Here is a 56,286-nt window from a genome sequence, read left to right as displayed (position 1 = left end):
TCCACCGGCGTCGCGCTGAAGCTCGGCGCCGAGGCGCGCCACCATCTGGCGAAGGTGAAGGCCGTGCTGTCCGGCACCCGCTCCTCCCACGGCAAGCCCGCCCGCGGGCGCCAGCGGGCGTGATTTTATCCCCTCTTCCCTCCGGGGAGAGGGCTGGTAATCCAAGGCGACAAAACCTCCTCCCCCCTTGCCATCCGGGCCGGCTTGGTCCAATTGGTGCGCCGCCGTTCCCGATTCACAGACAGTTCCTGCCCATGCCCGCCATTGCCCTCAGCGTCGCCCCGATGATGGAGCTAACGGACCGCCATTGCCGGACCTTCCATCGCCTGCTCTCGAAGAACACGCTGCTCTACACCGAGATGGTGACCACCGGCGCCGTGCTGCACGGCGACCGCGAGCGGCTGCTCGGCTACGACGCGGCGGAGCATCCGGTGGCGCTCCAGCTCGGCGGGTCGGACCCGGCGGAGCTGGCCGCCTGCGCCCGCATCGCCGAGGAGTGGGGCTATGACGAGGTCAACCTGAACGTCGGCTGCCCGAGCGACCGCGTGCAGTCGGGCCGCTTCGGCGCCTGCCTGATGGCCGAGCCCGATCTGGTCGCCCGGCTGGTCGGCGCCATGCGCGAGGCGGTGTCGATCCCCGTCACCGTGAAGTCACGCATCGCCATCGACGAGATGGAGGAATGGCCGACGCTGGACCAGTTCGTCCGCACCGTGTCCGCGGCCGGCTGCACCCACTTCATCGTGCACGCCCGCAAGGCGTGGCTGAAGGGCCTCAGCCCCAAGGAAAACCGGGACATCCCGCCGCTGCGCTACGACCTCGTGCACCGGCTGAAGCAGGAGAACCCGCAGCTCACCATCGCCATCAACGGCGGCATCCGCACCCTGGACGAGGCGGAAGGGCATCTCGCCACGCTGGACAGCGTGATGATCGGGCGCGCCGCCTACGAGACGCCCCACATCCTGGCCGATGCCGACCGTCGCCTGTTCGGCGGGGAGCCCGGTCCCGACCGCTACGCGGTGGTCGAGGCCATGGCGGCCTACGCCGAGGAGCGGATGCGCCAGGGGACGCCGCTGTCGGCGATCACCCGGCACATGCTGGGGCTGTTCCAGGGGCTGCCCGGCGCCCGCGCGTGGCGCCGCCACATCAGCGAGAACGCCCATCTTCCCGGCGCCGGGCCGGAGGTTCTGCTGAGAGCGGCGGCCCTGGTGCCCCACCGGGAACCGGTCACGCAGCGAGCGGGATGAGCGCGGCGCCGCCGACGAAGGGGATCAGGCCACCGTAGGACAGCAGCCGGACGACCGAGGTCCGGCGGTCCTCGAAGGACAGCGCGTCCATGCGCTTATGGCTTCGCAGAGGGCTGGGCCAGCGCCTTGTCCACGGCCGCCGTCAGGGTGGCGGACTCCGGCGTGACCGAGCTGCCGAACCACTCCACCAACCGCCCGTCGCGGCCGATCAGGATCTTGTGGAAGTTCCAGCGCGGCACGCCCTGCGGCCCGGTAACCGCCGCCGCCCAGCGGTAGAGCGGATGGGCCTGCGGTCCGGTGACGGTCTGCTTCTCCATCAGGGGAAAATCGACGCCGTAGTTGAGTTCGCAGAAGGACGCGACCTGGGCGTTGCTGCCGGGCTCCTGCCCTCCGAAATCGTTGCTCGGCACACCGAGCACGACCAGCCCGCGGTCGCGCCGCCCGGCCCAGAGCTTTTGCAGCCCCTCATACTGGCCGGTGTAGCCGCATTGCGACGCCGTGTTGACCAGCAGCACCGCCTTGCCCCGGAAGGCATCGGGGGCGAGCGTGCCGCCGTCGATGGCCGGCAGGGGCAGCGACGCCCAGTCGAGCGCATCGGCCGCCACCGCCGCACCGGGTGCGGACAGCATCAGGACGGTGGACAAAATCCCGGCGGCGCATCGGGCGGCGTATCGGGCGGTGAATTGGCTGGCACGTTGGGCGGCGTGGCGGATCGTTGGCATGACGGTCTCCCGGTCGGCGGCGCTGGTCGGTAGGGCCCTGCTCTATACGGCGGTCGAGGCGCGTCGGATCATGCACGCGCATGGGTGCCATGGCCATCTTGCCGTGCGACGGACGGCCGCACCTGCTTTAGGGTTGTCCCCCCCGCCAGCCCCAGACCATAGACCGGCCGACGCCACCCATGCGCCTTCTCATCCTGATGCTCGGCCTCGCCGGTTTCGCGAGTGCCTTTTCGCTGCGCACCACCGACCCGATGCTGACCGTCATCGCGTCGGATCTCGGCATCGGCGTGGCCGAGGCGGCCCTGCTCTCCTCCGCCTACACGCTGCCCTACGCGGCGATGCAGCTCATCCTCGGGCCGGTCGGCGACGCCATCGGCAAGACGCGGCTGATCCGCCTGTCGCTGGTCGTGCTGACCATCGGCGTGGCGCTGTCGGCGGTGACCCCCGGCTATTACAGCGTTCTGGGCTCGCGGATGCTCGCCGGCGCCTTCGCCGGGGGGATCATCCCGGCCTCCATGGCGCTGATCGGCGACCGGGTCGTCTACACCGAGCGGCAGTTCGCCATCAGCCGCTTCCTGCTGGCGGTCATCCTCGGCCAGATGTCCGGCTCCGCCGTGGCCGGCGCCCTGTCGGAGGTGGCGGGCTGGCGCACCGTCTTCGCCCTGGCCGCGCTGGTGACCGGCCTGATCGCGCTGACCGCCGCCCTGCTCCTGAAGGGCGAGCGCGAGGAGCGGCACCGCCTGTCCATCGCGGATGCCCGGGCGCGCTACGCCTCCGTCCTGGCGAATCCGGTGTCGGTCTGGGTCTTCGCGACGGTGGCGGCGGAAGGGCTGCTGATCTTCGGCGTCTTCCCCTTCGTCGCCCCCATGCTGGCCCGCCACGGGGCGGAGGGTGCGTTCGAGGCCGGGGTGACGCTCGCCGCCTTCGCCATCGGCGGGGTCGTCTACAGTTTCATCGTGCGGCGCCTGCTCGGCACGCTCGGCCAATGGGGGATGATGGGGGCCGGCGGCCTCGTGGCCGGCGGGGCCTATCTGGCGATGCTCGCCCCCGTGCCCTGGCCGGTGGTGTCCCTGCTGTTCCTGGTCGCCGGATTCGGCTTCTACATGCTGCACAACACCATGCAGACCCAGGCGACGGAGCTGTCGGCGACGGCGCGCGGGTCGGCGCTCGCCCTCTTCGCCTCCTCCTTCTTCCTGGGGCAGGGGATCGGGCCGGTGGTCTACGGGGCGGTCGCCCATCAGGTCGGGCTGCCCGCCCTGTTCCTGTTCGGCGGCGCGCTGACCATGCTGCTGGGCGTTGGGGCGGTGCGGCTGATCCGCCGCCCGGCCTGAGAGGGCCAGCCCGACTGACCGGCTCGACTGATATGTCAATATTTCGGATATCCCCAGATTCTGTGGATAACTCTGTTGGCGAATCGAGGGGTAACCGAAGGGAGGAGCGGCCCCTCAAGGGGTCCGGCAGAAATGCCTATTTTTTGCTCACATTAGAAAACCGCGCCGATCAAGGAGTTTTCGCGCCCGACCCGCCGTTCCGGCCTTGGTCCGTGGGCTGCCCCGCCCCGCAACCGGAGTCAAGCGAAGGATGTGTTCGCCTGTGAACAACTTTCCTTGACAGCGCATCGGGGCCACGGCAAAGGGCTGCTTCCGGCGCCGAGACGACTTGCGCGCCACCGGTCCGCGGAGCACTCTGGCGCCATGTTCACCGTCAGCGAAAGCGAAGCCGAAACGATCCGCCAAGCCTTCCACGAGCGTGGAGAATGGTCCGCCGTGGTGGAGCTGCGCCGGCTGTTTCCGGTCTTCGCCAACAACCCGGAGGCGCTGCGCTGCGTGCGCGCCATCGCCGGCTGGCAGCCCCTGCCCGAGTCCGCCGCGGCCCCGCCCAAGGTGACCTCCCTGCGGCGCCGCAAGCCGGCGGAGCCGCAGCCCTGAGCGTCAGGTCGCGGTGCGCGGCCCGCGGTCGCTGAGCGTGTCGGCCAGCGGGACGACCTTGCCGCCGTCGGCGACCACCTGAAGCTCCGGCGCGCCGCCGGCCTGGGCGCGGCGCTCGGCCAGAAGGACCTCCAGCATCGCCTCGACCTTCGGCATGTGGACGGTCTGCTGGTCGAAGGGCATCTGGATGCCCTGCTCGCGGAACTGCTCCAGGATGCGCATGCGCAGCTCGTTGCGCACCGGGATGATGTGCTCGGTGTTGGCGACGAAACAGCGCAGCTCGAACTCCGGCCCGCTTGGCCCGAAGTCGCGGAACATCACCACCGGCTCCGGGTTGCGCAGCACCTGGGCGTGGCCGTAGCCGATCCTCAGCAGCATCGCGTAGACCTGCCGGGCGTCGGTGTCGTAGGTGATGCGGACCTTGATCTCGATGCGGGTGGTCTTGTCCTTCAGCGTCCAGTTGACCACCGACTTGGAGATGAATTCCGAGTTCGGAATGATGACCGAGGCGCGCTGGAAGGTCTGGATCTCGGTCGCGCGGACGCTGATGCGGCGCACGGTGCCCTCCAGCCCGTTGACGACCACCCAGTCGCCCACCTTCACCGGCCGCTCCACCAGCATGATCAGGCCGGAGATGAAGTTGCTGACGACGTTCTGCAGGCCGAAGCCGATACCGACCGACAGGGCCGACGCGATCATGGCCAGGCTGGACAGGTCGAGCCCCAGCGTACCGACCGACATCAGCACCGCCATGGTGGTGCCGAGATAGCCCACGCCCATGCGGATGGAGTTGCGCACGCCGTCGTCCATGTTGACGCGGCCGAGGATGCGCTCGTCGAGCTGGCGCTGGATGAAGCGGGTCACCGCGACGACGACGCCAAGCACCATCAGCGCCGACATGATGTCGCCCGGCGCGATGCGCACGCCGCCGACCGTGACGCCGCTGAGGAAGCCGTCGGCCAGCCCCTTCATCTCCGACAGGGTCATGCCGGTCAGCGGCAGCAGGAAGAAGGCCGCCACGGTCAGCAGCAGCCCGTCGATCACCGTGCGCCCGGCCTGCCCCAGCATCCGCCGGCCGCGGTCGGTGGCGATGACGATGTCGCGCACCTCGGCCACCTGTCCGCTGCCGCGCTCCAGCAGGACGCACAGCAGCTCGCGCAGGACGCCACGCGCCACCAGCAGGACGCCGCCGATGATCAGCGTGGTCAGCATCAGCTTCGAGGCGTAGATCGCGCCCACCAGATAGCCGGCGCCCGAGGCGACCAGCGAGGCGAGCGCCACCGCGCCGATCAGCAGCCGCAGACGCAGCCCGACGACCCGCGGACGGACGGGCGGCGCGTCTTCGGCCGCCGCCTCGGCGGGCGCGGACGCCGGCGACGGCAGCGTGACGTCCAGTCCGGCGGCCGGCGTCGGCTCCGGGCATCCGCAATCGTCGGTCTCCTCCGCCTCCGGCGGCGGGGCGGCGAGCCAGAGATGGTCGGGGTAGAGGAACAGCAGCGACACGGCGATCAGCGCCATGGTGCCGAAGCCGGTGATCGAGCGCAGCTCCGGCGGGGTGAACATGCCCTCCGACAGGGCGATGCCGGTGCCGGCCAGCGCCAGCCCGATCATGACGAGCGGGACGCGGCGGACCAGACGCCGCGCGCTCGCCGGGTCGAGGTTGGCGAGCTGCCAGGACGGATGGTCGGGCGCAAGGGTGGCGCGGGCGACGCCGGTGACCAGGAAATAGGCGGTCAAGCCCCCCGACACCCCGACCACCACGGCGGTCAGCGGACCGGCGTCGGCGGCGTCGCGCAGCAGCCCGACCAGGGCGCCGCTCAGCACCAGCGTCGGCACCAGCGGCACCAGGCAGCGGGCCAGCGCCTCCACCGCCATCGCCACCACACGCTGGCGGTAGCTCGGCCGCTCCTCCAGGTCGCGGTGGCCGTAGCGGCGCAGCAGCACCCGGCGCACCGGCCAGGCGACCAGGAACAGGATGGCGGCCAGCGCGCCGAGGCCGTACAGGCGGCCGCGCCACTCGTCGTCGCCCATCACGATGCCGAAGGCCCGCGCCATGCGCTCCTGCACATAGGCCGTCTGCTCGGGCAGGGCGGCCCAGGTGGCGGGCAGCAGAGGCACCGGCCCACGCCGGACGATCTGCTCGGTGAGCTGGGTCATGCGCTGGTCGGCGGCGGTGCGCAGCAGGATGTCGGCGCGGGTGACGATCAGCTCGGTCTGCTTGGTCCGCCCCTCCGCCTCGCCGATGGTCTGGGTCAGGCGCTTTCGCTCCGCGGCGATCCCGGCCTCCTCCGGCGGAGCGCCCTGGGCCGGCGGCGGGCCCAGCGCGTCCAGCATGCGCTGGGCGGTGTCGCGGGCCGCGGCGGCCGCCGCGCCGGCCTCCCGAACCTCGTGCTGGATCTTCGCCAGATCGGCGCGCAGGGTCTCGTACTCGGTGTTCGCCAGATCGCCGCCGGCGATGCGGTTGGCCGCCCGCTCCAGGGCGTTCTGCCATTGCGGCAGCCTGGTCTTGAAGTCCGCCGCGGCCTCCGCCGCCGGGGCGGCGGACTGGGCCAGGGCCGATGGAGCGACGGCGCCCGCCGCCAGCGTTCCACACAGCATCAGGGCTGCCAGGAGCCGGCCGATCCGGCGGCGGAAAGCGGAAGGAGTCTGCATCACCGTTCGAAATCTCGTGTTGGCGAAAGGCTGCGGCCCCGGCGACCCGGGAAAAGGGATACCTATACTCTTCGGTGTCGCGGCAAAAGTATGGCACAGCGTGTCACCAGGATGTGACAGAGCGGTGCGGCTGCGGAAATCCGCGCCTAGCGGTCGGAGCCCCCCGGTCCGGGGTTACCGTTTCATGCACCTGCCTTCGGATTGGGCATGGCGTGGTTGCGTGTCTTGATGATACAGGTTGCGCATCGTCGCTTCACACGCACGTCACAATCATGGCCGGTTTGACCGACATCGACCGCACCTTGCTCCGCACCGCGCTGAAGGCCGCCAAGCGCAACGACGTCCCCTCCGTCGGGATGCCGACCGAGACGCTGGAGCGGCTTCTGGAGTATCTCGCGGCTCTGGAAGACGCGCAGCCCGGCGCGCAGGCCGAGAGCGGCACGGGGTCGGACTGACCCCCCGCAACCATGGCTCGGACGGCCATGGCGGGACCATCGAATTCAGCGATACATACTATTGTATGCTACCGCCTCGTGCCCAACCGGCGTGCCGAGCGAACGCTGCGTTGTGACATTGAATTCGAGTCGCAACCGAAGCTCGACGAACCCTATCGAAAGGGGTAAGACTTTGGGACCGACACCCCTGAGGCGGACGACCCCCTTGTGCCAGTTTGCCACACCGGAATGCGGTCATGCCTGTCGCGCGATCAGGCTCGTCCGCGAACACAGCCGCGGCCCCGTGGGGCTGGACGCGCGCGCCTACCTGATCCGGGTCGAGCGCCGGCTGATGCAGTTCCACTGCGGCGCTCCGCTGGGCATTCCGACGGAGGCGCAGCCCTCCCGCGAGGCCGCCGAGTAACCGCCCGACCGACGCGGGGCCGCTCTCCTGACGCCCAGCCCAACGCTCGGCCCGACGCCCGGCCCAACGGTCAGTCGCGACCGCTGGGGGTGTCCGACCGGCCGCGGTCCGGCTCCCCGCCGCGATCCCTATCCCGGCCCTCATCCCGGCCCCCATTCCGGTCAGGTTCCCGGCCATCCCCCCCGTCCGACGCCTCGTCGCGTTCCCGCTGGCGCTGCCATTGATCGAACTTCTCGGGATCGGTGACCAGATCGATGACGGACGGCTTCCGGTTGCCGTTGTCCTGCTGGGCGGGCATGAACACCTCCATCGTTGCACCACACCTGTCCTTTTGCATCATCAACAGCGCAAAGGGCCCGGAGCACCAAGCCCCGCAAGGGGAGAACCCCGCAAGCACAGCCCTGCTCCTTTGGCGTCCGGTTTTTGACACAGCACACCCCCGGCCGAATCCTTAGCCTGCGACGACGATAAAGACACCGTCGGGCAAGACACAGTCAGGGGGCGGAATGCTGCGGTTGGGAACACGGGTGAGGTTTGCGGGCCAGGAGGCCCTCGTCGTCGCACGAACCCTTGCCGGTGAGCCGACCTACGACATCCGTCTGGCCGACGGCCGTCTCATCAAATACGCCGCCGCAAGCGACCTGGAACCGATCGAGGGGGATGGGTCCGAACCCCCGTCCTCCCCGGCGCGGCCATCGGGCTCCGGCGGCTCCACTGAGGGGGGCATGCAGTGACCCGCGACGACTTCCCCTATTCGCTCCAGCCCTACGCGATGCCCGACGACGGCGGCGACGGGACGCAGGACAGCGACGGCTGGACCCTGGTGCTGTTCCGCGCCGCCGACGAGGCGGAGCGGCTGTGGTTCCGCGATCACGGATTCGCCATGGAGGGCCGCCGCTGGGTCCGCCACGCCCCCGCGCCGGACAGCCTCACGTCGGAGCCCGCCTCCGGCGACGCGGCCGAGGAGGAGGATTTCGGCGACCGTGAATCCGACGAACGGACGCCGACCGGTGGCGGACCCGCGCCGGACGTCGCCGCCTGACCTTCCGTTCCGGCGTCCGCGGCCTCTTCCTGTGCCGGCGCCCCTGTTCGCGGACACGCACGCCCCATGCCCGACAGCCTCGATTTCGACCGGAACGATCTCGGCCCCACCGATCTGGGGCCGAATCATCGGCGCACCGACGATCCGCAGCGGCCCGGCTCCACCCCGTCCGTTCCGCCTGCCACCGTTCCGCCTGCCACCGTTCCGCCCGCCGCTGTTCCACCAGCCACGGTTCCGCAGACCGCCCTGATCCGGCGGCTGCGCCGGGCGGCCTCCGGCAACGTCCCGGCACCGGAAGGCGTGACGCTTCGCCAAGCCCAGCAGCGCGAGGTGATGGTCGGCGCCCACCTGACCCTGAGCATCGACTGGGCGACGGAGGTGGAGGTCCGGCTGGGCGCCGAGATGGTGCGATTCGCCATCTATTGCCGCAACGCCGCCGAACTGAACGCGACGCTGGCCCGCGATCTGGACGCCGAGGCGGCCTCGCTGGAGACGGCCCACCGCTTCGCCACGCTGCTCGGCCCCCTCGACGAGCGGTGGGCCGTCTCCAGCGAGGCGATGGCCGCGGCGGAGGAGCCGCTGCCGCCCCTGCCCTCGCTGCGCGGCCCCTACTACCTGCACGAGGTCTGCACCGGCTGCAACGGCGGAGGGGTGCGGGCCTGCGGCGGCGACGGTTGTCGCGGCGGCAAGATCCGCTGCACCCACAGCGCAACCGCCGAGACACCGGATTGCCCGGAGTGCGGCGGGCGCGGCCAGCACCGCTGCCCGGTCTGCACGGGCGAGGGGGTGGTCGCCTGCGAGACCTGCGGCGGGGTCGGGCAGTTCACCCACATCCATCATCCCCGCCTGACCGCCCACCCCTCCACCAGCCTGACCGCCCCGCCGGATGCCCCGGCGGCGGTGCGGATGGCGCTTGAGGAGGCCGGATTCGCCGGTTTCGCGGCGCTCGCCAACCCCACGCCCGCCACGGTGCGCCATTCCGGCACACAGCTTCTCTACCAGCGCAGCGGCACGCTGACGGTGGTCGCGCTGTCCTGGGAGTGCGACGGCGTGCCGTTCGAGGTGGAAACCGTCGGGTCGGACGGCGACTCGGCCCCCCTTCCGCCATTCCTGGACACCGTGCTGGCCCCGGTGCTGGCGCGCATCGCGGCGTTGCCGCCCGCCGACGCCTTCGCCCTGGCCGGCGCCTACCGCCTGACCCGCTCCGTCGCCGAGGCGGTGCTCGACGGCCGGGAGCCGGACGCCGCGGCGATCGTGGCTGACCATGAGGGCTGCGTCAGCCCCGCCTTCGTGATGGACATCGCCGCCGTCCTGGCGGAGCGCTTCGCCGAGACCAGCCGCACCGCCGTGACGCGGAGTTGGATCGCCGCGGCGGGGCTGCTCGCCCTGGTCCTGCTGCTGGTGGCGGGGGTGGACGCTCCGGCTCTGCTGACCGGCGCCACGCCCGAACAGCCCGCCCCGGCGGCGCTGCGGCTGGGCTGGGACATCGGGCTTCCCTTCATGGCCGGTCTGGGCCTGTGGATGCTGGTGCGCGGGGTGGTGCGCGGGGCGCTGGGCGCGGCCTTCGGCGGGCCGGTCCGCGCGCCGGACCAGGGATCCTGGCCGCTCGTCCTGCTGTCCGCCGCGGCGGTGCTCCATCTCGGCCTGCTGACCTGGTGGAACGGTGGGCCGGGCTTCAGCCGCCTCAACCACCGGCTCGACGTCGAGGCGATCACCGAAGGCCGCGCGCCCATGCCCGCCCCGCGCGTCCTGACCCCGGAGGAGCGGATCATGGCGGCGCAGCGGGCGCTGGCCCGGCTGGGGCGCTACGACGGAGCCATCGACGGCAAGATGGGGGAAGGCACGCGGACCGGGCTCGCCAGCCTGACCGGGCTGATCGACACGCCGCCCGGCGTGGCGCCCGAGGACCCGCTGGATCTGGCGGTGGCCATCGCCGCCGACCGGGTGGCCGTCAATGTGCGGACTCCGGAACTGCTGGTCGGACCGGGCTGGAGCAACGCCACCCGCCTGCGCATGAACCAGGACGACCAGACGCAGGTCGCCGGGGCCTTCCTCGGCGCGCTCGCCGCGTCGGGCACGGAACGGGCCGCGGTCGGCCAGGAATGGATGTCGGGAGACCGCTTGCGGTCCGGGGTGATCACCGTGACGGGCCGCATCGCCGACCCGAAGGACCGCGGGCGCCTGTGCTTCGGTCTGACCCATGTCGTGACCACCCCCGCCGGCCGGGACGCCGGAACGCCGCTGCGCACCTGCCGGACCGCCGGAAACTGGACGCTTGAGGAATGACGGGGCGATGAGGGGTGGCCCCCGCTTCTTGCGGGCATGAAAAAGGGGCCTGAGAAGGCCCCGATTTTCAGTGTCGTCCGGCGATGCGCCGACGATAAGGATGGTGCGGTCGAGAAGACTCGAACTTCCACAGCATTTCTGCCACAGCGACCTCAACGCTGCGCGTCTACCAATTCCGCCACGACCGCGACTTCATCATTCCAACGGACCGGGTACAGACACCCAACCCATTGAATTAACTTGCTTTCCTAAGCGGGACGTTACGCGGCGCCGCGCCGGATTGCAACAACTTTCTAGGGGGTGCGGCCAAGCCGCCGACCGGCCGTTTCCGGCCCGCCCGCGCACCCATCATGCGCGCCGCGCCCTGTTATCGCATTCCCAGGGGATAAGCAAGCGGGATGCACCAGCCGGGCACACTCGGCGGTCGGGAGCGCGCCTCGACACATCCTATGGTTTTGTCACAGCGATAAACTGCAGACATTCAAGGGAAAACGCGCGAGTTGGACCCGTATCGCACGATGATGCGGCGCAAAATTTTTTCTTCATGCGTTAGCAGCGCTGTTTTCGACATTTTGTGACTCCTTTTGCCGTTTTCCACCCTGAGCGGCGGTGCTATCGTTCGCCATCAGTTGTCCAATTGTTGGACCAAACTTCAGCGGCGCGATCATGAACGGCGTCTCAACCGTCAAGGCCATCTTCGAAGAGCTTCGCAAGGAGATCCCCGAGCGTTACCAGCCCGGCGATCTGCTTCCGAACGAACGCCTGCTGGCCGAACGGTTCGGCGTCAGCCGCAACACCATCCGCGAAGTCATCATCTTCCTCGAAGCCTACGGCTTGGTGGAGAAGACGCAGCGCGGCCCGCGCGCCAGCAAGCCGGACATCGAAGCGATGTTCCGCATCCTCGACCAGTGCTTCGACCGCAGCGTCAAGACCTGCCGGGAAGTCTTGCAGTTCCGCCGGATCATCGAGATCGGCGTGCTGCCCGAAGTGGTCCGGCACATCACCGACGCGGAGATCGACGGGCTCGACCGTCTGGCCGAGGACATGGAGCACCAGTTGACGGTGCGCGAGGCGGCGGAGGTGGACTTCCGCTTCCACGCCGCCATCGTCGCCGCCTCCCGCAACTCCATGTTGCAGAAGATGTATCAGGCGATGTCTCAGCCGATGATCTATTACATGGAGATCGGCAAGAGCAACGCGGTGATCGGACCGACCACGGTCGATTATCATCGCCAGATCATCGCAGCGCTGCGCGAGCGCTCCGTCGAGAAGGCCGTCGCGGCCAGCAACGCACATTTCCATTTCAGCGAGAGCGTGTTCAACCAGGAGGCGCAGCCGTCGGCCGCGCCCACGCCCTGACCACGCCCGCTTCCTAGAAAAAGGACATCCCCTGTGAAAGCACTGATGATCGAAGGCGTGGACGTCTGCGCGATCCACGAGGTGGCGGAGCCGACCCCCGGCCCCGGCGAGGTGCTGCTGGCCATCCGCCACGTCGCCCTGTGCGGCAGCGACCTCAGCACCTTCAAGGGGCTGAACCCGCTGGTTTCCCTGCCGCGCATCCCCGGCCACGAGATCGGCGGCGAGATCGCCGCGGTCGGCGAGGGCGTTCCGGCCGACTACACCGTGGGCCGGCGCGCCATCGTCATTCCCTACACCGCCTGCGGCACCTGCCCGTCCTGCCGCAAGGGCCGGGTCAACGCCTGCCGCAGCAACCGCACGCTCGGCGTGCAGCAGAACGGCGGGCTGGCCGAGCGCATCGTCCTGCCCTACGGCAAGCTGATCCTGAACGACACGCTGGCGCCGCGCCATCTGGCGCTGGTCGAGCCGCTGTCGGTCGGCTTCCACGCCGCCGCGCGCGGCCGCGTCGAGGCGGCCGACACCGTCCTGGTGCTGGGCTGCGGCATGATCGGCATGGGCGCCATCGCCGGTTCCGTCCATCGCGGCGCCACGGTGATCGCCGTCGACATCGGCGAGGCGAAGACCGGTCTGGCCCGCCGCTACGGCGCCGCCCACACCATCGACGCCGCCAAGGAGGACGTGTCCGCCCGTGTCCTGGAGCTGACCAACGGCGACGGCGCCGACGTGGTGATCGAGGCGGTCGGCCTGCCCGCCACCTTCACCCAGGCCATCGACCTCGTGTCCTTCGCCGGACGCGTCGTCTACATCGGCTACGCCAAGGAGCCGGTGTCCTACAAGACGCAGTTCTTCAACCTGAAGGAGCTGGACATCATGGGGTCGCGCAACGCGACCTCCGAGGATTTCCAGGCCGTCATCCGCTATCTCGAAACGCTCGATCACGCCCCCGACGACCTGATCTCCAAGGTCTTCCCCTTCGAGGAGGCCGACAAGGCCCTGCCCTATTGGGCCAAGGAGCGTGACACCACCGTCAAGGTGATGATCGAGCGCTGACCCTCCCCGCGGCGACCGCAAGGCGCCGCCGTCATCAGAACTGCCACGGCGGGGCGTGCCGGTCCCGCCGCCGGGTGCCGCCCCGTCGGCGGGACCCGTCCCTGGGCCGCGTCCAAAAACCGGCTCTCCGGCATCCACTATGGAGGAAATAATGAAGCGCTTTCTGGCGTCTGCCCTTGCCGCGTGTGTGCTGTCGATCGGTGCCGCGTCCGGCGCCATGGCCAAGACCGAGATCATGGTCGCCTACGAGAACAACCCGGGCGAGCCGCTCGACCGGGTGATGCATCACTGGGCCGACCTCCTGAAGGAGAAGAGCAAGGGCGAAGTCACCCTGAAGCTGTTCCCCAGCTCCCAGCTCGGCGCCAAGAAGGACGTGATGGAACAGGCGATGATGGGGATGAACGTCATCACCCTGTCCGACGTCGGCTTCCTGCAGGATTACGATCCGGACCTGGGCGTTCTGTTCGGCCCGTACCTGACCGACGACCCCCAGAAGCTCTTCAAGATCTACGAGAGCGACTGGTTCAAGAAGAAGGACGAGGCGCTGCGCAAGAAGGGCGTGCACATCGTCATGTCCAACTACCTGTACGGCGTGCGCCACATCCTCGCCAAGAAGCCGATCAACACGCCCGAGGACCTCAAAGGCATGAAGATCCGCGTCCCGAACAACGTGATGCAGATCAAGACGATCGAGGCGATGGGCGCCACCGCGACGCCGATGCCGCTGGGCGAGGTCTATCCGGCTCTGACCACCGGCCTGATCGACGGCGTGGAGAACCCGATCTCCGTGCTGTACGGCGCCAAGCTGCATGAGCAGGCCAAGTATCTGAGCCTCGTCGGCTATCTGACCAACACCTCGGTGTGGGTCGGCGGCGAAGCCTTCTTCAGCAAGCTGCCGGCGGACGTCGTGAAGATGGTCCACGAGACCGGCTACGAGGCCGGCCTCTACAGCCAGAAGCTGGCGGCCGAGCAGGACGCCGAGTTCATCGAGAAGATGAAGGCGTCCGGCGTCACCGTGATCCAGCCGGACCCGGCGCCGTTCCGCGAGGCCACCAAGGTCGTCTACACCCAGTTCCCGAAGTGGTCGGCCGGCCTGTACGAGCAGATCCAGAAGGACCTCAAGTAAAAAAAGCACATCCGGGCGGGGCTGCCGCTCCGCCCGGATCGTTTGGAGGAGTATGCCATGGAGTTGATCCGGCGTCTGCCATCGGTCGTCGCGGGAGGCGCGCTGGCCGCTCTGGTGGTGATGACCATTGCGGCGGTGTTCGCCCGTTACATCTTCGACGCTCCGCTGCATTGGGGCGAGGAGATGTCCGGGCTTCTGATGATCTGGATCATCATGATCGGCGCCATCGTCGCCGAGCGTGACGGCCAGCATCTCGACATCCCGCTGTTCGTGGACCTGCTGCCCACCCGCATCCGGGCGGCGGTCGATCTGGCCGTCTCGGCCCTGTCGATCGTGGTTCTCGGCTATGCCGGCTGGCTCGGCTATCTGCTGGCCCAAAGCGCCCAGTACAAGCTGACGGAAATCCTCCAGATCTCCTGGTTCTGGATCGATCTGGCCGTTCCGGTCGGCGCGGCCGGCATCATCATTTATCTTCTGCGCCGCTGCTTCATCGATATCATGGTGATCGCGAAGGGGAACGCGCCATGAGCTGGCCCGTCATTATTCTCATCATGCTTTGCCTGTTCGCTTTGAACATGCGGCTCTACATTGCCATCTTCGCATCCGTTCTTGTCTATTTCGTGTTTTTCAGCCCGGTTCCGGACCAGATCGCGGTGCAGCGGCTGATCGGCGCCTCGCAGAACCTGTCCCTCCTGGCGATTCCCTTCTTCATCCTGCTCGGCACGCTGATGGACCACACCGGCGTGGCGAAGCGCCTGCTGCGCGTGGCCGATCTGCTGGTCGGCAAGTTCACCGGCGGCATGGCGCTGACCAACATCATGCTGAGCACGCTGCTGGGCGGCGTCAGCGCGTCCAACCTCGCCGACAGCGCCATGCTGACCCGCATGCTGGTGCCGGAGATGGAGCGCAAGGGCTACAACCGCGCCTTCGCCGCCGCCGTCACGGCGTCGGGCGCGCTGGTGACGCCGATCATCCCGCCGGGCATCGCGCTGATCATCTACGGCCTCGTCGCCGACGTCTCCATCGGCGCCATGTTCATGGCCGGCATCCTGCCCGGCATCGTCATGGCGGCCATGCTGATGGTCGCCGCCTACATCGTCTCCAAGCGCAACGGCTACCCGCCGTCCCGCACGAGCTGGCCGACCCGGTCGGAGACCACCAGCGCGCTGGTCGGCGCCTGGCCGGTGCTGGTCCTGCTGGTCGCCATCATCGGCGGCATCCGCGCCAACATCTTCACCCCGACCGAAGCCGGCGCGGTGGCCGTGCTGATCGTCCTGGTGATCGGCTTCGTGATCTACCGCGAGATGCGCGTCGCCCATGTGGTGGACGCCCTGGTCGGCACCTTCAAGGCGACCTCGTCGGTGATGCTGGTCATCATGGCCTGCTCGGCGCTGGCCTGGATCCTGTCGCTGGAGCAGGCGGCGCAGCAGCTCGCCACCTACATCACGGCGCTGACCGACAACAAGTACGTCTTCCTGCTCATCCTCAACCTGCTCCTGCTGTTCCTGGGCATGCTGATCGAGGGCAACGCGATCCTCATCGTCATGGTCCCGCTGCTGATGCCGACGGTGCACCAGCTCGGCATCGACCCGATCCATTTCGGCATCGTGGTGATCGTGAACCTCGCGGTCGGCTGTCTGACGCCGCCGGTGGGCACGGTGATGCTTCTGGTCTGCAACCTCGCCAAGGTGAAGATCTCCGACTTCATGAAGCAGTCCACCCTGCTCTTCGTGGCGCTGTTCGTGGCTCTGATGATCGTCACCTTCGTGCCGGAACTCTCGCTGGTCCTGGCCCGCTGACCCCTGTCCCGCTAACTCCTCCTGCCGCCCTCCCGCTTCCCACGCTTCTCCCCCAAGGGGCCTGACATGCCGAAGTACCTGAAGATCCATTCCAGCGACACCGTCGCCGTCGCCCTGGAGCCTCTGGCCCAGGGCACCGCGATCGACGGTCTGGGCGTCGTCCTGCTCGACGAGGTGCCGCAGGGCCACAAGTTCGCCGTGACCGCGCACCAGCCGGGCGACCGGGTCATCAAGTACGGCAGCGTGATCGGCCTCGCGAAGGAGGCGATCCCGGTGGGGCGGCACATCCACACCCACAACATCGGGACCGCGCTGGGCGGCGTTCAGGACTACGCCTACGCCGGCCCGGCGGCCAACGCCAACGCCGACGCGGCGCCGGCCAGGCGGGAGGCGCCGACCATCCAGGCCTTCGTCCGCGCCAACGGCGAGATCGGCGTGCGCAACGACCTGTGGATCATCCCGCTGGTCGGCTGCGTCAACGGCCTCGCCAAGAACGCGGCCAAGCGCTTCGAGAAGATGGGCCTGCTGCCCGAGGGCTCCCGCGTCATGGTGCTGGAGCATCCCTACGGCTGTTCGCAGCTCGGCGGGGATCTCGACAACACCCGCAACATCCTGCGCGACTTCGCCATCCACCCCAACGCCGGCGGCGTGCTGGTGATGGGGCTGGGCTGCGAGAACAACACCCGCGCCCTGTTCACCCAGGGCTTCGAGCATCCCGACCCGCGCCGCTTGCGTTACCTGACCACCCAGGAGGTGTCGGACGAGCTTGAAGCGTCGCTGGAGGCGATGACCGAGCTGGCCGCGGTGATGCGCGAGGACAAGCGCGAGCCGGTCGGCGCCGACCGCCTGCGCATCGGCCTGAAGTGCGGCGGCTCAGACGGCTTCTCCGGCATCACCGCCAACCCGCTGCTCGGCGCCCTCTCCGACTGGCTGTGCGGGATCGGCGGCGCCACCGTGCTGACCGAGGTGCCGGAAATGTTCGGCGCCGAGCATCTGCTGATGGAGCGCGCCGAGAGCCGCGAGGTGTTCGAGGGGGTCGTCACCCTGATCAACGACTTCAAGCAATACTTCATCGACCACAACCAGCCGATCTACGAGAACCCGTCGCCCGGCAACAAGGCCGGCGGCATCAGCACGCTGGAGGAGAAGTCGCTGGGCTGCACCCAGAAGGCCGGCCTTTCCCCGGTGCGCGACGTCATCCGCTACGCCGAGCGCATCCGCAAGCCGGGCCTGACCCTGCTGGAGGCGCCGGGCAACGACGGCGTGGCGGTGACCGCCCTGGCCGCCGCCGGCTGCCACATCGTTCTGTTCACCACCGGCCGCGGCACGCCGCTGGGCGGCGTGGTGCCGACCATGAAGATCGCCACCAACACCGCCATGGCCGAGAAGAAGCGGCACTGGATCGACTTCAACGCCGGCCCCATCGCCGAGGCCACCGCCACGGTGGACGGCCTGCTGCCGTCCTTCATCGACAGCATCCTCGCCGTTGCCAACGGCAAAGAGGCGCGCAACGAGGAGAACGACGTCCACGACCTCGTGATCTTCAAGTCCGGCGTCACGCTCTGAACCCCGCCACCCCACTCAGACAAGGACGCCGACCATGCAGCGCCTGAACGCATCCTTTCTCAACGGCCGCCCGCGCCCGACGACGACGCGGATCGTGCAATTCGGCGAAGGCAATTTCCTGCGCGCCTTCTTCGACTGGAAGGTCGACCGGCTGAACGAGGCCACGGGGGGCGACTGGGGCGTGACCGTCGTCCGCCCCATCCCCGGCGGCTTCCCGCAGACTCTGAACGAGCAGGAGGGCGTCTACACCGTCCTGTCGCGCGGCGTCGACGAGGCCGGCGCCAAGGTCTCGCAGGCCCGGCTGATCGGCTGCGTGCGCAACGAGATCGCGGCGCACGGCGAATGGGCGTCGGTGCTGGAGCTGGCGCGCGACCCGAACGTCACCGTCGTCGTCTCCAACACCACCGACGCCGGCATCGCCTATGTCCCGTCGGTGGCCTACGCCGACGAGCCGCCGGTCTCCTTCCCCGGCAAGATGACCCGCTTCCTGCACGAGCGCTGGAAGGCCTTCGACGGCGCGGCCGACGCCGGCCTGCAGATGCTGGCCTGCGAGCTGATCGACCACAACGGCGAGGAGCTGAAGCGCATCGTCCTGCTGCACGCCCGCGACTGGGCGCTGGAGCCGGCCTTCATCGACTGGATCGAGACGGCGAACGCCTTCTACAACACGCTGGTCGACCGCATCGTCCCCGGCTTCCCGCGCGCCGAGGCCGACGACCTGCGCCGCGAGTTGGGCTACGACGACGGCTTCATGGCGGCGGCGGAGCTGTTCCACCTCTTCGTGATCGAGCGCAAGGAGGGGATGCCGGCGCTGCGCCTGCCGCTGGGCGAGCATGACGAGGGCACCGTCGTCACCGCCGACGTCACCCCCTACAAGGCGCGCAAGGTCGCCATCCTCAACGGCGCCCACACCGGGCTGTGCGCGCTGGCCCTGCTGGCGGGCGTGGAGACGGTGGGCGAGGCGGTGAGCGATCCCGCCGGGGCGCGCTTCCTCGACCGGCTGCTCAACGAGGAGGTCATTCCCTTCCTCACCCTGCCGAAGCCGGAGCTGGAGGACTTCGCGGCCGCCGTGCTGCGGCGCTTCCGCAACCCCTACATCCGGCACCTGTGGTACGACATCAGCCTGAACGGCCTCGTCAAGTACCAGACCCGCAACCTGGACCGGCTGCTCGCCTACCGGGAGCGGTTCGACGCGCCGGCGCCGCTGATGAGCCTGTCGCTGGCCGCCTGGCTGGCCTTCTATCTCGGCCGCTTCCCCGGCGCCGAGAAGCTGCCGCCGCGCGACTCCGCCGAGATCGTCGAGCGTGTCCGCGCCATCGGCGCCCTGGACGACGGCACCCCGGCGGGGCTGGAGGCGATGGTCGCCGCCTATCTGGGCGAGACCGCCTTCTGGGGCCGCAGCATCGACGACCGCTCACTGCGCGCCCAGGTGATCGAGGACATCCGCTTCCTGACGGATGAGCCCTTCACTTTCGCCCGCCTCGCCGCGAGGCTGGGGCGCTGACACTGAAAAGGCCCCTTCCGCCGACACGGAAGGGGCCTTTTTTCTTGGCGAACGGCCTCATCCCGGCCCGACTTCAGTCCGGCGGGATGCCCAGCCGCAGCAGCATCTCCACGAGGCCGCTTTCCCCGACGGCCAGGGCGGCCTGGGACGGGGTCAGCCAGCGGCGCTCGCGCTGGCCCTTCTCGGGCCATTCGTCCAGCATCTCGTCGACTTCCAGAAGGAAGACGGTCACCGCGCACAGGACCGACTTGTTGGCGCTCAGCCGCTTCATGTAGCGGAAATTGCCGAAGGGCCGGTGATCGACGGTGCCCCGCACGCCGGCTTCCTCGTAAGCCTCGCGCGCCGCCATGTCGCAGGGCTTCACGCCCTCCTCCGCCCACCCCTTGGGAATGATCCACCGCTTGGTTTCCCGCGACGTGACCAGAAGGATTTCCGGCCGGCCGTTGCGAAGGCGGAAAGGAAGGGCGGCGTATTGGGTGGCGGGAGTGCGGTTGCTCATCATGTCCAAGTGGGGAGGCCGGACCCGCGATCCAATTCGGCTGAACGGGATGGCGGGCGATCATTCTTATGACGATGGGCGGCTGTGCTTCGTGCCGCCCATCGGCACCATGATCATCCCCTATTAACGTTACTCAGTGGCAAATTCTTCCGTCAGACGGTCAACAATTTCGCCTACGCCAAACCGGATAGGATCACTGGCCGGAAGGCCATGGGCCTTGGCCGCCGCCGCCAGACAGGCGCGCGCCTCGTCCTCGCCATAGGCCTTGGTGTTGATGGCGATCCCGACCGGGCGGATTCCAGGGTTGGTCAGTTGCCCGCAGCGGATGGTCAGGTCGATGACCTCCTGGATCGACGGCAGCGGGTGCTGCACGCCGCGCATGGTGCTGCGGGTCGGCTCGTGGCAGACGACGAAGGCGTCGGGCTGGGCGCCGTGCAGCAGCCCCAGCGACACCCCCGCGAAGGACGGGTGGTAGAGCGAGCCCTGCCCCTCGATCAGGTCCCAGTGGGCCGGATCGGCCGCCGGGGCGATCCACTCCACCGCGCCGGAGATGAAGTCCGCCACCACCGCGTCGATGGCGACCCCGCGCCCGGAGATGAAGACGCCGGTCTGGCCGGTGGCCCGGAAATCGGCGTCCATGCCACGGGCGCGCATTTCCTTCTCAAGCGCCAGCGCCGTGTACTTCTTGCCCACGGAGCAGTCGGTGCCGACCGTCAGCAGCCGCCGGCCCGGCCGCTTGGTGCCCTTGCCGGTGGCGAAGCTCTGGTCGGAATGGCGTACGTTGAAGAGCTGGCGACCGTGGCGCGCCGCCGCCTCGGCGATGGCCGGGATGCTCTCCAACCGGGTGTGCAGGCCGCTCGCCACGTCCATGCCGGACTCGATGGCCTGGACGATGACGCTCGTCCAATGCTCCGGCAGGACGCCACCGGCGTTGACCACGCCGACCACCAGCGTGCGGGCGCCCTGCCCTGCCGCCTCCGCGATGGTCATGTCGGGGATGCCGAGGTCGGCCTTGCAGCCGTCCAGCCGGATCTGGCCGAGGCACCAGTCGGGCCGCCAGTCCACGATGCCCTGCGCGGTCTTGGCGCCGAGCTGGTCCTGAACGTCGCCGAGGAACATCAGGTAGGGATGGGGAATGTTCATTTGTCGGGTCCTCTCGAAGAGACCGGTTGTTCTTCAGGCGGGCTCGGGCGTCAGGCGGCGGGCCGACTTCTGGCGGAGCAGGACGGGCACGATCAGCGCCAGCCCCAACAGCGACGAATACAGCTCCGGCGCGACCAGCAGGATGGCGGCCAGCCCCAGCAGCACCCGTTCCCAGGTCTTCATGGTGGTCAGCAGCCAGCCGGTCAGGGTGGCGCCCAGACAGACGATGCCGACGATGCAGCCGAAGAAGGCGATGAGGAAGTCCGGCCAGGTGAAGCCGGGCGCCACCAGCAGCAGCGACGGCGAGAAGACGAAGACGAAGGGCACCAGCGCCTTCGCCAGACCCAGCCGGAAGGCGGTGTTGCCGGTCTTGAAGGGGTCGGCCCCCGCCATGCCCGCCGCCGCGTAGGCGGCCAGCGCCACCGGCGGCGTGATGTCGGCCAGCACACCGTAATAGAAGACGAAGAAATGCGCGACGATCGGCGCCACCCCGAGCAGCCCCAGCGCCGGGGCGGCGATGGTCGCCATGATGATGTAGTTGGCCGTCGTCGGGATGCCGCAGCCCATCAGGATGCAGACGATGCCCGTCATGACCAGGGTGAACAGCAGCGTCAGCCCCTTCACGTCGGCCAGCCAAGCCGGCAGGAAGGCGCCGAGTACCCCGGCCATCTCACCGGCGGTGGAGGTGACGATGTAGGAGATCTTGAAGCCGACGCCGGTCAGCGTGACCACGCCGACGATGATGCCCACGGACGCGGCGGCGGCGCCGACCGCCAGCGCGTATTTGGCGCCGTCGCGCAGCCCGTCCAGAACCTCCCGGATGGTCATGCGTTTGCGCGGGTTCAGCAGGCCGACCGCGATGCACAGGGTGATGCCCCAGAAGGCCGCCAGATAGGGGGTGTAGCCGGCGATCAGGATGCCGATCAGCACCACCAGCGGGATGACCGTCGGCCAGTCGCGGCGGAAGGCCTCCTTCAGGTCGGGCATCTCGTCCGGGCGCAGGCCGCGCAGGCCGTTGCGCTTGGCCTCCAGATGCACCTGCACCAGCACGCCGAAGAAATGCATGAAGGCCGGAACGATGGCCGCCAGGATGATGGTCGTGTAGGGCAGCCCCAGGAACTCGATCATCAGGAAGGCGGCCGCGCCCATGATCGGCGGGGTGATCTGCCCGCCGGTCGAGGCCGTCGACTCCACGGCGGCGGCGAAATGCGGCTTGTAGCCCAGCCGCTTCATCGCCGGGATGGTCAGCGAGCCCACCGTCACCGTGTTGGCGACCGAGGAGCCGGAGATCATGCCGAACAGCGCCGAGCCGAAGATGGCGACCTTCGCGGGACCGCCGGCGTAGCGCCCGGCCACCCAGGCCGCGCAGTCGAGGAAGAGCTGACCCAGGCCGATGCGCGTGGCGAAGACACCGAACAGCACGAAGTGGAAGACGTAGGTCGCCACCACGCCGAGCGCGATGCCGTAAATGCCCTGCGTCGTCAGGTACAGGTGGTCGACGAGCTGCGACACCGTGGCGCCGGGATGCTTCAGCAGCCCGGGCATCTGCGGTCCCCAGATCGCGTAGAGCATGAAGATCGACGCGATGATCGGCAGCGGCCAGCCGACCGACCGGCGGGTCGCCTCCAGCAGCACGATGATCAGGACAGAGCCGAGGATGACGTCGGTGGTGGTCGGGTTGCCGACGCGAAAGGCCAGGTCGTCGAGCGGGATCAGCGGGACGTGCATCACCGCGACCACCGCGCCGATGGCCAGCGCCCAGTCCTGCAGGCCGATGCCGAGCGGGCGCAGCAGCGTGCCCATCACCGGCTCGCCGTAGCCGCGCTTGGTGAAGGGGAAGACCAGGAAGACGAGGCCCAGCACGAAGGACAGATGGATGCCGCGATGCTCCATCTCCCCCAGCAGGCCGAACCCCGCGGTGTAGTAGTGGAACAGCGACAGAATGATCAGCAGGCCGCCGACCAGATGCCCGGCCAGCGGCGACAGCGGCCGGAAGCGGATCTCGGAGTCGAACTTCTCCTCCAGCTCCCGCGCCTTGGCCTCGTCGAGTTCCATGGACGCGGACTCCAGCCGGATGTCGGGCGGCGGGTCGCGAGGGGTATCGGTCATGGATGCTCCATTCCCCTCTCCCCTCTGGGGAGAGGGTCAGGGTGAGGGGGTTGCGCGTGTCGGAAAGTTCGGCAGAAGCGCATCCCCCTCACCGGCCCTTCGGGCCACCCTCTCCCCGCTTTCGGCGGACCGAAGGTCCGCCTGTCGCGTCAGCGCAAACGAAGTTTGCGCGTGAGCGGAGGGGAGAGGGTTTTACTGGTCGGATGCGGCATGAGAAAAAGCAAGGAAGGTGCGTCTTACTTCAGGACGCCCTGTTCCTTGTAGAACTTCTCCGCGCCCGGATGCAGCGGGATGCCGAGGCCCGAGGTGGCGTTCTTCAGCGTGACGAGCTTGCCCTTGGCGTGGCCGGCGTCGAGCGCGGCGCGGCTCTTCTCGTTGTAGAGCGTCTTGACGATGTCGTAGACGAGGTCATCGGGCTGCTTGGCACTGGTCAGCCACTGGGCGTTGACGGAGATGGTGTTGGTCTCCGGCACGTCCTTGTAGGTGTTGGCCGGAACGGTGTCCTTGGCGAAGAACTGGTACTGGCCCAACATCTTGTCGATTTCCGGCCCGGTGATCGGAACCAGCGAGATGCCCGACGAGGTCGCGAGTTCGGAAATGGCGCCGGTCGGGTAGCCGCCGACGAAGAAATAGGCGTCCAGAGCGCCGTCGCGCAGGCGGTCGCCCGCCGGACCCGGCTTCAGATACTCCGCCTTCACGTCCTTCTCGGTCAGGCCGAAGGCGCCGAGCACGATGCGCGCGTCGACCAGCGTGCCCGAGCCCGGCTCGTCCAGCGACACCCGCTTGCCCTTCAGGTCGGCGACCGACTTGATGTTGGCGTCCTTGCGGGCGACCAGATGGATGGTTTCCGGGTAGAGCGTGGCGATGACGCGCAGGTCCTCCACCTTGCCCTTGCCCTCGAACAGGCCGGTCCCGGTGTGGGCCCAATAGGCGACGTCCGACTGCGAGAAGCCCGACTCGGAGGAGCCGCCGTTGATCGCGTTGATGTTGGCGACGGAGCCGTTGGAGGCCACAGCGGTGGCGACCAGACCGGGCACGCCGCCGTTGGTTCCGGAGATGACGTTGGCAATCAGCCCGCCCACCGGATAGTAGGTGCCGGCGGTGCCGCCCGTGCCGATGCGGAAGAAGGCCGGGGTCTGCGCCACGGCGACGGTGGCGCCGATGGCGACCGCGCCCGCCACGGCGGCGAAAGCCAGACGGCGGGTCTTGGACATGAACTTCACGACAACCTCCCAATTATTTCGCGTCGTAACGAAATCATGCCTTTGGGTAGGAGGCTTGTCGACACGAATGGGTGTCCCGTCCGCACATACGGCCCATTCCGGACCGTCTGTGCGGACGAAACGCGTCAGTCCGCCAGCAGCGCCGCCGCGTGGTGGCGCAGATGGTCGTCGATGAAGCTGGCGATGAAGAAGTAGCTGTGGTCGTAGCCCGGCTGCATCCGCAGGGTCAGCGGGTGGCCCGCCGCCTCCGCCGCCCGCTGCAGGTTTTCCGGCTTCAGCTGCTTCTCCAGGAAACTGTCGGCGTCGCCCTGGTCCACCAGGATCGGCAGTTTCTCGGTGGCGCGGCCCAGCAGGGCGCAGCTGTCCCACTCCAGCCACGCCGCGTAGTCGGTGCCGAAGAAGCGCTCGAACGCCTTCTCGCCCCAGGGCACGCTGGCCGGGTTGCCGATCGGCGCGAAGGCCGACACGGCGCGGTAGCGGCCGGGGTTGCGCAGCGCGCAGACGAGCGCGCCGTGCCCGCCCATGGAATGGCCGGAGATGGAGCGCCGGTCGGTCACCGGCAGCTCCGCCTCGACCAGCGCCGGCAGTTCCCGCACCACATAGTCGTGCATGCGGTAGTGCTTCGCCCAGGGCTCCCGCGTCGCGTTGACGTAGAAGCCGGCGCCCAGCCCGAAGTCCCAGGCGCCGTCCGGGTCGCCGGGCACGTCGGGGCCGCGCGGGCTGGTGTCCGGCGCCACGATGGCGATGCCGAGTTCCGCCGCCATCCGCATGGCGCCGGCCTTCTGCATGAAGTTCTCGTCCGTGCAGGTCAGGCCGGACAGCCAGTAGAACACCGGCACTTTACCCGATTCGGCCTGCGGCGGCAGATAGACGGCGAACACCATGTCGCAGTCCAGCACCGCGGAGCGGTGCCGGTAGCGCTTGTGCCAGCCGCCGAAGCAGCGGTTCGCCGCGATCTGGGTCAGTTGCGACTCCATCCGGTCCTCACGGGTTGTAGAGGATGACGGAACGGATGCTCTTGCCCTCATGCATCAGGTCGAAGGCCTTGTTGATGTCCTCCAGCCCCATGGTGTGGGTGATGAAGGTGTCCAGTTCGAACTCGCCCTTCAGGTAGCGCTCCACGTAATCCGGCAGCTCCGACCGGCCGCGCACGCCGCCGAAGGCGGAGCCGCGCCAGACGCGCCCGGTGACCAGCTGGAACGGGCGGGTGCTGATTTCCTCCCCCGCCCCGGCGACTCCGATGATCACCGACTCGCCCCAGCCCTTGTGGCAGCATTCCAGCGCGGCGCGCATCACCTTGACGTTGCCGATGCACTCGAAGCTGTAATCGACGCCGCCGTCGGTCATCTCGACCAGAACCTCCTGGATGGGGCGGTCGTAGTCCTTCGGGTTCACCACGTCGGTGGCGCCGAGCTGCTTGGCGATCTCGAACTTGTCGGGGTTGATGTCGATGCCGATGATGCGCGACGCCTTCGCCATGACGGCGCCGATGATCGCCGACAGGCCGATGCCGCCCAGGCCGAAGATGGCCACCGTCGAGCCCGGCTCGACCTTCGCGGTGTTGCGCACCGCGCCCATGCCGGTGGTCACGCCGCAGCCGAGCAGGCAGACCTTCTCCAGCGGGGCGGCCTTGTTGATCTTGGCGACCGCGATCTCCGGCAGCACCGTGTATTCTGAGAAGGTGGAGGTGCCCATGTAATGGAACACCGGCTGGCCCTTCGCCGTGAAGCGGCTGGTGCCGTCCGGCATCAGACCCTTGCCCTGGGTGGCGCGGATCGCCTGGCAGAGGTTGGTCTTGCCGGACAGGCAGAATTTGCACTTGCCGCATTCCGGCGTGTAGAGCGGAATGACATGGTCGCCGACCTGGACGGACGTGACGCCCGGCCCGACCTCCTCGACGACGCCGGCGCCCTCATGGCCCAGGATCGCCGGGAACACGCCTTCCGAATCCATGCCGGACAGGGTGTAGGCGTCGGTGTGGCAGACGCCGGTGGCGACGATGCGCACCAGAACCTCGCCCTGCCTGGGCGCCGCGACCTCGACCTCTTCGATCTCCAGGGGGCGCTTCGCTTCCCAGGCCACCGCCGCGCGTGACTTCACCATCCCACCGTCTCCATGCGTTCGCGTTTCTTTGAAGATCGACGTTAGCATTCCGCGCGCGTTGACAACGCTGCAATGTTGGAGAGGATTGTTGCCGTATGGGGATAATCGGCGCGGAATCGGGGGTCTGACGGGTGAGCCGCTGGGATGGCATCGACGAATTCGTGGCGGTCGCCGAGTGCGGCGGCTTCTCCCGCGCGGCGGAGCGGCTGCGCATCTCCTCCTCGCAGGTCAGCCGTCAGGTGGCGCGGCTGGAGGACCGCTTGCAGGCCCGCCTGTTCTACCGCACCACCCGCAGCGTGACTCTGACCGAGGCCGGCCGCTCCCTGCTCGCCCAGTGCCGCCGCCTGATCGAGGAGCGGGACGAGGCGCTGCTCGCCGTCAGCGACCTCCAGGCGGAGCCCAAGGGCCTGCTGCGCCTGACCTGCGCCGTGGCCTACGGCGAGCGGTTCGTCGTTCCGCTGGTCAACGATTTCCTGGAGCGCCACCCCCAGCTCCGCGTCGAGATCGAGCTGACCAACCGCCGGCTGGATCTGGTGCATGAGGGGGTGGATCTGGCGGTGCGGCTGGGGCGGCTGATGGATTCCAGCCTCGTCGCCACGCGGATCGCGCCGCGGGTCATGCATCTGTGCGCCGCGCCGTCCTATCTGGAGCGGCGCGGGACGCCGCGCCGGCTGGCCGACCTCGCCGAGCACGACTGCCTGACCGGCACCGCGGACGGCTGGACCTTCGACGCGGGATCGCCGGAGGATGGCACCTCAGAAGGAAACGGCCCGGAATGGCTGTTCCGGCCGCAGGGGCGCTGGCGCTGCAACAGCGGCACGGCGGTGCTGGACGCCGCGCTGCGCGGCTTCGGGCTGTGCCAGCTTCCCGATTACTACGTGGTCGAGCATCTGACGGCGGGGCGGCTGGTCTCCCTGTTGGAAGCCCACCGCCCGCCCAACACCGCCGTCTGGGCGGTCTACCCGCCGCAACGCCACCTGTCGCCCAAGGTGCGGCTGCTGATCCAGCATCTCAAGGAAGGGCTGGCCCGGCGGCCGGAGTACCGCTGACCGCTCGGCAGGCCGCCGTTCAGCAGGCGGTCGCTCAGCAGGCGGTTTGGCGCGGCGTGCGCTCGACCTCCAGGCCGAAATACGGGCGCAGGGCGGTGCCCAGATAGTTGCCGGCCAGCGCCGCGACGATCCACACCCAGCCGTGCAGGCTGCCCGAGGCGATGCCGCTGAAATAGGCGCCGATGTTGCAGCCATAGGCGAGGCGCGAGCCGTAGCCGAGCAGAAGCCCGCCGACCACCGCCGCCACCAGCGACCGCAGCGGCAGTGTCCACACCGGCGCGAACTTGCCGGCCAGCCCGGCGGCGAGCAGAGCGCCCAGGATGATGCCAAAGTCCATCACCGAGGTGACGTCGGCCAGCACGCTCTCCTGCAACGCCCTGGCCTGGGCCGGCGCCTGCCAGAAGGGCCAGGAGGCGACGTCAACGCCCAGCGCGGCCAGCCCCTTGCTGCCCCACAGCGCGAAGGCCGAGGTGATGCCCCACGGACGCCCGGCCAGCGCCAGCGTCGCGAAGTTCAGCACGGCCAGCGCGACCGCGCCCCAGACCAGCGGCCAGGGACCGCGCAGGAAGCGCCGCAGCCCTTCGGTCTTCGCCGGGGCGCCTTCGATCAGGCGGCCGTGGCGCCGCTTCTCCAGCGCGAGGGTGCCGGCATAGACCGCGGCGAAGATGGCGAGGTTCACCGCCAGCGCCACCGGCCAGCCCCAGGCCGCGACCACCGACACCGGGGCGGCGGTCCATTGCGCCTGCCACCAGGGCAGGTGATAGGCGCCCAGCACCGAGCCGACGATGAAGAAGGCCAGCGTCACGACCATGCGCGTGCTGCCGCCGCCCACCGTGAACAGCGTGCCCGAGGCGCAGCCGCCGCCGAGCTGCATGCCGATGCCGAACAGGAAGGCGCCGGCCACCACCGACAGGCCGACCGGCGACACCAGCCCCTTCACCGGCGTGCCGAACAGCGTCCCGGCGGCCAGCACCGGGAAGAACAGCGCGCAGGCCACGGCCAGCATGACCATCTGCGCCCGCAGCCCCGCCCCGCGCCGGTCCGCGATGAAGACGCGGAAGGCGGAGGTGAAGCCGAACAGCGCGTGATAAAGCACGAGGCCCATGGCGCCGCCCACCAGATAGAGCGCCGCCTGCCGCCCCGACACGGCGTCGCCGATCCACAGGCCGCCGCCCACCAGGGCGAGCAGCGCCACGGTGACCACCCGCCAGTCGATTCCCGGCAGCAGCGTGGCCGAACCCGCCGCCCGGCCCAGAGTCGTGTCCGTCATCCCGGCACTCCAAAACAACAAAAATTGTACGTTGATAAAGGCGATTGCCTGATTGGCATCAGTAGATAATGGGATGCTTTCCACAGGAAAGGCCATTCTGCGCATTCCTGTCCTGCGCGGAGTTTCCCCATCAGACCTCGGGAAACAGGCGCCGGGCCAGCCGGCCGAGCGTCAGGCTCTGCGCGATGATGGTGAAGGCGACGACGGCGTAGCAGGCGACCAGCAGCAGGTCGCGGTGCGGGTTGTCGGGCAGCGACAGGACCAGCGCCACCGCGATGCCGCCGCGCACCCCGCCCCAGGTCAGGACGGCGGTCGCCGCCGCCTTGCGCTGGCTGCGCAGATGGACGGCGACCACGGGCAGAACGCTCGCCAGCCGGGCCACCAGCGCCAGCAGAGGCGCCAGGAACGCCGCGGCCATCACCGGCGCCTGCCAGGACAGCACCACCGCGGCCTCCAGCCCGACCAGCATGAACAGGATGGCGTTCAGGATGGCGTCGACCATCGACCAGAAGGCCTTCATGATGAAGCCCGTCCGCTCCGACGAGACGTGGTGCTTGGCGGTGTTGCCGATCAGCAGCCCCGCCACCACGACCGCGATCGGGCCGGACAGGCCGAGCCGCTGGGCGAGGCTGTAGGTCGCCGCCGCCAGGGCGAGCGAGATCGACAGCTCCACCGCCGGATCGTCCGCCCGGCTCTTCGCCCAGAAGGCCAGGGAGCCGGTCGCCAAGCCGAGCAAGGCCCCGCCGCCCGCCTCCTTCACGATGTCCCAGGCCACGCCCAGCACCGTCACATCGGTGTCGGTCCCGGTGGCCAGCCCAAGCAGCAGAGCGAACAGCACCACCCCCATGCCGTCGTTGAACAGGCTCTCCCCCGCGATGGCGGTGCGCAGCCCTTCCGGCAGCGGCGCCTTGCGCAGCACGGCCAGCACCGCCACCGGGTCGGTCGGCGCCAGCGCCGCCCCCAGCACCAGACACCAGATCAGCGGCACCGGCTGGCCCATGGCGTCGAAGACCAGCCACATGCCGGTGCCCATGACGCCCGTGGAGATCACCACGCCCAGCGTCGCCAGCAGCGCCACCGCCCAGCGCCGCCGCCACAGCGTGCCGCTGTCCTGCTCCACCGCCCCGGCGAACAGCAGGAAGGCCAGCACCCCTTCCAGCAGCGCTTCGGGCAGGTGGGCGCTGGTCACCAGCCGCTCCTCCCAAGCGCGGATGTCGATGGCCGGGACCAGCGTCCCGACCACCGCCGTCGCGAAGGCGAAGCCGAAGGCCAGCAGGAACACCCCCGCCGTCGCCGGCAGGCCAAGCAGGCCGCGGCTGGCGAAGCTGAACAGCGCCGCCAGGGTCAGCAGGAGGGACAACAACTCGAAGGTGCCCATGAACAGCCGTCGGCAAAGGGACAAGCCATGCCAACAGGGCGCCCGCGGCGATCCTCTCGCGCGTCAGCCCTCCGGAGCGTCCAGCCCCTCCAGGATTGCCGGGGCGAAGGCGGACCGCCAGCCCTCCCGGTGCCGGATGTCGCCGAAGGCGGGCAGCACGTGCTCCGCCCCGGTCGTTGCGATCAGCGCCGTCAACTGCCGCAGCGTCGGATGGACGTTCCAGCGCAGATACCGCGCCCGGCCGGCATCGACCAGCGTCCGCGACGGCGCGCCCGCGGCGAGGTAGCCGGTGAAGACGATGTCCGGCCCATCCGCCCCCGCCCAGCGCTCCACCAGTTCGGCGGCGGTGCCGCTGGTGGCGTTGGGGCCGGCGGCGAAGGTGACATCGCGCGGGTCGCCCGGTTCCTTGGCGCGGTCGAGCAGCCGGCGCAGCCGTTCCTCCGCTCCGGGGCGCAGGGCGGTGTCGGCCTCCGCCAGCAGGTGGGCGATGGCGGCGCGGTGGGCGTCGTCGATCGCCGGGACGACGCCATGATCCAGCGCCCACAGGGCCATTTCCGGCCCGCGCCCGTCCGCCGCCACCGGGAACAGCGCACCGCCCGCGTGAAGGAAGGGCTCCAGCGCGGCCAGCCGCTCGGCCTGCGGGGTGTCGTCCAGGCCATAGGAGGCGTCGAGGATCACCCGCCGCGCCGGCGGCGGCGGGTCGAAGGGGAACAGGGCCGATTCGTCGGAATGGTCGCCCATGTAGAGAATTCCGCCGTCCTCCGTGCCCAGATGAATCCACACCCCGCCCGGCGCGTGGCCGGACCGCCCGGTGGTCACCGGAACGCCCTGGATTTCCACCGTTCCGCGCACCGGCAGCGGCAGGGCCGCGACGGTCGGCGGCAGGAGGCGGGCGGCCAGCGGCGTGGCGTAGACCGGCGGGTTGCCGACCCGGTGGCGCAGGCCCAGAGCGCCGGCGTGGTCGCCGTGGGTGTGGGTGACCAGGATGGCGTCCACCCGCCCCGCCCCGCTCAGCGGCGGCAGGCGCCCGGCGTCCGGCCCCTCGCCGAGGTCGAGCAGCAGCCGCGCCCCGCCAATCATCGCCAGGAAGCAGGCCGGCCCCTTGTTCCCCAGGCCCGACAAGGCGCGCAGACGGACCTTCTGCCCACGCCCCGTCATCGCCCCCGTCATCGCAGCGTCACTTGACATCACGCCCCCGTTCCGCACTGTGCCTATCCCTCGCCGCCTTCCTGAATAGCGCGACTTCCGGTGCCATGACCACTCAGACGCCCGCCCTCCTGATCGACGACGCCTCCCGCCACTATGCCGGGACGCCCGCCCCCGCGGTGGACGGCGTGACCATCGACGTGGCGGCGGGGGAGTTCCTCGCCCTGCTCGGCCCGTCCGGCTGCGGGAAAAGCACGCTGCTGCGCATGGTCGCCGGGTTCGAGCGGCTGGACGGCGGGCGCATCACGGTCGGCGGCCGCACCCTGTCCGGTCCCGGCACCCACGTCCCGCCGGAGGAGCGGCGGATCGGCCTCGTCTTCCAGTCCTACGCGCTGTGGCCGCACATGACGGTGGCCGGCAACGTCGCCTACCCGCTGGAGACCGCCCGCGTTCCCCGCGCGGAGCGGGAGCAGCGGGTGCGCGCCGCGCTCGACACGGTGGGGCTGTCGGGCTTCGACGCGCGCCACCCCGCCGAGCTGTCGGGCGGCCAGCGGCAGCGCGTGGCGCTGGCCCGCTGCCTCGTGATGAGCCCGGAGCTGGTGCTGCTGGACGAACCGCTCGCCAACCTCGACGTGCATCTGCGCGCGGCGATGGAGGAGGAGTTCGCCGACTTCCACGCCAAGACCGGCGCCACCATGGTCTACGTCACCCACGATCAGGCCGAGGCCATGGCCCTGGCGACGCGCATCGCCGTGCTCGACCGCGGGCGGCTGGCCCAGGTGGCGGCCCCCCGTACGCTCTACCGGGAGCCGGCCACGCGCATGGTCGCCGGCTTCGTCGGCCAGGGCGCGGTGGTGGACGGCGTGGTGACGGGTCCGGTGGCCGACGGCCGCGCGCGGGTGCAGTTGTTCGGGGCGGAGGCTTTGGTGCGCTGCCGCCCCGACCAGCCGGAGGGGCCGGCGCTGGTCTGCCTGCGGCCCGAGGATCTGGAGCCGGCGGCGGGCGGTCCCATCGCCGCGACGGTGGTGCGCGCCGCCTACAAGGGCGGCTTCGTCCTGGTGGAGGCCGAACCGCAGGCCGCCCCGGGCGTGCGCCTGCTGCTGCGGGTGTCCGGCGACGCGCAGGTCGCGCCGGGCGAAGCGCTGCGCCTCGCGGTGCGCGACGGCTGGGTGGTGCCGGAGGGGGTGTGAGGTGAGGGTGTAGAGCCCCCCTCCCGACCTCCCCCCGCTGCGCAGGGGGAGGAGTTAAAGCCCTCCCCTGCGTAGCGGGGGAGGGTTTGGTGGGGGCCCGCCTCAGGAACGTCTCACCCCCGCCAGGGAATGATCCCCGCCGGCAGCCGCCGCCCCAGCCAGCCGACCGCCAGCAGCACCGTCACCACCACCGCAATGGTCACCACGCTGAGCGCAGCGGCCAGCGTCGGGCTGCCGCCCTCCTCCAGCGCGTAGACGACGACGCCCAGCGTCTCCCGCCCCTGCGACCACAGCAGGATCGACACGGTCAGCTCGTTGAAGGCGGTCAGGAACACCAGCACCCCGCCCGCCGCCGCCGCGGGCGCCACCAGGGGCGCCACGATGGTGCGCAGGCGGCGCAGCGGCCCGGCGCCGCAGGCGCGCGCCGCCTCCTCCATCGCCGGGTCCAGCGCGGCGCAGGCGGCCTGGGCCGGCCGCAGGGCCAACGACAGGAAGCGCGCCAGATAGGCCGCCAGGATGATTCCCAGCGTACCGTACAGGCCGACGCCCAGCAGCGGCAGCGGCTTCAGGAAGACCAGGATGCAGCCGATCGCCAGCACCACGCCTGGCACCGCGTGCGGCAGCTCGATCAGCACGCCGACGGCGCGGACCAGCCGCCCGCCCTTTCCCGGCCCGGCCATGGCGTGGGCCAGCGGGATCGCCAGCAGGACCAGCAGCAGCGCCGCCGCACCCGACAGCACGAAGGAGTTGGTGAAGGCCCGCCCAACCTGATCGAGCCCCAGCACCGTCGCGTAATGCGCCAGCGTCGCGGTCTCCGGCCCCAGCGGCAGGCCGTAGACGCGGATCAGGCTGGTCGAGGCCAGCGCCGCCAGCGGCGCCGCCAGGATCAGCGCCACCACCGTCCAGCAGAGGAGTTCCAGCGGGCGCCTCGCCCGGCCCAGCCGCAGCACCGCCGCGGGCGCCGAACCGCCGATCACCCGCGCGTCCACCCGCGCCTGGAGCGCCATCTGCGCGGCGATGCCGACGCAGGCGATGGCGCCGATCAGCACGGCCAGCACCGCGACCTCCGGCAGGACCGACGGACCGAAGCCGGCCAGCCGCCGGTAGATCAGCGTCGGCAGAACCGGAATCCCCGCCGGGATGCCGAGCAGCGCCGGAACCCCGAAATTGCCCAGCGCCGCGACGAAGGACAGGGCCAGCCCGGCGGCCAGCCCCGGCAGGCTGAGCGGCAGGACGATGGTGCGCAGCACCCGCCCGCGCCGGGCGCCCGCCGACTGGGCGGCCTCGACCAGATCGCGCGGCACGGCGCGCAGGGCGGCGCGCAGCGCCAGGAAGACCAGCGGCGCGTGCTCGATCCCCATCACCAGAATCATCCCGGCGGAGGAATAGACCGGGTTCGGCGTGCCCGGCGCCGGAGCGAGCCCCAGCGGCTTCAGCAGCGGGCTGCCCGAGCCGGCGAGGTGGATCCACGACAGGGCGACGATCTGCGCCGGGATCATCAGCGGCAGGATCAGGCAGAAGGCCAGCGCCGTCTTGCCACGCAGATCGGTCAGGCCACAGAGCAGCGCGAAGGGCACGCCGAGCGCCGCCGCCACGACCGTGGCCCCCGCCGCGATGGCGACGCTGTTCCCGGTGGCGCGCCACGTCATCTTGGACGTCAGTACGCGGGTCATCGCCGTGAGGTCGCCCGTCGCCATCGGCCCGGCGACCTCCCACACCAGCCGCAGGATCGGCAGCAGGACGATCAGCCCGGCCAGCGCGAACAGCAGCGGCGCCCCGGAAACGGAAAAACGACCGGCGGCGTGAAAAGGCCGCCGGTCGCTGAATGTTGCCAAACTCATCCTTAGCCGCCGAACAGGTCGGCGAAGTCCTTCTTGTTGGCCTCGTCGTCCTTCAGGGCCTTGGCCGGGTCATAGGGCATCAGCGAGATGAAGGAGGTGTCCGGGAAGCCGGCCGGCGGCGCCACCCCCGGCAGCGCCGGCAGGAAGCCCTGGCGGGAGGCCAGCTCCTGCCCCTCCTTGCTCAGCAGGAACGCGATGAAGGCCTTGGCGGCGTCGGGATTCTTGCTGGTGCTCAGGATGGCGACCGGCTCGGTCACCGCGCTGACGCCCTCCTTGGGGAAGACGAAGGCGACGGGAGCGCCCTTGGCCTGCTCGCGGATCGGCAGGTAATCGACGATGACGCCGTACAGCTTCTCGCCGCTGGCCACCGACTTCAGAATGCCGCCGTTGCCCTTGGCCGCCGTGGCGCCGTTGGCCTGGAGCTTCTCGTAATAGGCCATGCCGAGGTCCGCGCGCTCCTTCACGGCGGCCATGTGGATGGCGGCGGCGCCGGAATAGAGGGGGCTGGGCATCACGGTGGTGCCCTTGGCCTCCGGCTTCAGCAGGTCGAGCCAGGAGGACGGCTTCATCGGCGCCGCCGTGTTGTAGGCGATGCCGGTGGTGATCAGCTTGGTGGCGAACCAAGTGCCGTCCGGATCGTGGGTGCCGGGGCGGTAGCCCTGGACCGGCGCGTCCTTGTAGGCCAGCAGGCGCTTCTCCGCCTTCAGCGACTCCATGGTCACGGCGTCGGCGATCAGCAGCAGGTCGGCCTGCGGGCTGCCCGCGGCGATCTCGGCGCGGAGCTTGTTCATCAGCTCCGTCGTGCCGCTGCGGACCCACTCGACCTCGACGCCGGGGTTCTTGGCCTTGAACTCGTCCACCGTCTGCTTCGCGTCGGCTTCGAGCTGCGAGGTGTAGAGCACCAGCTTCCCGGACGGCTTGTCTGTCGCGGCCTGGGCGGCGTGGACGGGCAAGGCCAGCAGAAGCGCGCCGGCGGCGGCGGCGATGGTCGTTCCGATGGCCGCGAACGCCGCGGCGAGGTGTGTGCGCTTGGCCTTCATGTCTCCCGTTTCCCTCTCTGGTCGTCTCCGCCGGTCCGGAGCCCCGTTGGAGTGCCCCGGTATGCGAACGAAGGCCCTTGTTTACGCCAGAACCATGACAGCCGCGTGACGGCGACCGTTCCGGACGGTTCTCAGCGTCATACCCGATTGAGACGGCTCAGGGAAAGGGGACGCCCCGCGGAGGAGGGATCGGCGGACGCGGTTTCCTCCTTGCCGAGGCCCAGAGCGTTGCGGGTGGCCTCCAGCCGGTCGGCGGAGAGCGCCACGGCGTCGGCACTCCTGCGCAGGCGGTGCAGGCTGCGGACCATGCTGTCCACCGCCGCGCCGCGGAGCTGGGCGGCGCGGGCCGCGGGGGCGTCCTTGTCGTCGGGAATGGCGTGCAGGCGCGCCGGCTTCGTCACCAGCAGGGTGGAGACCTCCAACCGCGTGGCGTTGTCGCGAACCGCATGGACGCGGTGGACCAGTTCGGCCAGGGAAATGTCGCGGCACAGGCCACGGCACCACAGGGCACCGGGTTCCGACCGCATGCAGAATCCGCAGCCCGTTTCCTCGTTCCACAATCGCTTGGCCGTGTGTACCGACATGCTCCACCCCGTTGCTCCGGCTCCAGAAGAGCGCCGGAGGGGGCTGCGAAGCAAAGCGTCTTTGGCGATACCGCTCTGTGGGGAGGCCGCAACGCCCCCTCTTCGAACGGAGTCGCGCGAAGGGCTTGGAAGACAAGCCGTTCGGCAGCACCCTTAGGCAGGCCCCTCAGGACGACAGCCCAAGCGACAGGAGCGCGGACCGTGACCAGCGAAGCCCCCGACCGGCCCATCCTTCAGATCGAATATTGCCGCCAGTGCCGCTGGATGCTGCGCGCCGCCTGGATGGCGCAGGAGCTCCTGACCACCTTCGAGGACGAGTTGGGCGGCGTCACCCTGATGCCCGGCACGGGCGGCATCTTCGAGGTGCGGCACGGCGCGGCGGTGGTCTGGTCGCGCAAGGAGGAAGGCCGCTTCCCCGACATCACCGAACTGAAGCAGCGGGTGCGCGACCACGTCGCTCCCGATAAGCCTCTCGGCCACGCCGACCGCAAGCGGACGGCGGAGCCGTGAGGGCAGAATTTCAGCGGACGGCCTTCACGTCGGTGACGGCCACCGTCTGCTTGGGCGGCGCGGCGCCGAAGCCCTGCTCCAGCAGGTCGGCGACCTCACGGTCGCGGGAGGCGGCGGTGGTGCCGCCCAGCACGACGGCGACCAGCCGCTGGCCGTTGCGGCTGGCGCTGCCGGCGAGGTTGAAGCCGCTGAGGTTGATGAAGCCCGTCTTGATGCCGTCATAGCCCTCGACCCGGCCGAGCAGCCGGTTGTGGCCGGGCACCACCGTGCCGTTCCAGTCGAAGCGGGTGCGCGAGAAATAGGCGTATTCCCGCGCGGGGCGGGACACCACGGCGCGCGACAGGCGGGCCATGTCGCGGGCGGTGGTGCGCTGCTCCTTGTGCGGCAGGCCGGAGGCGTTGCGGAAGGTGGTGCTGGTCATGCCCAGCGCCTGCGCCTTGTCCGTCATCATCTCGGCGAACTGCTCCTCGCTGCCGCCCAGCGCTTCGGCGAGCACGACGGCGACGTCGTTGGCCGACTTCACGGTCAGGGCGAGGATCGCGTCCTCCACCCGGATGGTCGAGCCGACGGCGAGGTTCAGGCGCGACGGCTTCTGGTTGGTGGCGTGGCGCGACACCGGCAGTTCCTGGTCCAGCCGCAGCGTGCCGCGCTCCAGCGCCTCGAAGGTCAGGAGCAGGGTCATCATCTTGGTCAGCGACGCCGGGTAGGTCAGCGTGTCGGCGTTCTCCGAATCGAGGACCCGCCCCGACTGCGCGTCCATCAGCACATAGGCGTGGACCGGGCGGAAGGCGGCGGCGCCCGCCACGGTGCCGGCGGCGGCCCCGGCGGCGACCCGGCCGGCGCGGCGCGCCTTGCCGGTGCGGTGGACGGCGGCCTTGCGGACGGCAGTCTTGTGAGTGGCCGCTTTGTGGACGGCGGCCTTGTGCGCGGTCCGGACGGCGGCGGGCTTTGCCGCGGTCTTGGACGCTGCGGCCTTCTGGGGCGCAGCCTTGGCGGCCGTCTTGGCGGTGGGCTTGGGCGCCTGCTTGTGCACCGTCTCCTGGGCCGCCTTGGCGAGGGCGTCCACGGGATTGACGGCGACGGGTGTGGCGACGGCCAGGGACAGAAGCAGCGGCAGGACGAAACCGTACGGCGAACGCGGCATGATGGCGACCGGATGGAGAGATGGTCGCCTCCTGTACCCTGAAAGCGGTTAACAAAAAATGTGTCGAATCTCTGGCGCCTCGTGTGATTTTGCGGTTCCGGCGTGAGCGTCACCGTTTACCATTCGATCGGACACCGCTCCGCCGTTGCCTGTGTCGCAGCGGCAACTCTGCTGTGCACATTGTGGCACAGAAGCATCATTCGGCGCGATGTCACTTGTGCCGCACCGCCGCGGGCGTCAGATGTCTTATGCCGAAAGGGCGCTGGTCCCCGCGTGTCGTCCGTGCGACCTCACGCATGAACAGAGCCTTTCGTTAGCCGTCTGTTCATCGCCGCGTGGGATGCTTCGATTATGCTGACGACCATTCGCACCTGCGCCCGGCCCGCCCTCGGATCGAGGCTGGCCGCGTGCCTGCTGGCCGGGCTGCTCGCCCTGCCCGCGCAGGCCGCGCCGTCCACCGCTTCGGGCACCTCCACGGGCCGGGATGTCGTGGGAACCTGGATCGCGCGGATCGACCAGCGCGCCGCCGAACTGGAAGCCATGCCCCGCGTGCAGCAAACGCGCGTGGGCTATGGTTCCGTCCTGAAGAAGGGCGACGGCGGCATGGTCGACGTGGTCGCACCCGGCCCCGTGCGCCCCTCCGATGTGCCGGAGGGCACCGCCCCCGCCGCCGGTACGGCGCCGACGGTCGTGGTGACCCCGCCCGCCGAACCGGTTCCGCAGGCCGATCCGTCGGCGACGCCCGGCAACGCGCTCAGCGGAACGGCGACGCCCGGCACCGTGGTGGAGGTGCTGCCGCCGCCGCCGGCCCTGACCATCCAGGTGCGGGCGCGCGCCGCCGACCGCGTCGGCCGCCTGTCCACCCGGCTGATCGAGCTGGGCTTCCTGAACCAGGAGCAGTGGACGGAGAGCTTCGACGACAACCTCGAAACCGCCGTCCGCGCCTTCCAGCTCTCCGAAGGGCTGATGCAGGACGGCAAGGTCGGCGAGGTCACGCGCCAGGCGCTCGACCGCACGCCCAAGGAGGCCGCCAAGCTGATGCGCGGCGCCACCGCGTCGATGCGCGCCTTCCAGGCGTCGGTTCCCGACACGGTGATCCTGGTCAACCTGCCCAGCCAGACCGTGTCCTACATCGAGCGCGGCAAGCTGAACTTCACCATGCGCGCCGTGGTCGGCCGCCCGTCGCGCCAGACCCCGTTGCTCCAGGACCGCGTCACCAGCGTGACGATCAACCCCACCTGGACCGTGCCGCCGACCGTTCTGGTCGAGGACAAGCTGCCGGTGCTGCGCAAGAAGGGCAACACCGGCATCAAGGACGCCGTCGTCTATCTGGACGGGGTCGAGGTGGTGCCGGAAAGCATCAACTGGTGGCAGGTGACGCCGGAGCGCATCCGCATCGTCCAGAAGCCCGGCGACGACAACGCCCTCGGCCGCTTCCGCTTCAACCTGACCAACGGCGACGGCATCTTCCTGCACGGCACCAACGACCCCCGGCTGTTCGAGCGCGACCTGCGCGCCGCCAGCTCCGGCTGCGTGCGGCTGGCCGACGCCCGGATGGTGGCGGAAACCCTGCTGCGCCCGGCCAAGCTCGACTCGGCGGCGATCGAGCGGCAGCTCGACAGCGGCAAGACCAAGACGGTCTCCCTGCCCAACGCCGTCCCGGTCCGCTTCGTCTACTGGACCTCCACGGTGGAGACGGACGGCACCGTACGGGTGCATCCGGGCATCTACGACGACGTGCCGACCAGTTCCTCCGCTCCATCGGCCACCCAGGCCCCCGCCGCCGCGGGCACCGTCTCGGCCCCGCGCCGGGTTGAGCCGAAGCCGGTCCGTCCGACTCCGGCGGTCGCCCCGCAGGCGGCTCCGGCGCCCGCACAGCCCTCCTCCACGGCCACCCCGGCCCGCGCCGCCGACACGCGCAACGGGGCCGAGGCCGTCCGCACGGCGATGTGACGCCGCGCAGGGGCACGCATTGCCAAACGTAAAAAAGGCGCCGTCTCGACGGCGCCTTTTTCGTACCCATCTTTCTTATGGCGGCGCCCCGTCCCGCGCCGCGGCGGAGGTGCCCGATGACCCCCTTCCCGGCTTCGGCGCGGCTGTGCGCGCTGCTCCTGCCCGTCCTTCTGATGGCTCCGGCTCCGGTGTTCGCCGGCGGCTGGCATGGAGGCAATTTCTTCGGCTTCAGCATTTCGCTGCCGCTGGCCTTCGGCTTTCCACCCCCCGTCTATGTTCCGCCGCCCGCCGCCGTCTATCCGCCCGCCGTCTATCCGCCCGTGGTCTATGCGCCGCTCCCCCGACCGGCTCCGGCGGCACCATTGGCCACCCGGACCTCCCCCACCTATCTCGGCCCCGGCGGGCGCTATTGCCGCGATTTCCAGATGCCGGGAGTCGTCGGCGGGCGCCCCGCGACACTCGTCGGAACGGCCTGCCTGGACCCGGACGGCCAATGGCGGGTGATCGGTTGAGGATGGAGCGGAGAGCGGGCAACTCTATCCGCAATATCGGGATATCCCCAGAAGCTGTGGGTAACTCTGTGAGCGAATCCAGGGGCAACCTGTGAGCACGGCCGTGAATCCACGACCTTGACCGAATTGCCTAAATTTCAGGCACCGATGAAATGCCGGAATTGCCCGGCTTTGGCGGGTTTCAACCGTTCCAACCGAGTCCGCGGAAACAGAAAAGCAACATTCGCAGAGTCAAGGACGCCGTTCAGGTGAATGTGCATAACTCGGGCTAACCCGGACCATTGGCCCTCCCACCGTTTCGACGGGAACGCCGGGGAAGTGCCGGGGCTCACAGGCACAGGCGGGCCAGCAGATCGGCCAGCCGGTTCCGTTCGTCCGCCGACAGGCGTCCGGTCAGTTCGGCCTCCGCCTGGGCGATGGCCGGTCCGGCCGCCTCCACCACCCGACGCCCGCTGTCGGCCAGCCGGACGAGGTTGCGGCGGCGGTCCAGGCTGTCGGGACTGCGCAGGAGGTAGCCACGGTCGATCAGCCGCACCACCACCCCCTGCATGGTGGCCGGGTCCATCGCGATGCTGCGCCCCAAATCGATCTGCGACATCGGCCCGTGCTGGTGCAGCGCCGCCAGCGCCGCCCATTGCGGCGCCGTCAGGTTGAAGCCGGTCAGAGCCTCGCTCAACATTGCGGTGGCGCGCTGGTGAACGCGTCGGATGCGGCTGTGAATGGACTCGGCGGGGGCGGTGCAAAGGGCGACGTCGCAGCCCTCCCTGCCGTCGGCACCATCGTTGCCGGCCATGTCGGTCGGGAAAGCCATGAACGCGGCGGCCTCGTGTCTATGAAGGACGCTTTGGCCTTTAACACCGCTCTGTGTCGGTTGTGTTTCAGGAGCGGCTTACGACATTACCGTTCTGAAATATGACGAAAGTCGAGGTCATTCCGCCGCCTGACGGATCGATGACGCCGCCCCGTCGCGGACCTCCCGCCGCTCCAGATCAATGAGTTCGACCATCCGGCGTTCAACGGCGACCAGATACTCGCGTGTCTCCATCCCGCGGCATTCCCGGCTGTGCCGGCGCAGCAAGGTGATGGCCTGATAGGAGGGGTTGCGGCTCCACGGCATGATCGGCTCGCGCGGAAGGACGGTGGCGGGGGCTCCGATTACAATCGAGAAATATTACGGGAATGCGAGCGGCGCCATGAAAATTGCTCGTTGCGGACGGGACCCTGGATTGCTCGGAACAGTTAGGTCGGCCGCCGTCACGACGCATCGCGCGACCATCCGCGTTCCGGATCGGACGGATTGGGATGTGCGGCGCGCATGGGCACGACCGGAACGGCGGGGCGGCCTGTCGGCGGTTGTCACGGCGATGCCGCCGGCGTCCTGGAATTGGCGTGCGCTCGGGCTGGCTCCCGTCCCGGACGCCGCCGAAGAGCGCCGCCGAGGAGGGCCGCGGCGCCAAAGCAAAATGGAGTTATGCGGGCCGTTAATCGTTGCATCTCCGCCCCCATGTGGCATGAACGCCCTGTGGAGTTTGAAGAACATCCACCGCCGACGGCCCTGTCGCAACGGCCACCCGCGCCGGTTCAGCCCACACGGGCGGGGGAATGGCCATCCCTCCTTCATCAGATTTCCTTGGCAATGCCCCATTATCTGCGTCTGTTTCTCTTGATCGTGGCCGCCGTGGTGCCGCTCGCGGTGCTCCAGTTCATGACGCAGCACAGCCTGTGGCAGGATCGGGAGAACGAGGTGCGCAACGACACCCTGCGCCTTCTCGACCTGCTCGACGCCGAGCAGCAGCGCATCGCCGCAGAGGCGCGGCAGGTGCTGGCGACCATCGTCGAATCCGGCGTGCCGCAGGCGGGACCGCCGGGTTGCCAGCAGACCATGGACCGGCTGCGCGCCCGCTATCCCGCCTATCTGTCGGTGGAGGTGGCCGACCGGCAGGGCCGGGTGTGGTGCGCGACCGACCCGGTCTCGCTGGGCGTCGATCTCGGTGGCATCCGCACCTTTCAGAACGCGCTGGCCACCGGCGCCCTGACGATGGGCGAGTATGGGCTGCGCGACCCCAACCAACGCCCCATCCTGCCCTTCCGCCTGGCCTACCCGTCGCCGGACGGCATGCCGGGCGGCCCCTTGGACGGGCCCCTGGGCGGCGTGGTGACGGTGCTTCTCGACGCCCGCTGGCTGGAGGAGAATCTGGGCCACCGCCCCCTGCCCCCGGGCATGGAGATGGTGATCGCCGACCGCCAGGGCCATGCGGTGGCGCGCCTGCCGGAGGCGCCCGAGGCCATCGGGCAGCCCCTGCCCACCCCCATGCTCCAGGCCATGCGCACGGCGCGGGGGACCCGGTCGGTCGCGGTCTTCGAGACCGGCGGGGTGGAGCGGATGGTGGTCTCCGCCCCCCTGGACACCGGCACCGGCGAATCGATGATCGCCATCGGGATCGACCGCGACGCGGCGATGCGCCCGGTCCGGGACGCCATGGCCTTTTCGCTGGCGCTGTTCGGCGGGGTGCTCCTGCTCACCTGCCTGGGGGCGGCCTGGGGGATGCGCCAGTTCCTGCGCGTGCGCGAGCGGATGCTGGAGACGGTGGTCGAAAAGGCGTCGGTCCTGGAGAGCACGACGGACGCCGTGGCCGAACTCGACCGGTCCTGGCGGGTCGTCTTCGTCAACGAACGGGCGCGGGCCCTTCTGCCCGACTCCGGAGACGCCGTGGGCCGGAACGGACGTCAGGCCTTTGCGGAGCTGATGGCCGGCGAATCCGGGCGGACCCTGCAGCAGGCCATGGAGCACCGCGAAGCGGTGGAGTTCGAGACACGGGGGCCGCGCAGCGGCGTCTGGTTCGCCGTGCGCGCGTTCCCCTCGCGCAAGGGCCTTGCCCTCTATTTCCGGGACGCGACGGAGCGCCGGCGCCTGGAGGACGAACGCACGCTCCTGACCCGGCAGCTTGAGGCGGAGCGCAGCCTGCTGACGGCCATCCTGGATCACCTGCCCTCCGGGCTGCTGGTGGCCGAGGCGCCGAGCGGGCGGATCGTCAGGGTCAACGACACGGCGCTCCGCCTCCTCGGCGGCCCGCCGCCTTCCGCCGCCGGCTGCGGCTGCGACGGCACGCGGACCTGCAACGGCGGCGCCTGCTTCGGCGAGGGACGCTGCCCACTGACCCGCGCCCTGCGGACGGGCGAGACGGTGGAGCAGGAGGACATGCCCTACACCCGGCCCGACGGCACCGCCATGACCCTGTCGGTCAGCGCCACGCCGGTCCGCGGCGCCGATGGCCGAACGGCCCTGGCGATCTGCACCTTGCGCGACGTCGGCGAACGCAAGGCGATGGAGCAGGCGCTGCAGCGCGCCAAGGAGGAAGCCGACGAGGCCAACCGCGCCAAATCGAAATTCCTCGCCGCGGCCAGCCACGATCTGCGCCAGCCGATGCAGTCCATGTTCCTGTTCACCGGCATCCTGCACCGCTTCATCCGCGACGAGCAGGGGCAGCGCAGCCTGGAAATGCTGGAGCGCGGCCTGGACACGCTGAAGGGGCTGCTCGACAGCCTGCTGGACGTGTCGCGGCTGGACGCCGGGGCGGTCGATCCGCGCGTGGAGCCCTTCCCCCTCAACAGCCTGCTGGACGAGATCGCCGCATCCTACGCGCCGATCCTGGAGAGCAAGAAGCTGGCCTTCCGCATCGTGCAGGACCGCGCGGTGACGGTGCTCAGCGACCGCGTGCTGCTGGGCCGGATGGTGCGCAACCTGCTGGAGAACGCCGTCAAGTACACCGAGCGCGGGGCGGTGCAGATCACCGTCCGGGTGCAGGGCGACCACGTGCGGATCGAGGTCGGCGACACCGGGATCGGCATCCCGCCCGACCAGTTGACCCGCATCTTCGCGGAGTTCCACCAGCTCAACAACCCGGAACGCGACCGGGCGCGCGGCCTCGGCCTCGGCCTCGCCATCGTGCAGCGGCTGTCGGCGATCCTCGATCATCCCGTGGAGGTGAAATCCCAGCCGGAGCGTGGGTCCGTCTTCGCCATCACGGTGCCGCTGGCCGCGGTGGAGACAGCGCCGGCGCCGCCGCCGGTTGCCGCCTCCGCCTTCACCGGCGGCGGAGAGGCCCTGCGCGCCCTGCTGGTGGACGACGACGCCATCGTCCTGCTGGGGCTGCGCGACATGTTCCGCGAATGGGGCTACGAGGTGCGGATCGCCGGTTCCACCGACGAGGCGGTGGCGAAGATCGAAGCGGACGGGCGCCTGCCCGACGTGATGCTGGTCGATTACCGCCTGCGCGAAGGGCGCGTAGGCACGGAAGCGGTGGTGCGCGTCCGCGCCATGGCCGGACGGGACGTGCCCGCGGTGATCCTGACCGGAGAGGCCGGCCCGGAATGCGAGATGGACGCCGCCGCGCACGGGCTGGAGGTGGTCCGCAAGCCGGTGACGCCGCGCCAGCTCCGGCGCGTTCTGGACCGCGCCATGGCGAAACAGGCGGCGTCGGCGAAGCCTGTGACCGGCGCGACCGGCGAGCGTCTCCCCCTGTAGGCTGGCCCCTGTGGGCTGGCCCCTATAGGCCGACCCCTGTGGGCTGGCTCGGGCGCCCGGACAAGAAAGCGGCCCGCCGTCCTGCTGAACGGCGGGCCCTTGAGGTGCAAAACAGGGAGGCACACGCCCTTGGGGCACACAGAACATAGCGACGGCGCCCGCCCCGCGCGAAAGGGGGAAAGTCGTAGCGTCCGGCGTGCCCGGGGTGCATCGAAGGGAGCGGGGACGCCCCGAAAAAATGATCGCCTCGAAAAATGATTGCCCCGAACGATTTCGCTTGAGTGCCGCCGGCGGCGCGGCTATATCAGCGCTCCCGCGTCGCCCCAAGGGACGCGGGACAAAGAGCAGACGATGCGCTTGTGGCGGAATTGGTAGACGCGCTAGGTTCAGGTCCTAGTGGCTGAAAGGCCGTGGGGGTTCGAGTCCCTCCAAGCGCACCAACACTTCTTGTGTTGGTCTGATCATAAGTGGGGCCATAGCTCAGCTGGGAGAGCGCTACAATGGCATTGTAGAGGTCAGGAGTTCGATCCTCCTTGGCTCCACCATCATGAAGCCAGCAACCCCGACGGGTTGCTGGCTTTTTCCTTTTGGCCCGGCGCATCGGCCGGACTTTATGCGTCGACCGCCGCGCCTGGAGCCGGCGTGCTTGGAGCCTGGACGCTTCTCAGGGGGCGTGAAGCGACCGGGACGCAGAACCCGCCATGACCCTGCCATAGATTTGGCAGGGCCGGCGATACCCCTCAGGAAACCGGGCGGGTAAGCCGCATGGAGCCGTGCCCCTGGGCCACCCCGCCCGCGCCTCACGCCTGTCCGACGCTGTGGCTGGCACCGCGCCCGCGGCGGCCCCGCGCGGCCTGCGGATCGACACCTCCCACATCCTCGCCGAGGGGCGGGTCGCCAGCGCCGTCGGCCTGGTCGGCGCAGCGTTCGGCCAACTCCCGGATCGCCCCGCGGATCTCCGGGTCCCGGATGTTCTGGAAGTAGCGGGCGAGCATCAGCGCCTCGCGGGACCGCAGCGTGCCCTCCGACTCCTCCGTTTGCGGACTGGCGGTGCCCGCCTCCTGGGCGGCGTGGCGTTCCTCCAGCCCTTCGAAGAAGACGGAGACCGGGACCCGGAAGAACTGCGCCAGCTTGAACAGCCGGCTGGCCGAAACCCGGTTGAAGCCACGTTCGTACTTCTGAAGCTGCTGGAAGGTCAGCCCCAAAGCCGACGCGACGTCGCTCTGACTCAAACCGGCAAGCATGCGCAACTCGCGCAGGCGCTGCCCAACAAACACATCGACCTCGTTGAGGCCTTCCTTCTTCTCACGTCCACGTCTTTTCACGGTATTCCCCCATCGGCAACGGTGGCAAAGCCCCATATCGCGCGAAGCAACATTCGGTTTTGCGTTGGAAAGATTCCAACGCGCTTGTGCCACGATCTTTTTGGTATCGGATAAGCGACCATTGCAACTCAGCTATGACGCCGAGGTCGTAAAGTCAACCACCGTTGCAATATTTACTACCTACGCCCAAACAAACCATAGAAAGAGAATGGGTATACGCGCGCAAATCATTCCTTCTTTCGAGGTAACTTTTAATTGCTTGCCTTGGAAATGATCGGACGGCCGCGCTTTCGTGGAGAAACGCTTCGCCGTTTCTCGCTCGCCGGTCGGCAAAGGAACGTTGCAGGCGCGCACCGGTAGGCACAATTTGCCGGGCACTGGGCAATTTCTGCCCACGGATTAACACTCTCTTCATCAAGACAGCCCAGCATGCGCAGGAAAGCGGGGACCGGCGCGGTTTTTGCAAATTCCTTTTTTGCGTCTGCGAAATCAAGAACTTCCCGGAGATCCACCCGGGCATCCGATCGGGGACTAGCGCGTGAACAACCTTCTGCAGACCTTGCGCAACCTGGGCCCCGCGCGCTTGGCCGCCATCGGCGGCGTCGGCCTGCTCCTGATCGGATTCTTCGTCTATCTAATGACGCGCCTCTCCACCCCGGAGATGGAGCTTCTCTACGCCGAACTCCAGCCCACCGAGGCCGCGGCCATCGCCAAGAAGCTGGAGGAGGCGAAAGTCCCCTTCACGGTGGACAAGACCGGCACGAAGATCATGGTCGCCGCCGAGCAGGTGGGGCCGACCCGCATGCGGATGGCCGCCGCCGGCCTGCCGTCGGGCGGCTCGATCGGCTACGAGCTGTTCGACAAGGGCGAAGGCTTCGGCGCCACCAGCTTCATGCAGAACATCAATCATCTGCGCGCCCTGGAAGGCGAGATGGCGCGCACGGTGCAAACGCTGAACGGGGTGCAGAGCGCCCGCGTCCATCTGGTGCTGCCCAAGCGCGAGCTGTTCGCGCGTCAGCAAAACCCGGCGACGGCCAGCATCTTCATAAAGCTGCGCCCCGGCGCCCAGCTGTCGCGCGAGAACATCCAGGCGATCCAGCACCTGATCGCCGCCTCGGTGCCGAACCTCGACCCCAGCCGAATCTCCATCGTCGACGACAAGGGCACCCTGCTCGCCCGCGGCACCGGCAACGACAGCGCGGACGCCATGCTGGCCTCGGCGGAGGAGAAGAAGGTCGCCTACGAGAGCCGCATCGCCCGCATCATCGAGGATCTGCTGGGCCGCACCGTCGGCTACGGCAAGGTCCGGGCGGAGGTCTCGGCGGACCTCGACTTCGACCGCATCACCACGCAATCCGAAATCTTCGATCCGGAAAGCCAGGTCGTCCGCTCCACCCAGACGGTGACGGAGGCGAACGAGAGCCACGACCGCGACCCGCTGTCGCCGGTCACCGTGGACCAGAACCTGCCGACCGCGCAGTCGGGCAACAACGCCGGACCGATCTCGCAGAACAAGCAGAACCGCAGCGAAGAGACGATCAACTACGAGATCAGTCGGACGACCAAGAACCACGTCCGCGAATCCGGGCAGGTCCGCCGCCTGTCGGTCGCAGTGCTGGTCGACGGCACCTACAGCCTGCCCAAGGACGGCAACCCGGCGGCCTACCAGCCGCGGCCGGAGCAGGAGCTGGAAAGCATCAAGGCGCTCGTCCGCTCCGCCGTCGGCCTCGACGCCGTGCGCGGCGACACGCTGGAAGTCATCAACATGCGCTTCTGGTCGCCGGAAGACGACATCCAGAAGCCGGAGGAGCTGTTCCTCGGCATGACCAAGGACGACCTGTTCCGCATCGCCGAGATGGTCGTGCTGGGCATCGTCGCCGTCCTCATCATCCTGCTGGTCATCCGCCCGCTGATCACCCGCGCCTTCGAGAAGGCCGACCAGCAGGAGGAGGACGACATGGACCGCCTGCTGGCCGACCAGAGCGGCATGCCCGCCGCCCTGGCCGCGCCGACCGGCGCGCTGGCCCAGGATCTCGCCCTGGAGGCCGCCCAGGCCGACGAGGAGCTGGAGCAGATGATCGACATTAACCGCGTCGAAGGCCGCGTCCGCGCCTCCTCGCTGCGCAAGGTGGGCGAGATCGTCGAGAAGCACCCGGAGGAAGCGGTGTCGATCCTGCGCAACTGGCTGTATCAGGAGAGCTGACGCGATGAGTTCGGTCCGCAAATTCCTGTTCGACGAGTCCTTCGACGTGGACGCGCCGCCGCGCCGGCAGCATCAGGCCGACGACGACTATTTCGACAACATCCCCCTGCCGGAACCGGAGCCCGAACCGGAGCCGGAACTGCCGCCCGAGCCGCCGCCACCGGTGTTCGGCGAAGCCGATCTGGCCGCCGCCCGCTCCGAAGGCTATGCCGAGGGCGAGACCGCCGGCAAGTCGACGGGCTACGGCAAGGGCTTCGTGGACGGCAACAACGCCGGCCGCAAGGACGGCTACGAGCAGGCCCGCGTCGAGATCGAGGCGACGGTGCAGGCGCGGACCGCCAACGCGCTGGAAACCATCGGCAACGGCGTGCAGCATCTGCTGAACGAGCATTACGCCACCAGCGCCCAGCGGGCCGACCAGCCCGTGCACATCGCGCTGGCCATCGTCCGCAAGCTGATGCCCGAACTGGCGCGGCGCGGCGGGCTGCTGGAGGTGGAAGGGCTGGTGCGCTCCTGCCTGACCGACCTGATCGACGAGCCGCGGCTGGTGGTGCGCGTCGCCGACGACATGGTGGACGCGGTGCGCGAGCATCTGGACCAGGTGATCGCGGCCCGCGGCTTCGGCGCCAAGCTGATGGTGGTGGGCGATTCCGGCCTCGCGCCGGGAAGCTGCCGGATCGAATGGGCCGAAGGCGGGGTCGAGCGCGACACCGCCGGCCTGCTCGCCCAGATCGAACGGCGGATGGCCGGCCTGCTGGAGGCGCCGCCGGGCTGACGTCCCGGCGGACCGAGCGGACCGATGGCGGCGGACCGATGGCGGCGGACCGGTTGCGGCGAACAGGATTTTTCAGGTTCTAAGGGCTTCTGGAGACTTCGATGGCCAAGGACAGCTTCTCCCTCGACGAGTTGGACGGCGGCGGCCGCAGCGACATTGCGGAGTATGAGACCGGCCTGGGTCCGGCCAAGGATCTGGAAGCGGTCTACGACATCCCCGTCCAGATCTCCGCCGTGCTCGGCAAATCGACCATGCAGGTCAGCCAGCTTCTCAAGCTCGGGCGCGGCGCGGTGGTGGAGCTGGACCGCAAGGTCGGCGAGGCCATCGACATCTACGTGAACAACCGTCTGGTCGCCCGCGGCGAGGTCGTGGTCGTGGAAGACCGGCTGGGCATCACCATGACCGAAATCATCAAGTCGGACCGCGGATGAGCCTCACACGAGACAGCGCCGAATCGTCCCGCCGGGGCGGGCGTTCGGCCCGCCCGCGCGGCGGGGTGGACATGGCGACGCTGGTCGGTCTGGCCGCCGCCGCCGTGGTCATCTTCGTCGCCATGGCGTCGGGCGGCAGTCTGCGCGCCTTCGTCGACCCGCCGTCGCTCATCATCGTGCTGGGCGGCACGCTGGCGGTCACCACCGCCTCCTTCTCGCTGTCCGACGTGGCCATCGCGTGGCGCGACGCCGGGGCGGTGCTGATCCACCGGACCAGCGACCCGCGCGGCGTGGCCCGACAGGTGCTCCTGCTCGCCGAGGCGGCGCGGCGGGCGCCGGAGACGCTGCGCAACGTCCTGCCGGAGCTGAAGCACGAGTCCTTCCTGCACCGCTCGGTCACGCTGGTGGCCGAGGGGCTGCCGCCCGACGACATCGAGCGGATGCTGATCGGCGAGGTCGAGGCGTCGGGCGCCGGCAAGGTCAAGAGCGCCGGCGTGCTGCGCCGCGCGTCGGAGGTGGCGCCGGCCATGGGGCTGATCGGCACGCTGGTCGGCCTCGTCCAGATGCTGGGCAGCCTGAACGACCCGTCGAGCATCGGCCCGGCCATGGCGCTGGCCCTGCTGACCACCTTCTACGGGGCGGTGCTTGGCAACGTCGCGCTCGCTCCGCTGGCCGCCAAGGTGGAGCGGACGGCGGAGGAGGACGCGCTCGTCAAGACTCTCTACACCATCGGCGCGGTATCCATCGCGCGTCAGGAAAATCCGCGGCGTCTGGAGATGCTCCTGAACGCCGTTCTTCCGCCTGGAAAGCGGATTCAGTACTTCGACCGGGACTCCGACCGGGGTTCTCCGAGGGGAGCGTAAGATGCGTCTGCTGATCGTTGGAACGTTGGAAGGGTACATCACCGCCGCTGGCAAGATCGCCATGCAGCGCGGGGCGAAGGTGTCCCACACCGACAGCATCGAGGGCGCCCTGAACGCCCTGCGCGCGGCGGCGGGGGCGGACCTCGTGATGATCGACGTCAAACTCGACATCGCGACCTTCATCGAGAGCCTGAAGGCGGAACGGATCACCATTCCCGTGGTGGCCTGCGGCATCGGCACCGACGCCGCGGCGGCGGTGAAGGCGATCCGCGCCGGCGCCAAGGAATACATCCCCCTGCCCCCCGACGCGGAGCTGATCGCCGCCGTGCTGGAGGCGGTGGCGGAGGAAAGCCACGCCATCGTCTGCCAGGACCCGGCCATGCTGGCGACCCTGCGGCTGGCGGATCAGGTGGCGCCCAGCGACGCCTCGGTCCTGATCACCGGCGAGAGCGGCACCGGCAAGGAGCTGATGGCCCGCTACATCCACCGCAAGAGCCGGCGCTCCGACGCGCCCTTCGTCGCGGTGAACTGCGCGGCCATCCCGGAGAACCTTCTGGAATCGGAGCTGTTCGGCCATGAGAAGGGCGCCTTCACCGGCGCCGTCGCCCGCCGGCTCGGCCGCTTCGAGGAGGCCAACGGCGGCACCCTGCTGCTCGACGAGCTGTCGGAGATGCACCCGCGGCTCCAGGCCAAGCTGCTGCGCGCCATCCAGGAGAAGGAGATCGACCGCATCGGCTCGTCCCAGCCGGTGAAGGTCAACGTCCGTCTGGTCGCCACCTCCAACCGCAACCTGGAGAACGAGGTCCGCGCCGGCAACTTCCGCGAGGATCTCTATTTCCGGCTGAACGTGTTCAGCGTCGCCATCCCGTCGCTGCGCGAGCGGCCGGCCGACATTCCGCTGATCGCCGATCATTTCCTGAAGAAATACGCGCAGGCCAATGGGCTGGGCGAGAAGCGGCTGTCGGACGACGCGCTGTTGATGCTGCGCGCCCACCACTGGCGCGGCAACGTGCGCGAGCTGGAAAACACCATGCACCGCGCCGTCCTGCTCTCCAAGTCGGAGACGGTCGGACCGGACGCGATCATGCTGACCAGCCAGCTGCTCGCTCCGGAAGGCTCGGCGCAGGCGTCGATCCCGACCAATTCGCCGGTCGCCAATCCCTTCGCCGGGCCGGGCGGCACGGTGCCGCAGGCGCCGCGCGGCTATGGCCAGCCGGCGCCCGGCTACCCGACCTCCTACGCGCCGCCGCAGGGCCACGCCGCGGGGGCCGCGGCCTACGGCAACGCCGGAGCGTCGTCCTATGGCAACGCCGGAGCGGCGCCCGGCGCCCCCGCCGTCCAGGGCCTCGTCGGCCGCACGGTGGCGGAGGTCGAGCGCGACCTGATCATCGGCACGCTGTCGCACTGCCTGGGCAACCGCACCCACGCGGCGAACATCCTGGGCATCTCGATCCGCACGCTGCGCAACAAGCTGAAGCAGTACAGCGAGGAGGGCGTGCCGGTGCCGCCGCCGGGCAGCGAGGAACGGGCGGCCTACTGATCCGCTGATCGGAGGAAAGGCGGAGGAGCGGCGGCATGGCATTGACCGAACACAATCCGGGGGCACGCGCGGGCGGCGGCGGCAACATGGCCGCGCTGACCGACATGGTGACCGTCGCCAAGGGCGCGCTGAAGCGCGGCGACCTCATCATGGCGGCCGGCATCATGCTGATCGTCGTCGGGCTGATCCTGCCGCTGCCGCCGATGCTGCTCGACATGATGCTCGGGCTGAACGTCACCATCTCGATCCTGATCCTGATGGTGGTGCTGTTCATCGAGAAGCCGCTGGAGCTGTCGTCCTACCCGACGATCCTGCTCATCACCACGCTGCTACGCCTGTCGCTGAACATGGCGTCGACCCGCCTGATCCTGACCCAGGGGCACGAGGGGACGTCCGCGGCGGGTCATGTGATCGAGGCCTTCGCCGGCTTCGTCATGGGCGGCGACTTCATCATCGGCGTGATCGTCTACGCGATCCTGACGATCGTGAACTTCAAGGTCATCACCGCCGGTTCGGGCCGCATCGCCGAAGTGGCGGCGCGCTTCACCCTGGACGCCATGCCCGGCAAGCAGATGGCCATCGACGCCGACCTGTCCGCCGGCATGATCGACGAGACCACCGCCCGCGCCAAGCGCAAGGAGCTGGAGGACGAAAGCGCCTTCTTCGGCTCCATGGACGGTGCGTCGAAGTTCGTCAAGGGCGACGCCGTCGCCGGCCTGATGATCATGTTCATCAACATCATCGGCGGCGTGTCGCTGGCGGTCCTGCGCTACGACATGCCGATCCTGCAGGCGCTGGACACCTTCACCAAGCTGACCATCGGCGACGGCCTCGTCTCGCAGATCCCGGCGCTGGTCATCTCCATCTCCGCCGGCTTCCTGGTGTCGAAGGCCGGCACCGGCGGCTCCACCGACAAGGCGGTGGTCGGGCAGCTCACCAACCACATCAGCGCGCTCGGCCTGTCGGCGGGCGCCATGACCCTGCTGGCCCTGATGCCGGGCATGCCGGTGCTGCCCTTCCTGCCGGTGATCGCCGCCATCGGGGCCGCCGCCTGGTATCTGCCGAAGTTGCGCGCCAAGAAGGAGGCGGAGGAGGCGGAGGCCGCCGCCGCCGAGGCCGCGGGCATGGGCGGGCCGGGCGGCGGGGCCGCCCCGGTGGCCGACGAGCCGATCGCCACGGCGCTGGCCATCGACCTGATCCGGCTGGAGCTGGGCTACGGCCTGCTGTCGCTGATCAACCAGCCGCAGGCGGGCAGCCACCGGCTGACCGACCAGATCAAGGGCCTGCGCCGCCAGATCGCCGGCGAGGTCGGCTTCGTCATGCCCGCCGTGCGCATCCAGGACAACCTGCAGCTTCCGCCCAACGCCTACATCATCCGCGTCAAGGAGATCGAGGCGGGGCGCGGCGACATCCGCCCGAACATGCTGCTGGTCATGGACCCGCGCGGCGAGGCGATGAGCCTGCCCGGCGAGCAGACGGTGGAGCCGACCTTCGGCCTGCCGGCCATCTGGATCGAGCCGGGCTACCGCGAGGAGGCGCTGTTCAAGGGCTACACGGTGGTCGACCCGTCCACGGTCATCACCACGCACCTGACCGAACTCATCAAGGACAACATGCCGGAGCTGCTGTCCTTCACCGAGACCCAGAAGCTGCTGGACGAGCTGGACAAGGAGCACCAGAAGCTGATCGCCGACGTGGTGCCGGCGCAGATCACTGTGGGCGGTTTGCAACGGGTGTTGCAGAACCTGCTTGCAGAACGGGTGTCGGTACGCGATCTTGCGACCATTCTGGAAGGCGTGTCCGAAGCGGCAAGCCAAACCCGCAGCATCACGCAGATCACCGAGCATGTGCGCACGCGCCTGGCGCGGCAGATCTGCGACGCGAACATCAACGAGATGGGAGTGATCCCGCTCGTCACCCTGTCCCCCGAGTGGGAGCAGGGGTTCGCGGAGTCGCTGGTGGGCGATGGCGACGACCGGCAACTGACGATGGCGCCAAGCCGGCTTCAGCAATTCATCACTTCGGTCCGCCAAACCTTCGAGCGACACGCCATGATGGGCGAGACCCCCGTCCTGTTGACCAGCCCGCTGATCCGTCCCTTCGTCCGCTCGATCGTCGAGCGGTTCCGGCCGGCCACCGTGGTGATGTCGCAGAACGAGATCCACCCCAAGGCGCGGATCAAGACCCTGGGGCAGATCTGATGCAGGCCATGACGAACCAGTGTGACGGGCGGGGAGCGGGCCGATGCGGCTGAAGTCGTTCCACGCCAAGTCCATGTCCGAAGCCATGCGCATGGTCCGCCAGACGCTGGGCGACGATGCCATCATCGTCGCCACGCGCGAGGAGGACGGCGGCGGCGTTCGCGTGACCGCGGCGGTGGAGGACGACGATCTGCTGATGGCGCAGGCGCGCACGGCCCAGCCGGCCCGGACCCGCCCCGTGGTGGTGGTCGAGGAGGAGCCGGAGATCGACGTGGGCGAGGTGGTGGCCGACGTGCTGCACCGCCACGGCGTGCCCGCCGCGCTGGCCGAGCAGCTGATCGACGCCGCCGCCGGGCTGGACACCGACGACCCCGCGCTGGCGCTGGGCGCCGCCCTCGACTCCATGTTCACCTTCAGCCCGCTGCAGGACCGGCGCGGCGGCAACAAGCCGCTGATCCTGGTCGGCCCGCCGGGCAGCGGCAAGACGCTGATCGTCGCCAAGCTGGCCGCCCAGGCGGTGTTCCGCAAACGCTCGGTCGGCGTGATCACCACCGACACGGTTCGCGCCGGCGGCATGGAACAGTTGGCCGCCTTCACGCGTCTGATGAAAATCAAACTGGCGACGGTGGAGGACCCCGACGCGCTCGCGGGCGCGTTCGAGGTCAGCCGCGGCGCCGACGTCGTCCTGGTGGATACCGCCGGGCGCAACCCCTACAACCGGGAAGACATGGCCGACCTCAAGGCCCTGCTGTCCGCCGGGGTGGCCGAGCCGATCCTCGTGCTTCCCGCCGGGCTGGACGCCATGGAAGCCGCCGACATCGCCCAATCCTTCAAGGCGCTGGGCGTGCGGCGGATGCTGATCACCCGGCTCGACATGGCGCGTCGGCTGGGCAGTCTCCTGGGCACCGCGCACCGCGCGCGGATGGCCTTCTGCAACGCCAGCGTTTCCTCCAAGGTGGCCGAGGGGCTGACACCGCTGAACCCGGTGGCCTTCGCCCGCCTGATGATGCCCGCCGAGGACAAGGCGGCGCGCAACCGGCCCAAGCCGGTGGCTCCTGCCAAGACCAAAGCCGTTCGTTCTTCGTCGAGGACCATCCCATGACCGATCCGGTGTTTCCGGCCGCCCTCAAGAACGTTCACCCGCTGCGCGGTGCCAACGTCATCGCCGTGGCCAGTGGAAAGGGCGGCGTCGGCAAGACGTGGTTCTCGATCACGCTCGCCCACGCGCTCACCAAGATGGGCAAGAACTCGCTGCTGTTCGACGGCGACCTCGGCCTCGCCAACGTCGACATCCAGCTCGGCTTCCAGCCGAAGAACGATCTGGGCGCGGTCATCAACGGTGACGTGACGCTGGGCCGCGCGGCCCAGCGCTACACCGAGGGCGGCTTTGACATTATCGCCGGCCGCTCCGGCTCCGGGACGCTCGCCCAGCTGCCGAGCCAGCGCCTGTCCGGCCTGCGCAACGACCTGATGGAGCTGGCCCGGCGCTACGACTGCGTCATCATGGACATGGGCGCCGGCGTCGACCGCACGGTGCGCACCCTGTCCGGCCCGGCCGGGACGACGCTGGTGGTGACGACGGACGAGCCGACCTCGCTGACCGACGCCTACGCCTTCATCAAGCTGACCCACGCCACCAACCCCACCGCCGACCTGCGCGTCGTGGTGAACATGGCGCAGAGCGTGAAGGACGGCGAGCGCACCTACGGCACCATCCTGAAGGCCTGCCAGAACTTCCTGAAGTACAAGCCCGCGCTGGCCGGCATCATCCGCCGCGACCTGAAGGTGCGCGACGCCATCCGCAACCAGTCGCCGCTGCTGACCCGCTCCCCCAGCTCCGACGCTGCGCGGGACGTGCTGGCCATCGCCCAGCGGCTTCTGAACGGCCAGTAAGGCCGGGATGGGGGGCGCCCTTCCTCCCCCGGTCGCCGCGGCGCCCGCCGCCCCGGCGGCGGCCACCCCCGCGCCCGCCCCGGTGGCGGTCGCCGAGGGCACGGTCAAGGCGCTGCCGGAGCGGCTGCAGGACATCGCCCGCCCGGTGGTGCTGACCGGCACCGTCGTCGGCACCACGCCGGAGGGCTTGGCCCGCGTGCGCACACAGGCCGGCGAGCTGCTCGTGCAGACCCCGACGCCGCTGCCCGCCGACAAGCCGGTGACGCTTCAGATCACCCCGGCGCAGGTGCTTCTGGAACAGGCCCAGGCCGCACCGACCGATTCCGCCGCGGCGTCCCCCACCCAGAGTCTCGCGGCGAAGGTTCTGGTGCTGACCCAGGGCACCGCCTCGACCACCGCGCCGAATGTCCCGACCGCGCCGACAACGAGCGGACCGGCGCAAATCATCCCCGGCCAGACCGGCGCGGCACGGCCTCAGGGTTCGGCGACACCGGTGGTGATCCTGCCCAGCCCGGCGTCCGCCACGCCGACAACGGGGCCGGCGGGCCAACCGCTTCCCCTGCTGCTGCCCGGCTCCATCGTTCCGGCCCTGGTCATCGCCGCGGCGCCGAAGCCGCCGGCCCCACCCGGCGCGGCCCCGGCCCTGCCCGGCCAGCCCACCGCCACACCGGCGGCGCCGCTGCCGCCGTCCGTGACGGGA

50 protein-coding genes, 3 tRNA genes and 1 pseudogene (1 of these 54 only partly in view) are annotated in these 56,286 nt (G+C 69.5%); 33 read left to right on the top strand and 21 right to left on the bottom strand.

Going from position 1 to position 56,286, the window contains the following annotated elements:
* Together hexR and dusA are read left to right on the top strand one after the other, a co-directional pair.
* Nucleotides 1-123, top strand: partial view of a transcriptional regulator HexR gene (gene hexR, locus DXK32_RS08330; protein ID WP_114858076.1) — the final stretch only. It extends 762 nt beyond the left edge of the window; the window shows 123 of its 885 coding nt (coding positions 763-885); its start codon lies beyond the left edge, outside the window; the stop codon is at nt 121-123.
* Nucleotides 124-254: 131 nt separating this feature from the next.
* Nucleotides 255-1,244, top strand: a complete 990-nt coding sequence (dusA, locus tag DXK32_RS08325; protein ID WP_114858075.1) for a tRNA dihydrouridine(20/20a) synthase DusA — start codon at nt 255-257, stop codon at nt 1,242-1,244.
* 95 nt (nt 1,245-1,339) lie between these two features.
* Here the strand turns inward: dusA and DXK32_RS08315 are convergent, their stop codons facing one another.
* Complete coding sequence (locus tag DXK32_RS08315; RefSeq protein WP_114858074.1) at nt 1,340-1,966, bottom strand: glutathione peroxidase; 627 nt, start codon at nt 1,964-1,966, stop codon at nt 1,340-1,342.
* 179 nt (nt 1,967-2,145) lie between these two features.
* Here DXK32_RS08315 and DXK32_RS08310 point away from each other — a divergent pair, with 179 nt between their 5' ends.
* Together DXK32_RS08310 and DXK32_RS08305 are read left to right on the top strand one after the other, a co-directional pair.
* A complete protein-coding gene (locus tag DXK32_RS08310; protein ID WP_114858073.1) occupies nt 2,146-3,297 on the top strand; it encodes an MFS transporter in 1,152 nt (383 codons plus the stop codon).
* Between the two features lie 363 nt (nt 3,298-3,660).
* Nucleotides 3,661-3,894 carry a hypothetical protein gene (locus DXK32_RS08305; RefSeq protein WP_114858072.1) on the top strand — a complete coding sequence of 78 codons (234 nt, stop codon included), beginning with the start codon at nt 3,661-3,663 and terminating at the stop codon, nt 3,892-3,894.
* A gap of 3 nt (nt 3,895-3,897) precedes the next feature.
* Here DXK32_RS08305 and DXK32_RS08300 read toward each other — a convergent pair whose 3' ends face one another.
* Entirely contained in the window at nt 3,898-6,546 is a 2,649-nt protein-coding gene (locus DXK32_RS08300) for a DUF3772 domain-containing protein (RefSeq protein ID WP_247877041.1), read from the bottom strand.
* 272 nt (nt 6,547-6,818) lie between these two features.
* Between DXK32_RS08300 and DXK32_RS08295 the strand changes: the two genes are divergently transcribed.
* Nucleotides 6,819-7,001, top strand: a complete 183-nt coding sequence (locus DXK32_RS08295; protein ID WP_114858071.1) for a hypothetical protein — start codon at nt 6,819-6,821, stop codon at nt 6,999-7,001.
* 473 nt (nt 7,002-7,474) lie between these two features.
* Here DXK32_RS08295 and DXK32_RS08290 read toward each other — a convergent pair whose 3' ends face one another.
* Complete coding sequence (locus DXK32_RS08290; protein ID WP_247877040.1) at nt 7,475-7,702, bottom strand: hypothetical protein; 228 nt, start codon at nt 7,700-7,702, stop codon at nt 7,475-7,477.
* Nucleotides 7,703-7,931: 229 nt separating this feature from the next.
* Between DXK32_RS08290 and DXK32_RS08285 the strand changes: the two genes are divergently transcribed.
* From DXK32_RS08285 to DXK32_RS32995, 3 genes are all read left to right on the top strand, one after another.
* Nucleotides 7,932-8,138: a hypothetical protein gene (locus DXK32_RS08285; protein ID WP_247877039.1), complete on the top strand. Its 207-nt coding sequence runs from the start codon at nt 7,932-7,934 to the stop codon at nt 8,136-8,138.
* Nucleotides 8,135-8,446 carry a hypothetical protein gene (locus DXK32_RS08280; RefSeq protein ID WP_114858069.1) on the top strand — a complete coding sequence of 104 codons (312 nt, stop codon included), beginning with the start codon at nt 8,135-8,137 and terminating at the stop codon, nt 8,444-8,446. The genes DXK32_RS08285 and DXK32_RS08280 overlap by 4 nt, the downstream gene beginning before the upstream one ends.
* A 66-nt stretch (nt 8,447-8,512) precedes the next feature.
* Complete coding sequence (locus DXK32_RS32995; protein ID WP_247877038.1) at nt 8,513-10,732, top strand: hypothetical protein; 2,220 nt, start codon at nt 8,513-8,515, stop codon at nt 10,730-10,732.
* Between the two features lie 101 nt (nt 10,733-10,833).
* On the opposite strand, the gene DXK32_RS08265 is transcribed toward DXK32_RS32995, so the two are convergent.
* Together DXK32_RS08265 and DXK32_RS33425 are read right to left on the bottom strand one after the other, a co-directional pair.
* Nucleotides 10,834-10,920 (bottom strand) — tRNA-Leu (locus DXK32_RS08265).
* A gap of 354 nt (nt 10,921-11,274) precedes the next feature.
* A complete protein-coding gene (locus DXK32_RS33425; RefSeq protein ID WP_282184574.1) occupies nt 11,275-11,400 on the bottom strand; it encodes a hypothetical protein in 126 nt (41 codons plus the stop codon).
* Here DXK32_RS33425 and DXK32_RS08260 point away from each other — a divergent pair.
* The 7 genes from DXK32_RS08260 (at nt 11,399) to DXK32_RS08230 (ending at nt 19,136) form a co-directional block, all read left to right on the top strand.
* Nucleotides 11,399-12,091 carry a FadR/GntR family transcriptional regulator gene (locus tag DXK32_RS08260; RefSeq protein ID WP_114858068.1) on the top strand — a complete coding sequence of 231 codons (693 nt, stop codon included), beginning with the start codon at nt 11,399-11,401 and terminating at the stop codon, nt 12,089-12,091. The two genes, DXK32_RS33425 and DXK32_RS08260, sit on opposite strands and share 2 nt — an antisense overlap.
* A 33-nt stretch (nt 12,092-12,124) precedes the next feature.
* Entirely contained in the window at nt 12,125-13,141 is a 1,017-nt protein-coding gene (locus DXK32_RS08255) for a zinc-binding alcohol dehydrogenase family protein (protein ID WP_247877037.1), read from the top strand.
* 151 nt (nt 13,142-13,292) lie between these two features.
* Nucleotides 13,293-14,267, top strand: a complete 975-nt coding sequence (locus tag DXK32_RS08250) for a C4-dicarboxylate TRAP transporter substrate-binding protein (RefSeq protein ID WP_035677013.1) — start codon at nt 13,293-13,295, stop codon at nt 14,265-14,267.
* Nucleotides 14,268-14,324: 57 nt separating this feature from the next.
* On the top strand, nt 14,325-14,795 hold the full coding sequence (locus DXK32_RS08245) for a TRAP transporter small permease (RefSeq protein ID WP_114858066.1): 471 nt from the start codon (nt 14,325-14,327) through the stop codon (nt 14,793-14,795).
* Nucleotides 14,792-16,066, top strand: a complete 1,275-nt coding sequence (locus DXK32_RS08240; protein WP_114858065.1) for a TRAP transporter large permease — start codon at nt 14,792-14,794, stop codon at nt 16,064-16,066. Before DXK32_RS08245 ends, DXK32_RS08240 begins: the two co-directional genes overlap by 4 nt.
* Nucleotides 16,067-16,132: 66 nt before the next feature.
* On the top strand, nt 16,133-17,632 hold the full coding sequence (locus DXK32_RS08235) for a UxaA family hydrolase (RefSeq protein WP_114858064.1): 1,500 nt from the start codon (nt 16,133-16,135) through the stop codon (nt 17,630-17,632).
* A 34-nt stretch (nt 17,633-17,666) separates the two neighbouring features.
* Nucleotides 17,667-19,136: a tagaturonate reductase gene (locus tag DXK32_RS08230; RefSeq protein ID WP_114858063.1), complete on the top strand. Its 1,470-nt coding sequence runs from the start codon at nt 17,667-17,669 to the stop codon at nt 19,134-19,136.
* A gap of 73 nt (nt 19,137-19,209) precedes the next feature.
* Here DXK32_RS08230 and DXK32_RS08225 read toward each other — a convergent pair whose 3' ends face one another.
* Nucleotides 19,210-19,635 (bottom strand): NUDIX hydrolase, encoded by a 426-nt coding sequence (locus tag DXK32_RS08225; RefSeq protein WP_114858062.1) that lies wholly within the window; start codon nt 19,633-19,635, stop codon nt 19,210-19,212.
* A 1-nt stretch (nt 19,636) separates the two neighbouring features.
* Between DXK32_RS08225 and DXK32_RS33420 the strand changes: the two genes are divergently transcribed.
* Nucleotides 19,637-19,762 (top strand): hypothetical protein, encoded by a 126-nt coding sequence (locus tag DXK32_RS33420; RefSeq protein WP_282184573.1) that lies wholly within the window; start codon nt 19,637-19,639, stop codon nt 19,760-19,762.
* Between the two features lie 2 nt (nt 19,763-19,764).
* Here the strand turns inward: DXK32_RS33420 and dgcN are convergent, their stop codons facing one another.
* The 5 genes from dgcN to DXK32_RS08200 all read right to left on the bottom strand — a co-directional run bounded on the left by dgcN (nt 19,765) and on the right by DXK32_RS08200 (nt 26,210).
* Nucleotides 19,765-20,778 carry an N-acetyltransferase DgcN gene (dgcN, locus tag DXK32_RS08220; RefSeq protein WP_114858061.1) on the bottom strand — a complete coding sequence of 338 codons (1,014 nt, stop codon included), beginning with the start codon at nt 20,776-20,778 and terminating at the stop codon, nt 19,765-19,767.
* Nucleotides 20,779-20,811: 33 nt separating this feature from the next.
* Entirely contained in the window at nt 20,812-22,887 is a 2,076-nt protein-coding gene (locus DXK32_RS08215; protein ID WP_114858060.1) for a TRAP transporter permease, read from the bottom strand.
* Nucleotides 22,888-23,123: 236 nt separating this feature from the next.
* Nucleotides 23,124-24,101 (bottom strand): TAXI family TRAP transporter solute-binding subunit, encoded by a 978-nt coding sequence (locus tag DXK32_RS08210; RefSeq protein ID WP_247877047.1) that lies wholly within the window; start codon nt 24,099-24,101, stop codon nt 23,124-23,126.
* Nucleotides 24,102-24,235: 134 nt separating this feature from the next.
* Nucleotides 24,236-25,087, bottom strand: coding sequence for an S-formylglutathione hydrolase (fghA, locus tag DXK32_RS08205; protein WP_114858058.1), 852 nt, complete (start codon nt 25,085-25,087; stop codon nt 24,236-24,238).
* A gap of 7 nt (nt 25,088-25,094) precedes the next feature.
* Complete coding sequence (locus tag DXK32_RS08200; RefSeq protein WP_205215672.1) at nt 25,095-26,210, bottom strand: S-(hydroxymethyl)glutathione dehydrogenase/class III alcohol dehydrogenase; 1,116 nt, start codon at nt 26,208-26,210, stop codon at nt 25,095-25,097.
* Nucleotides 26,211-26,344: 134 nt separating this feature from the next.
* Between DXK32_RS08200 and DXK32_RS08195 the strand changes: the two genes are divergently transcribed.
* Nucleotides 26,345-27,262, top strand: a complete 918-nt coding sequence (locus DXK32_RS08195; protein WP_114858056.1) for a LysR family transcriptional regulator — start codon at nt 26,345-26,347, stop codon at nt 27,260-27,262.
* A gap of 34 nt (nt 27,263-27,296) precedes the next feature.
* Here DXK32_RS08195 and DXK32_RS08190 read toward each other — a convergent pair whose 3' ends face one another.
* The 3 genes from DXK32_RS08190 to DXK32_RS08180 form a co-directional block, all read right to left on the bottom strand.
* Nucleotides 27,297-28,532, bottom strand: a complete 1,236-nt coding sequence (locus tag DXK32_RS08190) for a YeeE/YedE family protein (RefSeq protein WP_114858055.1) — start codon at nt 28,530-28,532, stop codon at nt 27,297-27,299.
* 130 nt (nt 28,533-28,662) lie between these two features.
* Nucleotides 28,663-29,910 (bottom strand): cation:proton antiporter, encoded by a 1,248-nt coding sequence (locus DXK32_RS08185; RefSeq protein WP_114858054.1) that lies wholly within the window; start codon nt 29,908-29,910, stop codon nt 28,663-28,665.
* A gap of 63 nt (nt 29,911-29,973) precedes the next feature.
* Nucleotides 29,974-31,098: an MBL fold metallo-hydrolase gene (locus tag DXK32_RS08180; protein ID WP_247877036.1), complete on the bottom strand. Its 1,125-nt coding sequence runs from the start codon at nt 31,096-31,098 to the stop codon at nt 29,974-29,976.
* 65 nt (nt 31,099-31,163) lie between these two features.
* Here DXK32_RS08180 and DXK32_RS08175 point away from each other — a divergent pair, with 65 nt between their 5' ends.
* Nucleotides 31,164-32,246 (top strand): ABC transporter ATP-binding protein, encoded by a 1,083-nt coding sequence (locus tag DXK32_RS08175; RefSeq protein WP_114858052.1) that lies wholly within the window; start codon nt 31,164-31,166, stop codon nt 32,244-32,246.
* 113 nt (nt 32,247-32,359) lie between these two features.
* Here DXK32_RS08175 and DXK32_RS08170 read toward each other — a convergent pair whose 3' ends face one another.
* The 3 genes from DXK32_RS08170 to DXK32_RS08160 all read right to left on the bottom strand — a co-directional run bounded on the left by DXK32_RS08170 (nt 32,360) and on the right by DXK32_RS08160 (nt 35,654).
* Entirely contained in the window at nt 32,360-34,087 is a 1,728-nt protein-coding gene (locus tag DXK32_RS08170; RefSeq protein WP_114858051.1) for an ABC transporter permease, read from the bottom strand.
* A 2-nt stretch (nt 34,088-34,089) separates the two neighbouring features.
* On the bottom strand, nt 34,090-35,127 hold the full coding sequence (locus DXK32_RS08165; protein WP_114858050.1) for an ABC transporter substrate-binding protein: 1,038 nt from the start codon (nt 35,125-35,127) through the stop codon (nt 34,090-34,092).
* Between the two features lie 137 nt (nt 35,128-35,264).
* Nucleotides 35,265-35,654: a hypothetical protein gene (locus DXK32_RS08160; RefSeq protein WP_247877035.1), complete on the bottom strand. Its 390-nt coding sequence runs from the start codon at nt 35,652-35,654 to the stop codon at nt 35,265-35,267.
* Between the two features lie 258 nt (nt 35,655-35,912).
* Here DXK32_RS08160 and DXK32_RS08155 point away from each other — a divergent pair, with 258 nt between their 5' ends.
* The gene (locus tag DXK32_RS08155) at nt 35,913-36,221 is read left to right on the top strand and encodes a SelT/SelW/SelH family protein (protein ID WP_114858048.1); all 309 of its coding nucleotides are present in this window, start codon (nt 35,913-35,915) and stop codon (nt 36,219-36,221) included.
* A 10-nt stretch (nt 36,222-36,231) separates the two neighbouring features.
* On the opposite strand, the gene DXK32_RS08150 is transcribed toward DXK32_RS08155, so the two are convergent.
* Nucleotides 36,232-37,365 (bottom strand): D-alanyl-D-alanine carboxypeptidase family protein, encoded by a 1,134-nt coding sequence (locus DXK32_RS08150; RefSeq protein ID WP_114858047.1) that lies wholly within the window; start codon nt 37,363-37,365, stop codon nt 36,232-36,234.
* A gap of 351 nt (nt 37,366-37,716) precedes the next feature.
* On the opposite strand from DXK32_RS08150, the gene DXK32_RS08145 reads away from it, so the two are divergent.
* Entirely contained in the window at nt 37,717-39,318 is a 1,602-nt protein-coding gene (locus tag DXK32_RS08145; protein ID WP_114858046.1) for a L,D-transpeptidase family protein, read from the top strand.
* 116 nt (nt 39,319-39,434) lie between these two features.
* Complete coding sequence (locus DXK32_RS08140; RefSeq protein ID WP_114858045.1) at nt 39,435-39,830, top strand: hypothetical protein; 396 nt, start codon at nt 39,435-39,437, stop codon at nt 39,828-39,830.
* Nucleotides 39,831-40,158: 328 nt separating this feature from the next.
* Here DXK32_RS08140 and DXK32_RS08135 read toward each other — a convergent pair whose 3' ends face one another.
* Complete coding sequence (locus tag DXK32_RS08135; protein ID WP_114858044.1) at nt 40,159-40,641, bottom strand: MarR family winged helix-turn-helix transcriptional regulator; 483 nt, start codon at nt 40,639-40,641, stop codon at nt 40,159-40,161.
* Between the two features lie 117 nt (nt 40,642-40,758).
* Nucleotides 40,759-40,947 (bottom strand): hypothetical protein, encoded by a 189-nt coding sequence (locus DXK32_RS08130; RefSeq protein WP_114858043.1) that lies wholly within the window; start codon nt 40,945-40,947, stop codon nt 40,759-40,761.
* 519 nt (nt 40,948-41,466) lie between these two features.
* Here DXK32_RS08130 and DXK32_RS08125 point away from each other — a divergent pair.
* From DXK32_RS08125 to DXK32_RS08115, 3 genes are all read left to right on the top strand, one after another.
* Entirely contained in the window at nt 41,467-44,355 is a 2,889-nt protein-coding gene (locus DXK32_RS08125) for an ATP-binding protein (protein ID WP_114858042.1), read from the top strand.
* Nucleotides 44,356-44,708: 353 nt separating this feature from the next.
* Nucleotides 44,709-44,795 (top strand) — tRNA-Leu (locus DXK32_RS08120).
* A 29-nt stretch (nt 44,796-44,824) separates the two neighbouring features.
* Nucleotides 44,825-44,900: transfer RNA gene (locus DXK32_RS08115), tRNA-Ala, on the top strand.
* Between the two features lie 255 nt (nt 44,901-45,155).
* Here the strand turns inward: DXK32_RS08115 and DXK32_RS08110 are convergent.
* Nucleotides 45,156-45,680 (bottom strand): helix-turn-helix domain-containing protein, encoded by a 525-nt coding sequence (locus DXK32_RS08110; protein WP_114858041.1) that lies wholly within the window; start codon nt 45,678-45,680, stop codon nt 45,156-45,158.
* A gap of 538 nt (nt 45,681-46,218) precedes the next feature.
* Between DXK32_RS08110 and fliF the strand changes: the two genes are divergently transcribed.
* From fliF to DXK32_RS08065, 9 genes and pseudogenes are all read left to right on the top strand, one after another.
* Complete coding sequence (gene fliF, locus DXK32_RS08105; protein WP_035678562.1) at nt 46,219-47,883, top strand: flagellar basal-body MS-ring/collar protein FliF; 1,665 nt, start codon at nt 46,219-46,221, stop codon at nt 47,881-47,883.
* Nucleotides 47,884-47,887: 4 nt separating this feature from the next.
* A complete protein-coding gene (locus tag DXK32_RS08100; RefSeq protein WP_114858040.1) occupies nt 47,888-48,658 on the top strand; it encodes a FliH/SctL family protein in 771 nt (256 codons plus the stop codon).
* A 101-nt stretch (nt 48,659-48,759) separates the two neighbouring features.
* Entirely contained in the window at nt 48,760-49,089 is a 330-nt protein-coding gene (gene fliN, locus DXK32_RS08095) for a flagellar motor switch protein FliN (protein WP_014198330.1), read from the top strand.
* Nucleotides 49,086-49,952, top strand: a complete 867-nt coding sequence (locus tag DXK32_RS08090) for a motility protein A (protein WP_114858039.1) — start codon at nt 49,086-49,088, stop codon at nt 49,950-49,952. The genes fliN and DXK32_RS08090 overlap by 4 nt, the downstream gene beginning before the upstream one ends.
* A 1-nt stretch (nt 49,953) precedes the next feature.
* Nucleotides 49,954-51,492: a sigma-54-dependent transcriptional regulator gene (locus tag DXK32_RS08085; protein ID WP_103039654.1), complete on the top strand. Its 1,539-nt coding sequence runs from the start codon at nt 49,954-49,956 to the stop codon at nt 51,490-51,492.
* A gap of 35 nt (nt 51,493-51,527) precedes the next feature.
* Nucleotides 51,528-53,693 (top strand): flagellar biosynthesis protein FlhA, encoded by a 2,166-nt coding sequence (flhA, locus tag DXK32_RS08080; protein ID WP_114858038.1) that lies wholly within the window; start codon nt 51,528-51,530, stop codon nt 53,691-53,693.
* A gap of 43 nt (nt 53,694-53,736) precedes the next feature.
* Nucleotides 53,737-54,795: a GTPase gene (locus tag DXK32_RS08075; protein WP_114858037.1), complete on the top strand. Its 1,059-nt coding sequence runs from the start codon at nt 53,737-53,739 to the stop codon at nt 54,793-54,795.
* On the top strand, nt 54,792-55,586 hold the full coding sequence (locus tag DXK32_RS08070) for a MinD/ParA family protein (RefSeq protein WP_014198325.1): 795 nt from the start codon (nt 54,792-54,794) through the stop codon (nt 55,584-55,586). The genes DXK32_RS08075 and DXK32_RS08070 overlap by 4 nt, the downstream gene beginning before the upstream one ends.
* A gap of 7 nt (nt 55,587-55,593) precedes the next feature.
* A pseudogene (locus DXK32_RS08065) lies at nt 55,594-56,286 on the top strand (hypothetical protein); the annotation flags it as partial.

This window comes from Azospirillum brasilense, assembly GCF_003349955.1.
In the GTDB taxonomy this organism is placed as follows: Bacteria; Pseudomonadota; Alphaproteobacteria; order Azospirillales; family Azospirillaceae; genus Azospirillum; species Azospirillum brasilense_B.
This window is presented reverse-complemented; position numbering and strand designations above follow the sequence as displayed.

Excerpts from the sequence above, each read along its gene's own strand:
- dusA (WP_114858075.1), top strand. The coding sequence starts at position 255 with ATGCCCGCCATTGCCCTCAGCGTCGCCCCGATGATGGAGCTAACGGAC.
- DXK32_RS08315 (WP_114858074.1), bottom strand. The coding sequence starts at position 1,966 with ATGCCAACGATCCGCCACGCCGCCCAACGTGCCAGCCAATTCACCGCC.
- DXK32_RS08310 (WP_114858073.1), top strand. The coding sequence starts at position 2,146 with ATGCGCCTTCTCATCCTGATGCTCGGCCTCGCCGGTTTCGCGAGTGCC.
- DXK32_RS08305 (WP_114858072.1), top strand. The coding sequence starts at position 3,661 with ATGTTCACCGTCAGCGAAAGCGAAGCCGAAACGATCCGCCAAGCCTTC.
- DXK32_RS08300 (WP_247877041.1), bottom strand. The coding sequence starts at position 6,546 with ATGCAGACTCCTTCCGCTTTCCGCCGCCGGATCGGCCGGCTCCTGGCA.
- DXK32_RS08295 (WP_114858071.1), top strand. The coding sequence starts at position 6,819 with ATGGCCGGTTTGACCGACATCGACCGCACCTTGCTCCGCACCGCGCTG.
- DXK32_RS08290 (WP_247877040.1), bottom strand. The coding sequence starts at position 7,702 with ATGCCCGCCCAGCAGGACAACGGCAACCGGAAGCCGTCCGTCATCGAT.
- DXK32_RS32995 (WP_247877038.1), top strand. The coding sequence starts at position 8,513 with ATGCCCGACAGCCTCGATTTCGACCGGAACGATCTCGGCCCCACCGAT.
- DXK32_RS08260 (WP_114858068.1), top strand. The coding sequence starts at position 11,399 with ATGAACGGCGTCTCAACCGTCAAGGCCATCTTCGAAGAGCTTCGCAAG.
- DXK32_RS33425 (WP_282184574.1), bottom strand. The coding sequence starts at position 11,400 with ATGATCGCGCCGCTGAAGTTTGGTCCAACAATTGGACAACTGATGGCG.
- DXK32_RS08250 (WP_035677013.1), top strand. The coding sequence starts at position 13,293 with ATGAAGCGCTTTCTGGCGTCTGCCCTTGCCGCGTGTGTGCTGTCGATC.
- DXK32_RS08245 (WP_114858066.1), top strand. The coding sequence starts at position 14,325 with ATGGAGTTGATCCGGCGTCTGCCATCGGTCGTCGCGGGAGGCGCGCTG.
- DXK32_RS08240 (WP_114858065.1), top strand. The coding sequence starts at position 14,792 with ATGAGCTGGCCCGTCATTATTCTCATCATGCTTTGCCTGTTCGCTTTG.
- DXK32_RS08235 (WP_114858064.1), top strand. The coding sequence starts at position 16,133 with ATGCCGAAGTACCTGAAGATCCATTCCAGCGACACCGTCGCCGTCGCC.
- DXK32_RS08230 (WP_114858063.1), top strand. The coding sequence starts at position 17,667 with ATGCAGCGCCTGAACGCATCCTTTCTCAACGGCCGCCCGCGCCCGACG.
- DXK32_RS08225 (WP_114858062.1), bottom strand. The coding sequence starts at position 19,635 with ATGAGCAACCGCACTCCCGCCACCCAATACGCCGCCCTTCCTTTCCGC.
- DXK32_RS33420 (WP_282184573.1), top strand. The coding sequence starts at position 19,637 with ATGTCCAAGTGGGGAGGCCGGACCCGCGATCCAATTCGGCTGAACGGG.
- dgcN (WP_114858061.1), bottom strand. The coding sequence starts at position 20,778 with ATGAACATTCCCCATCCCTACCTGATGTTCCTCGGCGACGTTCAGGAC.
- DXK32_RS08215 (WP_114858060.1), bottom strand. The coding sequence starts at position 22,887 with ATGACCGATACCCCTCGCGACCCGCCGCCCGACATCCGGCTGGAGTCC.
- DXK32_RS08210 (WP_247877047.1), bottom strand. The coding sequence starts at position 24,101 with ATGTCCAAGACCCGCCGTCTGGCTTTCGCCGCCGTGGCGGGCGCGGTC.
- fghA (WP_114858058.1), bottom strand. The coding sequence starts at position 25,087 with ATGGAGTCGCAACTGACCCAGATCGCGGCGAACCGCTGCTTCGGCGGC.
- DXK32_RS08190 (WP_114858055.1), bottom strand. The coding sequence starts at position 28,532 with ATGACGGACACGACTCTGGGCCGGGCGGCGGGTTCGGCCACGCTGCTG.
- DXK32_RS08185 (WP_114858054.1), bottom strand. The coding sequence starts at position 29,910 with ATGGGCACCTTCGAGTTGTTGTCCCTCCTGCTGACCCTGGCGGCGCTG.
- DXK32_RS08180 (WP_247877036.1), bottom strand. The coding sequence starts at position 31,098 with ATGTCAAGTGACGCTGCGATGACGGGGGCGATGACGGGGCGTGGGCAG.
- DXK32_RS08175 (WP_114858052.1), top strand. The coding sequence starts at position 31,164 with ATGACCACTCAGACGCCCGCCCTCCTGATCGACGACGCCTCCCGCCAC.
- DXK32_RS08170 (WP_114858051.1), bottom strand. The coding sequence starts at position 34,087 with ATGAGTTTGGCAACATTCAGCGACCGGCGGCCTTTTCACGCCGCCGGT.
- DXK32_RS08165 (WP_114858050.1), bottom strand. The coding sequence starts at position 35,127 with ATGAAGGCCAAGCGCACACACCTCGCCGCGGCGTTCGCGGCCATCGGA.
- DXK32_RS08160 (WP_247877035.1), bottom strand. The coding sequence starts at position 35,654 with ATGCGGTCGGAACCCGGTGCCCTGTGGTGCCGTGGCCTGTGCCGCGAC.
- DXK32_RS08150 (WP_114858047.1), bottom strand. The coding sequence starts at position 37,365 with ATGCCGCGTTCGCCGTACGGTTTCGTCCTGCCGCTGCTTCTGTCCCTG.
- DXK32_RS08145 (WP_114858046.1), top strand. The coding sequence starts at position 37,717 with ATGCTGACGACCATTCGCACCTGCGCCCGGCCCGCCCTCGGATCGAGG.
- DXK32_RS08140 (WP_114858045.1), top strand. The coding sequence starts at position 39,435 with ATGACCCCCTTCCCGGCTTCGGCGCGGCTGTGCGCGCTGCTCCTGCCC.
- DXK32_RS08135 (WP_114858044.1), bottom strand. The coding sequence starts at position 40,641 with ATGGCTTTCCCGACCGACATGGCCGGCAACGATGGTGCCGACGGCAGG.
- DXK32_RS08130 (WP_114858043.1), bottom strand. The coding sequence starts at position 40,947 with ATGCCGTGGAGCCGCAACCCCTCCTATCAGGCCATCACCTTGCTGCGC.
- DXK32_RS08125 (WP_114858042.1), top strand. The coding sequence starts at position 41,467 with ATGCCCCATTATCTGCGTCTGTTTCTCTTGATCGTGGCCGCCGTGGTG.
- DXK32_RS08100 (WP_114858040.1), top strand. The coding sequence starts at position 47,888 with ATGAGTTCGGTCCGCAAATTCCTGTTCGACGAGTCCTTCGACGTGGAC.
- fliN (WP_014198330.1), top strand. The coding sequence starts at position 48,760 with ATGGCCAAGGACAGCTTCTCCCTCGACGAGTTGGACGGCGGCGGCCGC.
- DXK32_RS08090 (WP_114858039.1), top strand. The coding sequence starts at position 49,086 with ATGAGCCTCACACGAGACAGCGCCGAATCGTCCCGCCGGGGCGGGCGT.
- DXK32_RS08085 (WP_103039654.1), top strand. The coding sequence starts at position 49,954 with ATGCGTCTGCTGATCGTTGGAACGTTGGAAGGGTACATCACCGCCGCT.
- flhA (WP_114858038.1), top strand. The coding sequence starts at position 51,528 with ATGGCATTGACCGAACACAATCCGGGGGCACGCGCGGGCGGCGGCGGC.
- DXK32_RS08075 (WP_114858037.1), top strand. The coding sequence starts at position 53,737 with ATGCGGCTGAAGTCGTTCCACGCCAAGTCCATGTCCGAAGCCATGCGC.
- DXK32_RS08070 (WP_014198325.1), top strand. The coding sequence starts at position 54,792 with ATGACCGATCCGGTGTTTCCGGCCGCCCTCAAGAACGTTCACCCGCTG.